The following is a 56,587-nucleotide window of genomic DNA, read 5'->3' on the forward strand; positions in this document are numbered from 1 at the left end:
GGATCGGTCGGTTTCCACAAATTCTTTAATTCCGGATGGTAGGTATTCCAAAGGCGGCGGGCAATGCGGTTGGATTTGGATAGGCGAGGGCCTCTCATTTTAGCCAAAATTCCCTTTAATACCGTGGTTGTGGTGGGCAGTGCCCACCCTATATTGCTATTTTATAAGGCAAGAAAGTTTTACCTGAAATACCTAGAATATAAAGTTTTCTAAAATCTAAAGGTAAATTAATTACATTAGATTCTATAAATTTATTTAACACCTCAAGATCTCTTTGGTTACCATATCTTGGAGCAAGGTTATCATCTATTACAATAACCAAGATATGATTTTTCCCATAATTCTTTGGTTTGCACTTTTGGCCAGCACACTGCTTAATTAGAGCAAAATTCTTTTGTAATAATTCAAAATGATTGGCTACTTCATTTCCAACAAAAATCTTATGCCCCGTTTTCTCGTTTCCCCTGGATTTAAGAGGTCCAGTTAAGCAAACGTGACCATGCTCGACAAGGTATTTAGTCCTTAAATGGTCATCCTTGCCATCAATTGCCAACGTAAATTCTATTTTTTGCTCAATAGGTGGTGAGCAAGAATTATTACGAATAATCGCGTCAAAATTATCATTTCCTAGATTTGGGATGCAGATGATATCGCATCGGTCTGCATATAGGATATTGGCTAATAGGCTCAAGGGCAATATTTCTTCAAGGAATTTCTTAGTAAGCTCTTTTTTTAGCAGTACATAGTGGTGGCCTTCTTTAGAATTGGCAAATTCTCGATTCTTTTTCTCCCACCAAAGAGAAAGTTCACCCGGTGTTCGTTCTTTCTCCATATCCTCTTTGGTGAGAATTGCTGAAGGGTCAATTACCATGTCAGATTTGTCAGCCGCAAGGTGCGCAGTGCGCACCCTACCTTTTACTTAAGGGATTGGGGGACGGGGGTAAGGGCTCTCGCCCTTAGCCCCTTACCCCACAATCAATCATTTTCTATCCCTTCGCCTTTTGGGCGATGACTTCGTAGACTTGTTCCAGGGCGGCGGGGAGTTTGTCTTTGTCGGGGCCGCCGGCTTGGGCCATGTCGGGGCGGCCGCCGCCGCTGCCGCCGACTACCGGGGCGATGGCTTTGATGATCTCACCGGCGGGGAAGCGTTTGGTGAGGTCTTTGGTCACCAGGGCGATGAGCATGACTTTTTCGGTGGCGTCGCTGCCCAGGACCACGATGCCGCTTTTGAGCTTATCCTGGAACTTTACCGCAAAGTCCCTCAGGGTCTTGGGATCGGCGGCGTCGACCTTCAGGGCCAGGACCGAGACGCCGTCCACCTGGCGCACCTGGTCCATGAGGTCTTTGGCCTGGGTCGAGGCCAGGCGGCCTTTGAGGGCCTCCAGTTCCTTTTCCAGTTTTTTCGAGCGCTCCAACGTCTTTTCCAGGCGGGTCACCAGATCGGCCCGGCTGCCCTTGAGGAGGCTGGCGGCCTGATCCAATTCCCGGGCCTGCTCCTGGGTGAGTTTTACGGCCTCCACGCCGCAGACCGCCTCGATACGGCGGATGCCCGCGGCGATGGAGGTTTCGGTGGTGATTTTGCACAGGCCCAAGTCACCGGTGCGCTCGACGTGGGTGCCACCGCAGAGTTCCTGGCTGACCTCCGGGATGGCCACTACCCGGACATTGTCGCCGTATTTTTCTTCGAACAGGGCCGTGGCCCCCAGGTCCATGGCTTCGGTCATGGTCATCTGATCGGTGTGCACCGGCAGGTTGGCCGTCACGGCCTGGTTCAGGTCCAGCTCGATGGCCTCCAGTTCCTCGGGGGTGATGCCCTTGAAGTGGGTAAAGTCGAAACGCAAACGGTCCGGGTCCACCAGGGAGCCGGACTGTTTGACGTGATCGCCCAGATGGCGCCGCAAGGCTGCCTGGAGGAGATGGGTGGCGGTGTGGTGGGCCATGATGCGACGGCGCCGCTTGGCGTCTACTTCCAAATGGGCCGGGTCATTGACATGGACCACACCTTTCTCCACCTTACCCTGGTGCACGATGAGGTCGTTGGGCAGCTTCTGGGTGGCGGTCACCCGGACGAGCCAGCCGTCGCCGGAGATGCTGCCCGTGTCCCCCACCTGGCCGCCGGATTCGCCGTAAAAGGGGCTCGCCCCGGTGATGACCTCCACTTCCTGCCCGGCCTCGGCCTGGGCGTTGTGGCCGGACTCCACGATGAGGGCCAGGATGGTGCTGTCGCCTTGCAGGGCGTCATAGCCCAGAAATTGGGTGGGGGGCCATTCCGCCAGTTCCTGGTAGACCATGGGGAGTTCCTCCCCGGGGCCGCCTTTCCAGGACTGCCGGGAGGCTTCCCTTTGGGCCTGCATGTTGGCTTCGAAGCCTTCCAGGTCCAGCACCAGGCCCTCTTCCCGCAGGGTGTCCTGGACCAGGTCCAGGGGGAAGCCGTAGGTGTCGTAGAGCTTGAAGGCCACCTCCCCTGGCAGAATTTTCTGGCTGTGGTGCTTGAGATAGTCCAACTCCTCGCCCAAGAGCTTGAGGCCGTGGTCCAGGGTGTCGGCGAAACGCTCTTCCTCGCCCGTGACCACCTGGGTCATGATATGGTGCATCTGGCGGAGTTCGGGATAGACTTCACCCATGAGTTCGACCACCCGGTCGCAGACTTGGGTGAGGAACGGCGTCTTGAGGTTGAGGAGGCGGCCGAAGCGGATGGCCCGGCGCATGATGCGGCGCAGCACGTAGCCCCGGCCTTCGTTGGAGGGCAGCACGCCGTCGGCGATGAGGAAGGCGGTGGCCCGGCTGTGGTCGGCGATGACCCGGAAGGGCACGTTCTGGGCTTCGCTCGCGCCGTAAGACTGCCCGGCCAGGGCCTCGATGCCGGCAATCACCGGCCGCAGCAGGTCGCAGTCGAAGTTGCTCTTAACACCCTGGATGACGGCGCAGAGGCGCTCGAGCCCCATGCCGGTGTCGATACTGGGTTTGGGCAGAGGATGGAGCACGCCGTCCGGAGTGCGGTTGTACTGCATGAAGACCAGGTTCCAGATCTCAAGATACCGGTCGCACTCGCACTTGCCGATGCCGCACTCGGGGCCGCAGGACATGGCTTCGCCCTGGTCGATGAGGATTTCGGAGCACGGCCCGCAGGGCCCCGTATCGCCCATGGCCCAAAAATTGTCCTTTTCGCCCATACCGATTATGCGAGACGGCGGCAACCCGCTGATTTTCTCCCAGAGGCGGGCCGCTTCTTCGTCTTCGTGGAACACGGTGGCCCAGAGCTTATCCGCGGGGAGTTTAAAGTGCTGGGTCAAAAGCTCCCAGGCCATCTCGATGGCTCCTTCCTTGAAATAATCGCCGAAGGAAAAGTTTCCCAGCATTTCAAAGAAGGTGTGGTGCCGGGCGGTGAAGCCCACGTTTTCCAGGTCGTTGTGTTTGCCGCCGGCCCGGACGCACTTCTGAGAACTGGCGGCCCGGGTGTAGGGCCGGGGGTCTTCTCCCGTGAACACCTTTTTAAACTGCACCATGCCTGCATTGGTAAACAAAAGCGTTGGGTCGCCTGCGGGCACCAGGGAGGAACTGGGCACCCGGGTATGGCCCTTGGAGGCGAAGAAGCGTAAGAAGGTCTCCCGGATCTCGCGGCTGGTCATATCCTACTCCTGTGTCTGGGCTGGGGCCTCTTCGGGCAACAAGCCGTGGAAAGCCCGGATTTGTTTCTCCAGGTCCCCGGCCAGCTCGGGGTGCTCTTTCAGGTAAGTCTTGGCGTTCTCCCGACCCTGGCCGATGCGGTCGGAGCCGTGGCTGAACCAGGCGCCACTTTTGGCGATGAGGCCCTGGGCCGTGGCCAGATCCAGGAGGTCGCCTTCCCGGGAGATGCCCTGGCCGTAGATAATGTCGAACTCGGCCTCTCTGAAGGGAGGGGCCAGCTTATTTTTGACCACCTTGACCCGGGCGTGCACCCCGATGGCTTCGTCGCCCTGCTTGATGGCGCCGATCTTGCGGATGTCCAGGCGCATGGAGGCATAGAACTTCAGGGCGTTGCCGCCGGTGGTGGTCTCGGGGTTGCCGAACATCACCCCGATCTTGTGGCGGATCTGGTTGATGAAGATCACCGAGGTCATGGACTTGCTAATGGCTGAGGTGAGTTTGCGCAGAGCCTGGGACATGAGGCGGGCTTGGGAGCCCATCTGGGCATCCCCCATGTCGCCTTCGATCTCGGAGCGGGGCACCAGGGCGGCCACTGAATCCACCACCGCTACGTCGATGGCGTTACTGCGCACCAGGATCTCGGTGATTTCCATGGCCTGTTCGCCGGAATCGGGCTGGGAAATGAGCAGGTCCTCGGTCTTGACCCCCAGCTTGCGGGCATAGACCACGTCCAGGGCGTGTTCGGCATCGATAAAAGCCGCCACCCCGCCCCGGCGCTGGGCCTCGGCGATGACGTGCAAGGCCAGGGTGGTTTTCCCGGAGGATTCCGGGCCGTAGATTTCGATGACGCGGCCCCGGGGTACGCCGCCAATCCCCAAGGCCAGGTCCAGGGACAGACAGCCGGTGGGGATCACCGCCACATCCATTTTTTCATCGGCTCCTAAGCGCATGATGGCGCCCTTGCCGTAATTCTTTTCAATCTGTCCCAGGGCCTGATCCAGGGCCTTGGTGCGGTCTGCGGAGGGTTGGTCACTCATATGTTGTTCCTTATAGTTTTATTTTTCCTGTATAGGGCGTGCCGCGCACGCCGCTTTTGTTCGGCGGCCATGGGCCGCCCTATGATTCTATTTCCCCAGCGGAATCACCTTCAGCCGCGTATACTTCGACCCCTGGGGGGACAGGACGCTTTGAAAGAGGATCAACTCTTTAACCGGAAACGGCGGCCAGTCCACCGGCGGCAGCTTTTCCAGCATTTTTGCCAGCTTCTCCCGGTTGGCCGGGGACTTCACCCGGCCCAGGGTGAGATGGGGGTTAAAGGCCCGGCCTTCGGGGAGGTAACCCAGGGTGGCGAAGGCCTTCTCCAGGTGGTGATAAAGGCGCGTCAGAGGCACCATGTCTCCGCCCAGCCCCAGCCAGACCACTCGGGGGGCCTTGGTGGATGGAAAGGCGCCGGCCATGGTCGCCTTAAGCTGAAACGGATCCTCGGTTTGCACCACCTCCCGGGCCGCCAGGGCCAGAGTATCAATCTCATCATCGGGTACGTTACCGAAAAATTTTAAGGTGAGGTGGATGTTGCCCACCGCCACCCAGCGCACGTCGGCGTGGCTGCGCTTCAGCTCCCCCTGGAGCAGGGCCAGGTTAGCCCGGAGTGCTTCGGGCATCTCAATGGCCAGGAAAGCACGGATCATGGCGTCTTACTCGAATGCATAAATATTGTTGTTTCTAACCACACCCCCCTCACCCCAACCCTCTCCCCCCGCCGGGGGGAGAGGGAGTGATGAAGGTCCGTAATTATCGGCTCGTTCCAAAGTGCAACTTGGGAACGAGTGGAAATGTGCGGGTCATGTTAGTCTTCAGTCTTTAGTGGGGAGTGTCCCCCCCCACCGCTTTGTTCGCACAGGCGAGACGCCTGTGCCACCAATTAAACCTTTTTTAGGAAAATGGTGGGCAGTGCCCTACCTACATTTTTTTCAACGTCCTTCGCAGCCGGTCCAGGGCGGTTTCGGCGGTCAGGGTTTTGATCTGGGTCCGGTTGCCGTGAAACTGATAGTGCCAGACGTCTTCGCCAAAGGGGGTGCTCAGGCCGATATACACGGTGCCCACAGGTTTAGCGATGCTCCCGCCGCTGGGGCCGGCAATGCCCGTCACTGAGAGGCCCACGGCGGCGCGGAAGGTTTCCCGCACGCCTCGCGCCATGTCCCGAGCGGTTTCCGGACTGACTGCCCCTTTTTGGGCCAATTCTTCCGCCGGTACCCGCAGCAAATCATGTTTGGCCTCGTTGCTATAGCTCACCACGCCGCCCAGAAAGTAGTCCGAGGAGCCGGCAACATTGGTAATGCGATGCCCGATAAGCCCGCCCGTACAAGATTCCGCCACCGCCAGGGTGAGGCCGCGTTCCTTGAGCAGGCGGCCTACCAGTTCCTCCAGGGTTACTGCATTGGAACCTATGAGCGCTTCTCCCACCTCTTGGGCCAGCGTATAAGTGAGGCGATCCAGGGAGGCGTTGAGTTCGGCGCGGTCAATGCCCCGCACCGTCAGACTCAGATGGGTTTCGGGAAAATTGGGATAATATCCCACCGTCACGCCCTGTTGAAAATCCGGTAAGCGGCAGATAACCCCCTGCAACTGGGCTTCGGCAATCCCGAACAGGCGCAGGGTGCGCCGGACCCAAAATTCTTCCGGGTTGGCCCAATCTAACAGACTGGGGAGCACGATGTTGTTAAACAGACTGCGCATCTCCTGGGGCACCCCGGGCAGGAAAAACAGGCGCACTTCCTGGTGCTGCACGGCAAAGCCGCAGGTCATGCAGCCGGGGTCCAAAAGCTGCGCTCCTTCCGGGATCAGGGCCAGGCCGGCATAGCGCTCCTCCCAGGGGATTTGCCGCTCGCCCAGGCAGCGCTTAATGCGGTCTAACAGGCCTTCATGGACCACCAGCCGCCGATTTAAGGCCAGGGCTGCAGCGGGGAGGGTGACGTCGTCTTCGGTGGGCCCCAGGCCCCCGGTGACAATGATAAATTGGGAGCGGGCCAAGGCCCGGTCCAGGACTTCGCGGATCAGGGGGGTCTGGTCCCCTACCGTGGTGATGCGCGCCACCGTCAACCCGGCCTCGAACAGCCGCCGGGCGGCATAATGGGCATTGCAGTCAACCACCAGGCCGGTAATCAACTCCGTGCCGGTGGCAATGATTTCGCCGTGCATCATAAGCAGTTGCCAGTGGTCAGTGGTCAGTGGTCAGTAAAAGTCAGTTGTTTTTCTGACAACTGATAACTAACCCCTGACAACTATTCCGTCTCTAGCCCCCTCCCCAAAGTATCATAACAATTTCCACGATCATCCGCCCGATTACCCCCGCGGCCACGTCGTCGGCCATGATTTCCAGGCCGCCGTGGCCTTCGCCGAACCAGCGGATGGGGCCGGGTTTGAAGATGTCCAGGGTTCTAAAGACAATAAACCCCAGGACTGCGGCCGGCCAACTTGGGGTGACCCCGGCCAGGGTGATGAGCAGCCCCACCACTTCGTCCACCACGATGGCCGGGTGGTCGGTGCGTCCCAAATAGGCCTGGGCGGGGCCTGCGGCAATCAAGCCCAGGATCATCAGGGCCGCCACCCCCAAGGCATACCCCCAGGGACCGATTTGTGCGAGCAGGTACCAGAGCGGCAGGGCCGCCAGAGTGCCCCAGGTGCCGGGCATAAAAGGCAGGTAGCCGACTCCGCCCCAGGTGGCCAGGGCCAGGATCATACGGGACACCCGGGTTTTCGGCCTCACCGTTTTACACCTCTAACATTTTAAGAAATATATGGATTTAAAGCGCTTGTCAATAATTCCCCGGCCGGGCGGTTTTTTCCCGGGCGAATCCTGTCTTGACAGGTATTTCATAATTATAAGGAATAAGGGGTTAAAAAATGTTATGATTTTCTTTATAATCCTGTTATGCCGTCCGAATTTCCAGAACCTGCTCAAACCGCTCCCCACATCATTCCCCGGCCCGAACACACCGTTTCCCGCCGCGACATCGACGTGGAAGCCCTGAAAGTCCTCTACCGCCTGCATCATGCCGGATATACCGCCTACCTGGTGGGCGGCGGCGTCCGGGATTTGCTGCTGGGCAAGAGGCCCAAAGACTTCGACGTGGTCACCGACGCCCGGCCCGGCGAGCTCCGGAAACTCTTCCGCAACAGCCGGATTATCGGCCGGCGCTTTCGGTTAGTCCAGGTCTTCTTCAAGGGGGCGCACATTGTGGAGGTCTCCACCTTCCGGTGCCGCTCCGAATTCGACGAATTGCCGGAAAATAACAACATCCCCGCCAAGGACACCACCTATGGCACCCCGGCGGAGGACGCCCAACGCCGGGACCTGACCATCAACGGCCTGTTTTATAACATCGCCGATTTTTCCCTGGTGGATTACGTAGGCGGCATGGAAGATTTGGAGGCCAAACGCATCCGGGTGATCGGCGAGCCCTCAGTGCGCTTCGTGCGGGACCCGGTGCGCATGCTGCGGGTGCTGCGCCACGCCGCCCGCATCGGCTTTACCATCGACGAGGCGGCTTGGGATGAGATTCTGGTCAAAGGTCACCTGATCCGTACCTGCCCGCCGGCCCGGGTCAGGGACGAACTCCTCAAAGATTTCCACAGCGGCGCGGCACACCCGTTTTTTGCGCTGATGCTGGACTCCGGGTTGTTCTATCAGATCTTTCCAGCCTGGGCCGGGCATTTGGGAGCGTCGGGTGAGGGTCGCTTGCTCGAACTGATCGGCAGGCTGGACCAATTGGCGGAGGGTGGCGTAGCGGTGCCTGACAGTTTGCTCTGGGCGGTGTTTTTAGCCGCTTTCCTGGAGCCGGAAACCCATCCCCAGGACTTCAAAGAACTGCGGGAATTCATCCAGGAGAAGATCAAGGAGGCTCTGGGCGGCATCGAGTTCCCACGGCAGCGGCAGGATGAGGTCTCCCAGATGCTGGCCCTGGAACAGCGGGTGGCGCCATTTACGGCCAAGGGCCAACCCATCCCGGCCCGGCTGACCCGGCTGTCGTTATATCCCCTGACCTGGATGCTCCATCAGATCAAAACGGCCCCCGAGGCCGAGTTGCTGGAGCGCTGCCAGCCAGAGGCCATGCCGGTTCCCGCGCCGGCGCCCAAACGCCGGCACTCCCGGCGCCGCCGCCCACGGGGGCGGAGGCGGGGAAAAGAAGCTGGGGGAGGGGCTAAAGGCGTTGGGGGAGAGGGCTAAGGTTTTTCATGGGGGGCCTTATAATTAAAAAAGACTCTCCCCGATCCATCTCCCAATCCCGTAAGAAAGCTGGGCGCACCTGCGTGTGCTCCCGCTAAAAAGGGCGGACACCTAGTCCGCCCCTACAAAAACCTCGGTGGCACGGGCGTCTCGCCTGGGCTTCAGCTCGCCAGGGTCACCCGCTTAAACCGCCGTTTTCCTACTTTAAGAAGATACGTTTTCCCGGCCGCCAATTCCAGCTTGGCGTCCGTGACCTTCTCGCCCTCCACCTGCACTCCGCCCTGGGTGATGAGGCGCCGGGCCTCGGTGGTGCCTGCCGCCAGCCCTGCGTCTACTAAAAGCCGCGGCAGCCACAGGGTGGGCTCGGCGATTGTCAGGGTCACTGCTTCGATCTCCTCGGGTAACTCCCGCTCACGCAGGACGCGGATAAACTCCGCGGCTTCATGTTCTGCTGCGGCCTGGCTGTGGTAGCGGGCCACGATTTCTTTGGCCAAGTCTTCTTTCACCTGTCGGGGATGTTTGGCCCCCGAGGCTAAGTCATTTTTTAGTTTAGCCACCGCATCGGGGGTAATGTCGGTTAAGAGCTCATAATAACGAATCATTAAGTCGTCAGAAATGGACATGAGCTTGCCGAACATCTCTTTGGCGGGCTCATCGATCCCCACGTAATTGCCCAGGGATTTGCTCATCTTGTTCACGCCGTCCAGGCCTTCCAACAGGGGCAGGGTGATAACGATTTGGGGCGCCTGGCCGTATTCGCGCTGCAAATCGCGCCCTACCAGGAGGTTGAAGGTCTGGTCGGTGCCGCCCAACTCCACGTCAGCTTGAAGCGCCACTGAATCATAGCCCTGGATCAGGGGGTAGAGGAATTCATGGATGCTGATGGGGGTCTGGGAGGTGTAGCGTTTATGAAAATCCTCCCGCTCCAGCATCCTTGCCACGGTATGCCGGGCCGCCAGGCGGATGAGGTCCTGGGCCTGCATGGGCTTCATCCAGCGGCTATTGAAGTCGACGATGGTCTTTTCCGGGTCCAGTACCTTGAAGATCTGGCGCTCATAGGTGGCGGCGTTGGCCTTGATCTGTTCTTCAGTTAAGGGCGGCCGGGTCTCGCTCTTGCCGGTGGGGTCGCCGATGAGGCCAGTGAAGTCGCCGATGAGAAAGATAACCTGGTGCCCCAGGTCCTGGAAATTCTTGAGCTTTTGAATGAGCACGGTATGGCCCAGGTGCAAATCCGGGGCGGTGGGGTCGAACCCGGCCTTGACCCGCAGGGGTGTGCCGGTAGCCCGGGCCTTTTCCAGGCGGGCGGCCAGGTCTTCTTCCCGAATGATGTCATGGCAGCCTTGTTTGATAATGGCCATCTGTTCCGATACTGGTTTCACTAAGTTGACTCTCCAAGAATTTTTTTATTAGAAGATGCGCAGGGACGCCCTATGTGCTGAAAGATAGGTTTCAGGTTCCAAGTGTCAGGTTTTAGAAAGAATTTCCTGTTCCCTGACACCTGACAACTGGAACCTGGAACCTGCTCCTAAAACCCCAGCCAGCGGACTTCCCGGTCCTTCCGGGGCGGCACCGGCGGTTCCTTGGCGGAGTAGCCGATGGGCGAGATGGCCAGGAGTTGCTGGTCCTCTTTGCCCAGGAATTTCAAGATCTCTTTTTCCAGGGAGTGGGCCCCGGTCATCCAGCAAGTCCCCAGGCCTTCGGCGTGGGCCGCCAGGAGCAGGTTCTGCATCAGGGCTGCGCCGCTCTGGATGTTGGCCAGATTGGTGGGATCATCCGGGCGCTTGCCGATGGTCACTGCGATGACCACCGGGGCGCCTCCCAGGTTTTTAAAAAACTTCATCACCAGTTCCTGACTTTTTTCCGGGACCTGGTTCTTCTTCATGATGGGAACGAGATTCTTAATGGCGCCACTGACCAGGTCCACAAAGTCATCCCGGACTTTCCCGGCCATGACGGCGATCTCCCAGGCCTGGAGGTTGGTCCCCGATGGGGCCCAAAGCGCGGCGGCGATTATCTTTTCCAGGACCTCCCGAGGCGGCGCCTCGGGTTTGTACAGCCGGTGGCTGCGGCGGTTATGAATAGCTTCGTAGATGTCCATGGTTTCCTCTTTTGCGGTGTCTCGATTATCCTTTAAGCCGACGTGCAGCTAAATGATATTTTTCCGGATAAGCCCTAGGGGCACCATAAGGGAAAACTTACCAGAAATTCAGTAAAATTCAAGTCTTGGACATCCATTTGGGAAATATGCGGATGAATTTAAGGATATTGAAGTGCCTGCCGATATTCCTCTAAGGAGACGAGATAATGAGGATTTGAGGCAGTCGGCCGCAGTCGCGGCCCGGGAATACCGCGCCAAGATGGCAACCTTGCGGAGCAGGTGGACCGGGAACAGGCGGATTATCTGGCAGGGTGCGCATTGGGCACCGTTGCCCCTCAGGCGCGATTGGTTTGAATAGTTCCTCGGTATTGGGGTTCCCACCTGCGGATATCCAAGCAAAGGCTGGAAAACCTATGCTACCAAACCTTTTCAGGATTTACGGCTGGACCAAAGGCCCTGCATGACTTCTCCGAATAATAATTGGCCTGGGAGACTCGTTCTGTGGTAAATTAACTATTTTAAGAAACCTGAGACCTCTGCGAAAGTCTCAATACCTGCCGTTTTTAATCAAATTTAGCCGGCGCCCTCGCTTGCGGCTCAATGAAGGCTGGACGCCGAGGGCGGCTATCCTACACGAGACTTTCGCAGAGTCCTCAATTTGGAATCAGGAGTATTGCATGGCCCCTCGTTATGAACCCCGTCCCCTGGAAGCCAAATGGCAGGGCATCTGGGAGGAGCGGCGGCTGTTTAATGCCAAAGAAGACCCGTCTCGCCCGAAATATTACGTCCTGGAGATGTTCCCGTACCCTTCCGGGCGCATCCACATGGGCCACGTGCGCAACTATACCATCGGGGATGTGGTGGCCCGGTACAAGCGGATGCGGGGTTTCAATGTGCTCCATCCCATGGGCTGGGACGCGTTTGGCCTGCCCGCGGAAAATGCCGCCATGGCCCGGGGGCTCCATCCGGCCGCCTGGACCTATGACAATATTTTGTACATGCGCAACCAGCTCAAAGAATTGGGCTACAGCTACGACTGGCGCCGGGAGTTGGCCACCTGCGATCCGGATTACTACCGCTGGGAGCAGTTGGTCTTCACCGAGATGTTCAGCAAGGGCTTGGCGTACAAGAAAGAAGCGCCGGTCAATTGGTGCCCGAAGTGCCAAACCGTGCTGGCCAACGAGCAGGTGGAAGACGGCCTCTGTTGGCGCTGCGATTCGCCGGTGCATTTGAAGGAACTCAACCAGTGGTTCTTCAAGATCACCGCCTATGCCGAGGAACTCTTGGCCGATCTGGACCAGCTCAGCCACTGGCCGGAGCGGGTCCTCACCATGCAGCGCCACTGGATCGGCAAGTCCCCGGGGGCCGAGATCTATTTTCCCCTGGCCCAAGGGGGCGAGCCCATCACCGTGTTCACCACCCGGGCCGACACCCTGTTCGGCGCCACCTTTATGAGCCTGGCCCCGGAGCACCCCCTGGCCCTGACCCTGGCCGCCGGCACTAGCCAGGAAGCGGCGGTGGAGGCCTTTGTCGAGTACTGGCGGGCCCAGAACCGCAGCCGAGGCGTGTTGGAAGAGGTCTCCAAGGAGGGGGTCTTTACCGGGAGCTACTGCGTCAACCCCGTCACCGGCTGGCAGATGCCCATCTATGTGGCCAATTTTGTGCTCATGGAGTACGGCACCGGCGCGGTGATGGCGGTCCCGGCTCACGACCAGCGTGATTTTGAGTTTGCTCAGAAGTATGGTTTGCCCATCAAGCTGGTGATCGAACCGCAGGGCGAAAAGCTTAAGGCCGCGGACCTCACCGCCGCCTACGAAGACGAAGGGGTTTTGGTGGACTCGGGCCAGTTCACCGGGATGCCCAGCGCGAGAGCCAAGGAGGCCATCGCCGTCTACCTGGAAGAGAAAGGCCAGGGCAAGCAGACGGTTAATTTCCGCCTCCGGGATTGGCTTATCTCCCGACAGCGTTATTGGGGAGCCCCCATTCCCATCATCTATTGCGACCGCTGCGGCTTAGTGCCAGTGCCGGCCCAGGACCTGCCGGTAGTCCTGCCGCTGGAGGTTGCGATCACTGGCGAAGGCGGCTCTCCCCTGGCCCAGTTGCCATCGTTTTATCAGGTTACGTGCCCTACCTGCGGTGGCCCGGCCCGGCGGGAAGTGGACACCATGGACACCTTTGTGGAGTCCTCCTGGTATTTCCTGCGCTACGCCTGCGCCGATTATAAAGACGGCGTCCTGGACCCGCCCCGGGTGAATTATTGGGCCCCGGTGGACCAGTACATCGGCGGCATCGAACACGCGGTGCTGCACCTGTTGTATGCCCGCTTTTTCACCAAAGTTCTGCGGGATCTGGGGATGGTTAAGGTCGGCGAGCCTTTTCAGCGGCTTTTGACCCAGGGGATGGTCCTCAAAGACGGAGCCAAGATGGCCAAATCCAAGGGCAACGTGGTTGACCCGGAGTACATGATCGCCGAATACGGCACCGACACCACCCGCCTGTTCCTGCTGTTTGCGGCGCCGCCTGAGAAAGACCTGGAGTGGAGCGACCAGGGGGTGGCGGGCTCGGCCCGCTTTCTGCATCGCCTTTGGAACCTGGTACAGGACTTGCTGCCGGAACTTCAAGGGCTTAAGCCTTATCAAGGCCCGGGGACGGAATTACCCGAAGGACTCGCCGAATTCCGCCACAAGGTGCACGCCGCCATCAAGAAGGTGACTGAAGACATCGAAGATTCCTTCCACTTCAACACCGCCATCGCCGCGGTGATGGAACTGGTAAATGCCTTCTACCTGGCGGTGGAGAGTCTGCCCAAAGACGAAGCCACCTTGCGGGTTTTCCGGGAAGCGGTGGAGGCCATCCTGCTCCTGGTCAGCCCCATGGTACCTCACATCGCCGAGGAATTGTGGCAGGCCCTGGGACATACGACTCTACTCCTGGAGGTTCCCTGGCCCCAGGCCCAGTCCGAGGCCCTGACGGTCTCTACCCTGACGGTGGTGGTCCAGGTCAACGGCAAGGTGAGAAGCCGGCTTCAGGTCCCGGCTTCGGCCGCGGATGAGGACATCAAAAACCTGGCCCTGGCCGATCCTGCCATCGCAAAATGGCTGCAGGGTCAACCGCCCAAGAAAGTGATTCTGGCCCGGCGCAAGCTGGTCAGTATCGTGGTGTAAAGGAGTAGAAATGGCTCTTGGTCGCCTCGGGGTCCTCTGGCTTCTGATAATCAGCCTGTGGGGCTGCGGTTATCGGCCCATGGGGGCGGAGCCCCTCAATTCCCAGGTCCGGCCTACCCTGGCGATCCCGTTGTTCGGGAATCGCTCCACCGAAGTGGGCCTGGAGGCCGTCTTTGCCAATGAACTGATCAACGCCTTTGCCCAAACCAGGGCGGTGCAGGTGGTCCCAGGGGACCGGGACGCACAATACGTGCTGGAAGGCAAGGTGCGGTCGCTGGATAACTCGTCGGTGGCCTACAACTCGGTCACCCAGTCCACGGTGCGCCGGGTGACCCTGAGGGTCGAATTGACCCTGCGGCAGAAAAAGGGGGACAAAGTCCTCTGGAAGGAAAACCAGGTCCTGTCGGAAGATTATGTGGTTGACCCCAACTACCACGCGGGTGAGGCCACCCGGTCCGAAGGTATTCGCCGTGCTGCGGTCACCCTGGCCCGGAAGGTGCTGGATAAGGTGCTGCTGGTGATCTAGCTTTCAGCAAATGTAAAAGACAAAAGATTTTGATGGATAGCGCCCTTTGTCCGGCTCCTGAGCGTGCACGCCGGCTTAATTGCGGCCACGGGCCGCCCTATTATTACTGGTTATATAATTGATTATTTTATAATTCTTTGCTAACGTTTTTCCAATAAACCTTACTTCAGCAGGGGGCAAGGGGGTTGGAAAAATGAACGGACGTTATAGCTGGCCTACGGTGGGAGCCTTTGTTCTTCTGGTGGTTGCTTATGTCCTCATGGTCTATATACTTTTGGTCCTCAATAGAAACGGAGTGATCGGCCTTGAAACCGAGGTCAACGGGGATGTGCTGAAACTCATTGCCAGTCTACCGCTGGTGGCCTTCTACCTGGTGGTGTTTTTAGCTGCCACCGCGGGTTTCGCCCGCGCGGCCATAGTAATGAAAACCATGCCCCTGACCCAGGTCTTGAGCAAGGAATTAAAGAAAAAGACCATGGAAAGCGCCACCATCCAAACCAAGATTCGGAGCGGCGGCCAGGTATGCAAAGATACATCTTTTTTACGAGCTCTCAATAACGTCACCTCATCCCGTCTCCCTATTCTGGCCGTGGTGGAAATGGACCCGCAAACCAAGAAGGAACGGGTGACCGGGGTGGTCACAGCCGACGATTTTCTGAGAAAGATAGAGGCAGAAGCGGATAAACGCCCCGGGCCGAACGATCCTGCCTTGCCGCCGCTTGCTGAAAGGCTAGAGAAATTCACGGTCGATGATCTGAAACCCCGAAGGCCCACGGTAGTAACGGCCGACCAAAATCTTCAGTCTATCATTGACACTATGCTCAATGAACAATTCACCAAACTCATCGTGGTGGAAGATAAGCAGTCGATGAAATTCAAGGGCACCCTGGATGTGCTGGATATGATGGGAGAGATTTTCGTAGGAGACTCTGAAGCCTAAGAAGTTAGTGTAGCGGGCACTGCCCGCCATGGTAATTAACTTTGATCGGTGGTGGGCAGTGCCCACCCTGTATATTTTTACTCAGGTATTGAGGATCGCCCACCAATTTGAGGCCTTAGTTGACCGCTCCCATATGTCCCATCCCATCTTAGAACGCCACTTGGAACGCCAGGCCCTGAAGCCCGTTTACCTCTTTTATGGGGACGAGGAGTTTTTGATGCAGCGGGCGCTGGTGCGCCTGGAGACGGGGCTGACGGAAGGTTCAGGGGAGCCGCCGAGCCGGGTGCTCCGTGAGGCCCAGGAGATGGGGCTCGCAGAGTTTTTGGCCGAGTCCCGGGAGGCCACTCTCTGGGGACCGGGACAGTTGCTCATCCTGCGCCAGGTGAATATCTACCCCGCGGCCCAACTCAAGGACCTCACGGCGTACCTGGATCACCCGGCGCCCAGGGCCTGGGTGGTGCTTCTGGCCGAAGGCTTGAAGGCCCGGGACGTAGAAAAACACGCGGTGTGGGGCAGGCTGGCCCGGGAGGAGGCGGCCTTGGGGTTTTTCCGCCTGCGGGAAGGCGAGCTGTACCAGTGGCTGACCCGGGAAGCCCGGCATCTGGGCAAGAACCTGACCTTGCCCGCAGCCCAGCGTTTGGTGGAGATGGTGGGGGACAATCTGGCGGAATTGAGCCAGGAGTTGGAAAAACTGGCCCTTTATGCCGGTACGGAAAACACCCTGACCCCGGGGCTGGTGACGCAATTAGCCAGCCACAGCCGGACTTACAATATCTTTGCTTTGGTGGATGCTTTAGGGGGGGCCGGATTTCACCAGCGCCTGGCGTCTCTGGGGCACTTACTGGATCTGGGGGAGCACCCGGCCAAGATCTTGGGGATGCTGGCCCGGCAGGTGCGGATGCTCATCCGGGTGAAGGAAGCCGCGGGCGGCAATCCGGCGGAACTGGCCCGGGGACTCAATCTGCCCCCGTGGAAGTTAAAAGGCCTGACCCAACAGGCGGCCCGCTTCAGCGCGGCGGCCCTCAAGGCGCACCTGGCGCTTCTGCACCAGGTGGACTATCATCTCAAGACCAGCACGGGCAATCCCCGGCTCTGGCTGGAGTGGGCGTTATTGAAGATGGGCCCGGGGTGAGCCGAAATACGGGGAGCCGGAACGCGCCGCGGCGCAAGGGTGCCGTCTGGATGAAGGCATAATGAAGAAAATGATCTACAGGCATTCGGCATTAAATTTGTCGGCTATATTAACCCTGATATTTTGCTTGACTCTTATTGCTTGTGCCGACGATGCAGACCTTGCCAAGCTATTTCAAGAGCGCGGCGTCGAGGGGACCATTATTATTTCTTCTCTGGACGGTAAATTCAGCTATATCCATAATGCTGAACGTTCCCAACGGAGATTCGTACCGGCTTCGACCTTCAAAATTCTGAATACCCTTATCGCACTGCAGGAAGGAGCTGTCAAAAGTGAAAAGGAAGTAATCAAGTGGGATAAAGAAGATAAGGGATTTGAGGCATGGAACCAAGACCAGACCCTGGAGACAGCTTTCACCTTGTCATGTATCTGGTATTATCAGGAACTGGCCAGGCGCATCGGCAATGAAAAATATTTGCTTCACCTGAAGCACGTTGGGTATGGAAACGGGAAGACCGGCCCTGATATAACCACCTTCTGGTTAGAAGGGAATTTAATGATATCCCCCCAGGAGCAAATCAATTTTCTCGAGAAGCTCTACAGCGAGGAACTTCCCTACGAAAAGCCCCATATGCAATTGGTGAAGCGGCTTATGATTGTTGAGGACCAGCCCCGATATATCATCAGAGCCAAGACCGGTTGGGCAAGGGGTATTAACCCTCAGCAGGGGTGGTATGTGGGCTATGCTGAGACTAATGGACAGGTCTGGTTCTTTGCCACTAACCTTGAGATCAGGAAGAAAGGAGATGAAGCCTTCAGGAAAGAGATAACCATGGGGGCTTTAAAGGCCAAAGGCATCATATGATCCTCTGGACGCGACTCGACCTCCTGGTCGCGAGGCGGCGCAGAGCATTACCAATAATGGGGGGGACACCAGGGTCCGAATGCGGACCACTTAAGATTGACAAAAGAGGAGCGGCATAACCGCCCCTTTCTGTCTTAATCCCGGTTCAACTCAGGCAGGGGTTGAGAGGGCGTTGACCTGCCGGGTGAGGCGGGAAATCTTGCGAGCCGCGGTCCGCCAGTGCAGGGTGCCCTTGCTGGCTACCCGAGCGAGCACCGGGATGGCGGCCGTCAAGGCCGTCTGGGCCTCTGCCGCATTCTTTTGGGCCACTGCCTGGCGCACCTGGCGCACCACGTTTTTGACCCGGGTTTTGCGGCTCTGGTTTTGCAGCCGCCGCTTTTCGTTCTGTCGTGCCCGCTTCATGGCGGATATATGTCTAGCCAATGTCATCCTCCGAATTTAGTGCCTTATAAATGTCACCCAAGAACGCCTTTTTGTCAAGGGCGTCAGCTTTCCTGGTACTCCCGGAAAAATCCCCAAAAATAACTCAGCCCTGAAGCCAGGGTGGCAATGAGGGCCAGCCATAATAAGGCCATGCCCAACTCGTGGAAATCCACTCCGACGTACGGATAATGCAAAATCAAGGCCGTCAGCGCCGCCATTTGCAGCAAGGTTTTGGCCTTGCCCCAGCGGTCCGGGGACAGGAAAATGCCCTCTGTGGCTGCCAAGCCCCTCAGGCCGGTGACCGCCAGTTCCCGCCCGATAATCAAAAAAGCCATCCAGGCCGGCACCCGTTCCAGAGGGATCAACATGATCAGGGCCACCGAAACCAGGAGCTTGTCGGCCAAGGGGTCCATAAACTTGCCCAAGCGGCTTACCAAGCGGTGGCGCCGGGCCAAAAAGCCGTCCAGAAAATCCGTGGCTCCTGCCAGCATAAAACAGAAGGCCCCCAAAAAACTGGCCCAGGGGCCGTCAAAGCACAGAAGCAGCATCACCACGGGCACAGCCGCGATGCGGGCTCCGGTGAGCATATTGGGGGTGGCCCAGTTATTGAAGTCTACCTGGCTCATTTCAGGACTTGCGGGCGCGCTCCCAATCTGCCAAGAATTTTTGTAAGCCGATGTCCGTCAACGGATGTTTCATGAGCTGCATGAGCACCCCGTAGGGCACCGTGGCGATATCAGCCCCGGCCAGGGCGCCGTCCAGGACATGCAAGGGATGGCGCACCGAAGCCACGATGATTTCAGTATCAAAACCGTAATTTTCAAAAATGGTGATGATCTGCTCGACAATCTCCATGCCCCGGTGACTGATATCATCCAGGCGGCCGATAAAGGGGCTGACGTAAGCCGCGCCCGCCTTGGCGGCCAGCAGGGCCTGGAGCGGCTGAAAAATCAAGGTGACATTGACATTGATGTCTTCTGCCGCCAATATCCGGGTGGCCTTGAGGCCGTCTTCGGTCATGGGGACTTTGACCGCCACCCACTCATGGATCTTAGCCAGTTCACGGGCTTCCGCCACCATGGCGCCGGCCTCGGTGGCCACAACTTCGGCGCTCACCGGACCCTGCACCAACTCGCAGATGGTGCGGATATGCTCTTTAAACTGCTCTTTGGTGCCAATGCCGATTTTGGCGCAGAGGCTGGGATTGGTGGTAACGCCATCCACCAGGCCCAGGCTATGGGCTGCGCGAATCTCGTCCAGATTGGCGGTATCAATAAAGAATTTCATAAAAGACCTCTTACTATATCATAATGTCAACTTTTGCCACCACTCACGAAGCGTTTTAAACAGCCTTCGGAACAGAAAAAATACGTTTTGCCGTCCTTTTGGGTCTTGAGGGCTTCCCGCCTGGGGATGAAGGTCTTGCAGACCGGGTCCTGGACCAGGACATCCGGCTCCCTTTCTCTTTCCAGAGGCTTAGGCGCCTGGGGCCAAAGGCCCAGGGAGCCGGCCACCTTTTTAATGGCCCAATAACCCAGATATCCCAGGCCCAAACCCAAAAGTAGACGGAACATCAGTCGGGTCCTTAATCGTGCGCGATAGGTTGCAGTTTCGTTAAGTCCGCGGCATCGAGTTTGGCCAGAAGGTCCCCGGCACTCTTGCCCAACACCGGATGCCAGGCCCGGGGGGCAATCTCCGCCAGGGGGGCCAGCACGAACACCCGGCGATGCATCTCCGGATGAGGCACCACCAGCTTAGGGGTAAAGATCACTTCCCCATTATATAACAGCAGGTCCAGGTCGATGACCCGGGGGCCCCAGCGTTCGCCCCGCACGCGCCCCATGTCTACCTCAATCTGCTGCAACAACCGCAGCAGTTCTTCCGGCCCCAAGCGGGTGCGCACCCGGGCCACGGCATTAATATACCAGGGCTGATTTTCCGGCCCCAGCGGCGGGTTCCGGTAGAAGGTGGAAACCCGGGTCACTTCCACTTCGTAAGCCAGGTTCAGGCGCTCCAGGGCCTCATGTAACTGCTCCTCAGGGTCGCCCAGGTTAGCACCCAGCCCCAAGTAAGCGATAACCGGAGTCCGTTCGGTGATGGCGGCAATTCCCAAAGGCATACGTATATACTATCCTATTTCTCTTGAATGGCTAAAGGGTTTTTGACCGGAGGCGTGATTACGGGGATTAACTGGGCCGCAATTTGAGCGGCCACTAACCGGGAGCCTTGATCATTGTAATGGGCCACGTCACAGATATTTTCTTTAACCGGGGCAATCACTCGGGCCAGGTCGATGACCACCACCCCGTTTTTAGCCCCCACCTCCCGGATGGATTGATTGAGCCGTTCAAAGGCGCTCTTAAAGTCCGCATAGGTAATCCCCTGGCTGTCCTCCAGGTTGTGCATCATCTTTTTGATCAGGGGATCGGGGTTATCCGTCAAGCGGCTGGCCTGGGTCATGAGGACCGGCGTGATCCCCCGGGCCCGGCAAATATTGATGAAGGTTTGCAGGTTTAGCGTAAATTCCCTGACGAGCAGGTCCTGGTCGATGGTGATTTTCTGGCCCCGGACGTTTAAGAATTCATCGCCTTTGCCCTTCCGGTCGGAATGGAAGATGCCCTTGGTGGCCCGGGCGAGGTTGGGAAAGGTCAGGTCCCGCACCGTATAGAATATCTGCCGCAGGTCCTGGCCCACGGTTTTAAAATTCGGCAGTTTTTCCTGAATGGGCGACCGGGAGGGATTGGTGTTCCAATAGGTTTTTTCGTACATCAGGATGGCCAGGTCGTTGATGTTCTCCATCAGCACGACGATGTCGGGCCTGAGGTTAACCACTTTGTTCAGCAAAATATTGAGGCAGTGCAAGGTATTATTGCCGCTGCGCCCGGCATTGTATGCGTTGACCTTGAGATGCGTCTGTTCTTCGATGAGCCGCCCCGCCAGATACGGGAACCGCAAATTTTCGTCGACGTAGACACATTCGGTGGTGGAACCGCCCAAAAAGGCGATGGTCAGGTCGGGGTGGTCGTGAATTTTGGCGGGCATGATGAAGCCCTGGCGATCCACCCGCAGTATATAGGGTTTTTGCGTCAGGCCATCGGACATCCGCATGGCGCTGGCGTCAGGTATCAGGATGTTCCGGTATAACGGATTGAACTCTCTGAGTTTAATAGACCGCTTGATGCCGGCGAGATTGATCTCGTCATGGGTGCGGCTGGCCAGGATCTTTTCGGCCACCACGGCCAGACCAGAGATGGCCACCAGTATAATGAGAACAATGACCTTCTTGGGGTTTCTTTCCAGCCAGTTTTTGCGGTTTGAGGCGTTATCCATAATTTATGGGAAACAGGTTGTACTCCTGCTTTATTTAAGGTTGTGCTCCACCCGCTCTTTATCTTTAAGGAGATAGGCCAACAATTCCCGGGCAAAGGGCGAGGCCAGATGGAGAAAGGTGAGTTCGGTTCGAAAAGCAGGAGGCATCTAATACCTTAATGGCCTAACTTTAGACAACAGGGTCGGAGACAAGAGTTTGGGGGAAGAAGGGTATTGTTATGAGGGGACGGACTCGTTGGGAAAAAGCCCGTTTCCCCCGTGCCAGCCTCATTATGCTCCTATCCCAGCTTCGCCAGGCGGGCCAGGGCCTCTTTCAGGCGCTCTTTGGGGACCGTCAGGGCCAGTCGCACGTAACCTTCACCCGGCGTCCCCAGGCCGTTGCCGGGAATGGTAACGATCCCGGCCTTCTCCAGCAGATGGGTGGTGAACGCCATGGAGGTGAAGCCCGGTGGGACCGTCAGCCATACGTAAAACGTGGCTTTAGGGGGCTCCACGTCATAGCCCAATTTTTTCAAGCCGCCCACCAGGATATCCCGGCGTTCCTGGAGAATGGCGCAATTTTCCCGGACGCAGCTCTGGTCCGAATCCAGGGCGGCAATCCCGGCAAACTGGATGGCATCGAAGGCCCCTGAATCGATATTGCTCTTGATCTTGCCCAGGGCTGCCAGCACTGCCGCGTTGCCCACCGCCATTCCCAAGCGCCAGCCGGTCATGTTGTAAGTCTTGGAGAGAGAGTGGAATTCGATGCCGATCTCTTTGGCGCCGGGCACTTCCAGGAAACTGGGGGGCTTATACCCGTCGTAGGCCAGTTCAGTGTAAGCCGCGTCGTGGACCGCGATGATCTTATATTCGTTGCAAAAATCCACGACCTTGGCGAAAAACGCACTGTCTGCCACCGCTGCGGTGGGGTTGTTGGGATAGTTGAAGAACAGGGCCTTGGCATCCCGGGCAATCAGCGGTGGTATGTGGTCCAAATCCGGCAGGAAATTGGTTTCTCGGGTCAAGGGCAGGAAGTGGCAATAGCCACCGGCGAACAGGGTGCCCATCTGATAGACCGGGTAGCCCGGCGAGGTCATGAGATTGATGTCCTCGGGGTTGTTAATCCCTAAAGGCAGGTGGGCAATGCCTTCTTTGGAGCCAATGAGGGTGAGGACTTCGCTGGCGGGGTCCAGGTCCACCGCGAAACGCCCCTGATACCAGCGGGCCACGGCCTCCCGGAAATCGTTCATCCCGGAGTAGGCCGGGTAGTGGTGGGTTTTGGGGTCCTGCACCATCTCGATCATCTTATCGACGATGAACCGGGGTGTGGGCAGGTCCGGGTCGCCTACGCCCAGGTCAATGATATCCACTCCCCGAGCCTTGACTTCGGCCTTCTTGTCGTCGATGGCTTTAAAGAGATAGGGCGGAATCAGGCCCAGGCGCGCCGCGGGTTCAATAAAATCCGTCATTTAGGGTGCCCTTTCTGCAACAATACGATTTTTCAGGGTGCCGATACCTTCCACCCGAATTTCGACCACGTCGCCAGGCTGCATGGGGCCGATCCCCGACGGCGTGCCGGTGGCGATGACGTCGCCGGGCAAAAGGGTCATGATGCGTGAAATGAACGATACTTGAGCGGCCACCCCGAAGATCATGTTTTTGGTGCTAGAATGCTGGCGGCGTTCCCCATTCAGGTAAGCCTCCACCGTGAGGTTGTCCGGGTCGGGAATCGTTGTTTCGATCCAGGGGCCTAGGGGCGCGAAGGTATCAAAACTCTTGGACCGGGTGAACTGCCCGTCTTTTTTCTGCAAGTCCCGGGCGGTGACGTCGTTGATGCAGGTAAACCCCAGGATGTAGTCCCAAGCTTCTTCTTCCCGCACGTGACGGCAGGTGCGCCCGATGACCACGGCCAGTTCCGCCTCATAATCCATCCGCCGGGACATGGCCGGAAAGACGATGTCATCGTCGGGCCCAATTACCGCGCTGGCAGGTTTCAGGAAGATCAAGGGCTCATCCGGGATGGGGTGGCCGAACTCTAAGGCGTGGTCGCGATAATTTAGCCCCAAGGCCACGATTTTGCTGGGTTCGCAGGGCGCCAGCAGCTTGACCGCCGGCAGGGACATAATTTCCCCGACCGTATTGTTCAGCCCGCCATCATAAGGAGTGCTCCATAAGACGTCGATTTTCTCCCCCTCCAAGATGCCGTGACCGGTGCGGCCCGTCAGTTCAAAACGTACAATGCGCATCTATTTTGATACCTTTGCAATAAAATTAATTCCCGACCTTCTTTTGGCTGATGAATCCAGTCGTTTGTCCGGCAGGAGTGAATATTTTTATTTGCATGTTCATTTTGTCCATATTATGTCTATCAATCATGTTAGCTCCCGAGTCATATTGATACGCCTTAAAATTCATAAAAGAAGGTTTTGATTGCAATAAATGATAATTATCATTTGGATTAAATATATAGTGTTTAGTTAATTCATTAACAATATATATAGTACCACCAAAGTTACTGCCAACCTCTATGATATTATAATAAGAATTGATCGGCTTTCCATGAATATCAGTACATATTAATTCAGATCCTTTTGGCATTACAGGCCAACTATCATCAAACTCAAGAACATTTCCCACTCCATTTAATTTATTCTCTTTGATTAATTGCCATAAAATATCCCTGGGATACGAATACGAATTATAATTTATGAAGCTAAACCAAAAGTTCCCGATAAAAATAATTGAAATTAAACATAATATCAATTGACTTTTTCTTGTTACCTTAGTTAATGTTTCATTTATTGAATATATGGATAGAATACAAATAAATGGGACGTACTGATGTAATAACCTACCATAGAAAACCATTTTGTGGAAAAAATATCCCGTACTTGCGTAGACTAAATACATTCCTATAAGCCCAATACCCAATAAACTTATAAGCGAATATTGTTTGAAGGTTTTATTTTTGAATCGATAAAGCGTTATGCTAATAAAAACCAACAAGCCTATTAATAATATTATCCCGGTTAATCCCTCAACTTCAATAAAATATTTAAATAAGTAAGCAAATGATTCTTCAAATGAACCTTGCGTTATTGTCTTAGATAAACCTATTGCATCCAATATATATGACTTCCCTACAAGTCTAGCAATCTTTTCACATAAAATTAAACACAGAATGCTTCCTAAAATATAATAACCTGCATAATAAATCTTCTTAAAAATATTTTCTTTGGAAATTTTATTAAATAATAATATAAATAACCCAACAATTAATAAGGGAAAATACCCAGGATAGACTAATAATCCAAACAAAGAACACATCCCAATAATTAATGATTTTGTGTACGATAAGTTATCTTCTTCAGTATATAAAGCAATTTTATAAATCACTATATATAAAATTAAAAGGCCCATATCATATGGTAATGCATGCCTAAGATATAGGTAAGAGTTTGTCAATGTACTAAACAACAACACACTAACCAAAGCCAAAAAACTGTCTTTTAATAATAAATTAGATAATTTATAATGGACTATAAGTATAAGACAATAAATTAAAAAATTAAAAATGAACAGTGGATAAGAGTTTTTTCTTTCATAGTAGTTTATTTTAAATATACGAGCAGTAACATACTGTATCGCATTTGGAATAATTTTTATTATCGCATCTGCCGGTCTTCCCTGTGTAGAAAAGATTTCCTTCATTGCAGCATCTATCTTTAATTCTGATAGGTGTTGCACAACTCTTCCTGATTGACAATAGCGAATTTCATCAGGGAAAGCTAAGAATCCAGTCCCAATTAAATTTAATTTACTTAGTGTAATCAAGACTATACTAGTGATCAGTAAATATTTTAGCGCCTGTTGGCCATAGTCACGCGCCAAAACGAGGAGTGTAGATTCATTTTTGTTAAATGATAAATTATTAGCCACGTATTTCATTGTCTATGCCTATTTCAACCCCAAAACGTCCTGCATGTCATAAAGGCCCGGCGGTTGCGTCACTATCCACTGCGCGGCCCGCACCGCGCCCCGGGCGAAATTGTCCCGGCTGTGGGCCCGGTGAATGATCTCCAGGCGCTCGCCCATGCCGCCGAAGAGCACCGTGTGCTCCCCGACGATGTCCCCGGCCCTTACCGTCTGGATGCCAATCTCTTTGTCGGTGCGCTGGCCGATGATGCCATGTCGGGAATAAACCCCCACCTTGTCCAACTCCCGGTCCAGGGCGTGGGCGATGACCTGCCCCAACTTGATGGCCGTGCCGCTGGGCGCGTCTTTTTTCAGGCGATGGTGGGCTTCGACGATCTCCACGTCGTAGCTCTCGCCTAACACCCGGGCAATGTCCGCCACCACCTTGAACATGAGATTGACCCCGACGCTCATGTTGGGTGCGAACACCAGGTGGGCCCGGGAGGCCAGGGCCTGAATCTCGGCGATCTGGGGCGGAGCAAACCCGGTGGTCCCTAACACCATGGCCTTACCCGCATCGGCCACGGCGCGCAGATTGGCCAGCGACGGCTCCGGGTGGGTGAATTCAATGACCACCTCACCTTTGGGCAGCACCTGGGCCAAAGAGTCGACCACCGTGACCCCTTTATGAGGCAGCCCCACGACTTCACCCACATCTTTGCCTACCGCGGCATGCCCCGGTGACTCCACAGCCCCTACCAACTGGACACCGTCAGCCGCTTCCATCATATGTACGATGCGGCCGCCCATCCGGCCTGCCACTCCGGTTACGATCGCTTTGACCATGGAGTATCTCCTTCCGTACCAGTTCAAAGATCAAGGTTCAAAGTTCAAAGTTTTTTAACCTTGAACTTTGAACCTCGAACCTTGAACTACTAAATCAATCCATATTTCTGCATTACCAGGCGCAGTTTGTTCTCGTTGGCCTCGGACATGGCCCACAGGGGTTGACGGATTTCGCCGGTGATTTTGCCCATCAGTTTCAAGGCGGTTTTGGCCGGGGCGGGGTTGGTCTCGAAGAACATGGCCTCCGTCAGGGGCCACATCTTATAGTGGAGTTCCCGGGCCCGGGTCAGGTCGCCCTTAAAGAAGGCGTTGCACATATCCGCCATGTCTTTGGGGGCCACGTTGGAGATCACCGAAATCACCCCCATGCCGCCCACGCACAACAGGGGAAAAGTGGTGAAATCATCGCCGGAGAGCACGGTGATCTTATCGCCACACAGCTGCAAGGTCTTGGCGCCCTGTTTCAGGTCCCCGGTGGCGTCCTTGAGGCCCACGACATTGGGTATATCCGCCAGCCGCGCCATGGTTTCCGGCAGCAGGTTGACGCTGGTGCGGCCCGGCACGTTATAGACCACGATGGGAATCTTGGTCTTGGCAGCCACGGTCTTATAGTGCTGAAAGAGACCTTCCTGGGTCGGTTTATTGTAGTAAGGAGTGATCAGCAGGGCCGCATCCGCGCCGGCAGCCTGGGCATGTTGGGTCAGTTCCAGGGATTCGGCGGTGCTGTTGGAGCCGCTCCCGGCGATCACCACAACCCGTTTTTTCACCTGGTCGATGCAGGTCTCCACCACCCGTTTGTGCTCGGCGTGAGATAGAGTGGGGGATTCGCCGGTGGTGCCGCAGGGTACGATGCCATGGACGCCTCCGGCGATTTGGAACTCGATGAGTTCCCGGTAGGCCGCTTCGTCGAATTGGCCGTTTTTGAAGGGAGTAACAATGGCAGTGATGGCTCCCTTGAACATGAGACTACCTCCTTACTTGAGTTCGTCGGCCCACAGTTCGCCCTGGTAGGCCACCAGGGCATTACCTTCCAGGTAGACCTCGCTGAAGGTCTCGCCCTGGAGGGTAAAATAGATGATCAGGGCTTCGCCGCCCCGGGTGTGAACGGTCACCGGGGAGTTAACCTGCCCCAGCCGGGCGCTCAAAAGGGCCGAGGCCACCGAGCCGGTGCCGCAGGCCAGGGTCTCATCCTCCACCCCGCGTTCATAGGTGCGAATGCTTAAGTCCTGGGGCCCCTCTACCCGGATAAAGTTGACATTGGTGCCCGCGGGGGCAAACAACGGATGGAAGCGGACCGCCCGGCCCCACTGGGTAATCGGAGCTTGTTCCAGATCGTCGACGGGCACCACGACATGGGGCACACCGACCTTCATGAAATGGCCCACGAGGGTTTCCCCGTCCAGGGGGATGGCTTGATCCATACGCACATCACCAACCCCGGTCATGAGCAGTTTGACCCGGCGACCCCGGACTTCGGCCTTGATGGTCCCCGCCAAGGTTTCAAACGACAGATCGGCCGGGGCGATATTGTTCAGGACCGCGAATCTGGCGGCGCAGCGCCCACCGTTGCCGCACATCTCGGGCTCGGAGCCGTCGGCGTTATAAAACCGCCAACGGAAATCCGCGCTGGGGGTAGACTCGATGAGGATGAGCCCGTCGGCCCCGGCGCCCAGTTGGCGATGGCAGACCCGGCGGGCGAACTGGGGCTGCTCGGCCTCGGGGATAAAGCGCTCCCGGTGGTCGATGAGCACAAAATCGTTGCCCCCACCGTGCATTTTGAAAAAAAGGATGCGGCGTCTGGTATCCGTTGTCATAATGCCAAGACCAATCCCCCCTGACCCCCCTTTGGCAAAGGGGGGAAAGTGGAAAGTCCCCCTGTAATGAAGGGGGATTTAGGGGGATTTCAAAGTATTCAGATTTTGGGCAAATCTTATATTACTTCAAAAACTCCGGGATGGACTCCCCCCAGGTAAGCTGGCGGTATGTCTCCCTTTTTCTGATAACATAAAAATCCCGATCCTGCACCAAGATTTCGGGCACGCGGGGCCGGGCGTTGTAGTTGGAACTCATGGAAAAACCATAGGCCCCGGCGCTCAAGACCGCCAGCATCTCCCCCGGGGCAAAGGCCGGCATGAGGCGATCCCTGGCCAGGAAATCCCCGGATTCACAGATAGGCCCAACGATGGAGGCCTTCACCTGGGGACGGTCCGCTTCCATCACCGGCCACAGGCCGTGATAGGAGCCATAGAGGCTGGGGCGGGCCAGGTCGTTCATCCCCGCGTCCACGATAATGAAATGCTTGGCGTCGGTAACCTTGGTATAGAGCACCTTGGTTACTAAGATGCCGGCGTTGCCCACCAGCACCCGTCCAGGCTCCAGGATGAGGGTGCATTCAAGGCCCTTGAGGTGTTCCAACAGTTTCTGGCCATACTCCTGCGGGAGCGGCGGCTCCTCGTCGTGGTATTGAATCCCCAGGCCGCCGCCCAGGTCAAGGTAACGGATCTGGATGCCCAGGGCCCTTAAGCGCTCGATCAACTCTTTCAGCCGCTCCAACGCGTCCACAAAGGGCGTAACCTGGGTGATCTGGGAGCCGATGTGGCAGGCCACCCCCACCACTTCGAGGTGCGGCAGTTCCTGGGCCCGGCGATAATCCTCCACCGCCCGGTCGATGTCGATGCCGAACTTGTTCTTTTTAAGCCCCGTGGAGATGTAGGGATGGGTCTTCGCATCGATGTTCGGATTGATTCTTAAGGCTACCCTGGCCTTGAGCTTCAGGCGGCCGGCGATGCGGTTGATCTCCTCCAACTCCTGGGAGGACTCCAGGTTGAACAAAAGGATGCCGGCCTTAAGGGCCGCTTTAATCTCCTCCGGCTTTTTCCCAACTCCGGAGTAGACGATCTTGCCGGGGTCCATGCCGGCCTGGCTGGCCCGATAGAGTTCACCGCCTGAGACGATATCCGCCCCGGCTCCCAACCGGGCAAAGAGCCTCAAGACGGCCAGGTTGGCATTGGCCTTCACGGCAAAGCAGATTATATGCGGAAACGCCGCAAACGCAGTGTTAAAAACCTGAAAGTGTTGGGTCAGGGTGGCGGCGCTGTATACGTAAAACGGTGTGCCCACCGCCTCGGCAATTTGGCGCACCGGTACGTTTTCGCAGAAGAGTTCACCGGATTGGTAATTGAAGTGATGCATTGAGTAGTTCCTGTCCCTCCGCGACAATTTACCAAGGGATTTGGTAGTCGCAGGCTTTAGCCTGCGTTCTCCAGATCACCGAGAGGTAAACGCAGGCTAAAGCCTGCGACTACCAAGAGACTCAAAAAGTGATCGCAGCCACCTCGGAAGGCAAGCTCTCGTTGGCCCGGGGGGAGTCGTCCACCGCGGTCACGTAGTAATGGTACGTCTGGCCCCGGTTTACCTGGGAGTCCACGAAATAAGGCTTCTTGACCAACTCCTGAGTGAGTCGGGTATATTTTTCCTCCCCGGTGAGGCGCCGGTAGACCCGGTAGCCCGCCACGTCCGGGACCGGGCTTTCCTCCCACCGAAGTTCTACCCCCTGGGAGGTGGGCACCGCCAGAAAATTCAACACCGGCGGCGGCGGCGTGCGCTTCTCCGGCATGGCCTTTTGGGTGGCCGAATCCTGGCTGGCCAGCAGATCGTCACCCACCCGGCGCACCGCCACAACCTTATAAGTATATTCCACATCGTTCAGCACTGCCACGTCCTGGAATTGATTCTCGAGCACGGGCTTCGGTGTCACGCGAATCCAGGGACCCTGGCCCGAGAGGCGATAGATAAGATAACCCGCCAGGGCCTTAACCGGCGAGCCGTCCTCTAACTTGGTCACCGGGCTCCAGGTGAGGGAGACGATTTTATCGCCGGGCACGGCCTTGAAGTCCCCGGGGACTCGGGGCAGCCAGCCCCAGGCATGGCTTAAGGTTCCAGACCAGCCGCCTTTGTAGCCATCCTGGTCATAGGCCGCCACCCGGTAGTAATAGCGATGGTCCGGCACCAACTCCCGGTCCCGGAAGAGCAGGGCTTCCCCTTGGACCTCCCCCCTCTGGGGGTAGGCCAGGTCGATATCGGCATAAAGGACGAAATCCGAGGACGCCAACGCCTCCGGGGACACCCCCTTCATTGCGGCCCGGTAAACCTGGCAGCCCTGGACCTGGGTCAAAGGCTGGCCCAGGAGATTCTCCCGGGGCAAGAGCCAGCTCACTACCAACGCATTGCCTTCCTGGGTCAACTTAAAGTTCCGCACCGGCGCCGGTAATACCCGGTCGGGGGCATACGGCGTCATCCGCTTGCCGCACGCGGCTGCCAGGAGCAAAAGGCAGAGAATGAAGAGAAACAAATATTTTGAGGGGCGGACCGGGGGAAGAGCATTCCCCCGCCCTCCCCTCAAACTCCCCTCCCCACCCCCTGTAAGGGTTCGGGGGAGGGGGCTTGGGAGAGGGAGTGTAAGTGGCTTGACGCCCCTGGCTTCCGCTCTCAAAGAACCGTTAAATCTTCTGCTCATGAAGGTTCAACCCTATTTCCGCTTCGGCCCGTTCCAGGGCCTCGCGCACCCGTTCCGGCGCGGTGCCTCCCGGAGATTTTCTCCGGGCCACGGAGTTTTCGATCTTGAGCCAATCAAACACGTCGGCCGCGGCCAGAGGAGCAAACTGCTGGATTTCAGTGAGGCTCAATTCCCACAGCTCTTTGCCGCTGGATTCAGCGTAGCGCACCGTATTGCCTACGTGCTCGTGGGCGGTGCGAAACGGCGCCCCTTTGGTCACCAGGTAATCGGCCATGTCGGTGGCGGTAAGAAAGCCGCCGTGCAGGGCAGCAGCCATCTTCTCCGGCCGCACCGTGAGATTCGCAAGCAGCCCGGCCATCAACTGGACCGAGGTGCGCACAGTGTCCACCGTATCGAACAGGGGCTCCTTATCCTCCTGGAGGTCCCGGTTATAGGCCAGGGGAAGCCCCTTCAGGGTCATGAGGATGCCCATGAGGTGGCCCGTAACCCGGCCGCTCTTGCCCCGAACGAGTTCCGGCACGTCGGGATTCTTCTTCTGGGGCATGATGGAAGACCCCGTGGCGTAGGCGTCGGGCAGCACCACGAACCCGAATTCTTGAGACGACCAGAGGATAAGCTCTTCCGACAGCCGGCTTAAGTGCACCATGATGATACTGGCATGGGCAAGAAATTCAATCACAAAATCCCGGTCGCTCACCGCGTCCAGGCTGTTGCGGAAGGTTTTTGGAAAACCTACCTGGGCAGCCACCAAATGTGGGTCGATGGGAAAGGTAGTGCCAGCCAAGGCCGCAGCCCCCAAGGGCGAGACTTCGATGCGGCTCAAGGATTCGTGCAACCGCTCCTGGTCCCTACGCCACATTTCGTCGTAGGCCAGGAGGTGGTGGGCCAAGAGTATCGGTTGGGCGCGCTGCATGTGGGTGTAGCCGGGCAGGATGGTGTCTTGATGCAGGTGCGCCAGGCGCACCCCAGCCAGGCGCAGATCGCGTAGGTCATTGATGAGCCCTTCAACTGCTTCGGCCAGGTAGAGCCTAACGTCCAGAGCCACCTGATCGTTCCGGCTCCTGGCGGTGTGGAGCTTCTTCCCCACTTCGCCGAGGCGGCTGGTCAGCCGCGCCTCGATGGCCATGTGGATGTCCTCTAAGGCCGGGTCGAACTCGAATTCCCCGGCCTCGATTTCAAGTAAAATCTCGGTGAGCCCCGCGACGATCTGCTCCCCTTCCGCCTGTGTGATAATGCCCTGCTTGGCCAACATGCGGGCGTGGGCGATGGACCCGGCGATATCCTGGCGATAAAGACGCCGGTCAAAGCTCAAGGAGGTGGTGAAATCCTCCACCGACTTTTCGGTGTCGCTTTCGAAACGTCCCCCCCAGGGTTTGTGCGCCATGTGATTTTCCTTAATTTTGTTCTGAGTGCAAGACCTACGGCCCAGCCCTTCAGGGTTTAAAGGATTGCAACTGATAGGTCCGATTATCAGAGACTATGTTCCCATCTTTGGATTTTTGTTTGATGGTGACCAGGCTCTTGACGATGCCCACCTTGGGGGCATACCATTCGTAGCCCATGACGGAGGCGCCGGCGTCATTGCCGCCCACCTGTTTAATCTTCAAGCAATCTTTGAAGGTACCGGCCGGAACCTTGACCTCCTCAGATACACTTTCCAGCGTCAGGGTGACATCCAACGTGCTGTTGCCTATCTTCGTGGCCATATTCCAACTGTTGCCCTCGGTGATGGGAAACCTTAGATGGCATTCTCTTGGGGTTACGAGGGTTGGGGCACCTTTTTCGCCTATTTGCTCCGCATAGCGGTAAATCCCGCTATCATCCTTTTCTATAAATTCAATGAAGATGTGTCCACCCAAATCCCATTTCCGGGGCGTTACTTTTTTCCCCTGCACTTCCTGAGGCGTCAGGTTGGTGATGATTAATTTTTTCGTATCGCTCGCATTCGATATGACGAGGTACTCCCACCTCATGTCTGCTTTGAGGGGGTAATAGGACTCGCTCAGTTCATCGCACCTGGCGCTGCCTGGCAATACCAGAGATAAAGCTAGGAGTAAAGCGGTGAAGATACCTGTCGTTCTCATGGCTCCCTCATTTAATTGAGTGTGGTTTATTCCTCGCCCATGGCGGCCAGGCCGCTTTAAGCCCTATTTTGGGGTCCGGCAGTTTGGCGCCGCAGGCCTCACAAGTGCCCTGGGGCAGGTCGGCGTGGTTGTTCAGCTTCTGAAAATGACCGCATAGGCGGCAACGCGCCACTGGGCGGTAATTAATCCAGCCGTGGCCCTTCCAGAAGCGCCAGGTGCCGTATTTCCAGCGGTACAGGATGACCGTGTAGAGGCAGCTCAGGCCCACCAGGTGCGCGGTGGAGATATAGAACGCCCGCCAGGAAATCAACACGGTGACGCCCATGACCATAAGCAGGCGGGACGCCAGGCGCCAGGATTTGTTCCAGATCCAGGGATCGGCCAGGGTCCAGGGCAGCCGCACCCCGAACCAGAGATTGGGTCCGGGCCGCCAGAAGACCATGAGCAAGCCCAGCCCCCAGCAGAGCCCCGAAACCAGATAGCGCAGTGAACCAGACCTCCGAACTGCTCCCGCCCCCAACCTGACGTTGGGGACGGGAACCCTGAGTTACCCTACCGCGGCGCCGGTTTAAACCGGCGCCCGCTCGCCTGCCAAGACCATGGGCGGCCGAGATGAGCCGCTTTAGCCGCTAATTTACTCTTTAATGGGCTGCGTCTTCTCTGATTGACCTGGCCCCCGCTTCATAATCTGCGGGGGCTCAAGCCACAAACCTCACAGATGGCACGTTCCAGATGTTGGTCATCCTCAAGCTTCTGGGTATGGCCGCAATGACTGCAGCGTACCACCGGGCGGTAATCGATCCAGCCGATATCCTTCCAGAATAACAGGGTGCCATATTTCCGCCGGTAAAGATAGATCGGCAGCAGCAAGCTGATGAGGATCAACAGTGCCACGGCGACAAAAAAAGCGAACGCTGTGACCAGCACGGCACCTGCCATCACAAGCAGGAGAACTCCACCCGCCATCCACGATATATCCCAGATTTCCCGGTCGGCGAAGGTCCAGGGGGTCCGCACCCCGATCCACGATTTGGGGCTGGGATGCCAAACCAGCAGCACCACACCCAAGAGTCCGCAAACCGCGGCCAGGAGAAAAGCTACAGATTGCGGCATCATATTTTCCTCTTAGAGATGAGGGTAGAATTCAGCCCGGCGGGGAGTCTGCCTCACCCCCTGGCCAAGCCTCCCCACGTCAGCCCGCCTGAACTACTTCCCTTCCAGCTTCGCCCTGATTTTCAGGCGCAGGGCGTTTAAGCGGATGAAACCGGTGGCATCTGATTGGCGGTAATCCCCTCCGGCCTCAAAGGTCACGAGCGACGGCTGGTACAGGGATTTTGGAGCTTTGCGACCTACCACGGTGACGTTGCCCTTATACAGTTTTAGGCGGGCAGTGCCGGTCACGGGTTGCTGCGCCTCGTCGATGAGCTTTTGCAGGGCATAACGCTCCGGGGCGTACCAGTAGCCGTAATAGACGAGTTCGGCGTACCGGGGCATGAGGGAATCCCTGAGGTGCATCACTTCCCGGTCCAGGGTGACGGACTCCACCGCCATGTGCGCCGCCCGCAGGATGGTGCCGCCCGGGGTTTCGTAGACCCCCCGGGATTTAAGGCCAACGTAGCGGTTCTCCACCAGGTCCACCCGGCCGATGCCGTGCTCGCCGCCGATCAAGTTGAGCCGGGCCAGGAGCGCCGCGGGGCTCAAAGCCTCGCCGTCCACGACCATCGGGTCGCCATGCTCAAAGTCAATTTCGATATAACGCGGTTTGTCGGGCGCGGCTTCCGGCGACTTGGTAAGCGTGAACATATCCGCAGGCGGCTCGGCCCAAGGGTCTTCCAGGATGCCACCTTCGAAGCTGATGTGCAGGAGGTTGCGGTCGCTAGAATAGGGCTTTTCCTGGGTTACCGGCACGGGGATGCCGTGCTTTTCGGCATAAGCCACGCAGTCCGCCCGGCCCGCCAGGTCCCACTCCCGCCAGGGCACGATGATTTTGAGATCGGGCTTCAAGGCCATGTAGGTAAGCTCGAAGCGCACCTGGTCGTTGCCCTTGCCGGTGGCGCCGTGGCTCACCGCGTCGGCGCCGGTCTTAATGGCTACCTCCACCTGGGCCTTGGCGATGAGGGGCCGGGCGATGGAGGTGCCCAACAGATACGAGCCCTCATAGAGGGCGTTGGCCCGGAACATGGGCCAGACGAAATCCCGGACGAACTCTTCCTTCAGGTCTTCGACGTAGACTTCATCCGCGCCGGTGGCCTTGGCCTTGGCCGCCACCTCCGCCAGTTCCTCTCCCTGGCCCAGGTCCGCGGCAAAGGCCACCACGGGGCATTGGTAAGTTTCCTTAAGCCACTTGAGAATTACCGAGGTATCGAGGCCGCCGGAGTAGGCTAGAACAATTTTGTTTATATTTGCCATGCTCGTTTCCTATGAGAATTTATGGCGGGCAGTGCCCGCCCTACATTTTGCACAGGCTGGAAAGCCTGTGCCACCGGGTTTTTCTGACCCCCGGCCCTAACCCCTATCCCCTATCCTAAAAGCCATTCTAGGAGCGCCTTTTGGAAGTGCATCCGGTTTTCCGCCTGGTCCCAGGCCGCGGACTGAGGGCCGTCCAGGACCTCGGCGGTGATCTCCTCGCCCCGGTGGGCCGGGAGGCAATGGAGCACGATGGCTTCGGGCGCGGCCAGCTTGAGTAAATTGGCATTTACCTGGTAGGGCTCAAAAAATTTCTGGCGTTCCGCGGCCTCGTCTTCCTGGCCCATGGAGGCCCAGACGTCGGTGTTGATCACCAGGGCTCCGGCCACGGCCTCTTTGGGGTCCTGACCCAGGTAGACCCTGGCCCCTTCTTTCTTGGCCTGGGCGAGCAGGGCGGCGTCGGGCGCGTAGCCGGCGGGACAGGCCAGGTACAGGGGAAAATCCAGGTGCATGGCCGCGGTGATCCAGGAGTTGGCCATGTTGTTGCCGTCCCCCACCCAGGCCACCTTCAAGCCAGTAAGATCGCCGAAGCGCTCCTGCATGGTCATGAGGTCGCTGAGCACCTGGCAGGGGTGGTGGGTGTCCGTCAGGCCGTTGACCACGGGGATGGTGGCATGACGGGCCAGTTCCTCCACGGTCTCCTGGGCAAAGGTCCGCACTACCACGCCGTCAACGTACCGGGACAACACACGGGCGGTGTCGGCCTCCGGCTCGTTCCGGGACATCTGCGTCTGGCCCGGGGCCAGATAGATGCTGGAGCCCCCGAGTTGCGCAATCCCCGCCTCAAAGGAGACCCGGGTGCGGGTGGAGGGCTTGTCGAAAATCATAGCTACGGTTTTGCCCTTGAGGGACGCCGGGTCCCGCTGCTCTTTATGCAGAGCCTTGAGTTCCCTAGCCCGGGCCAGGAGGGTAACGATCTCTTCCCGGCTCAAATCCAGAATAGTCAACAGGTGCCGGGTCATGGAAATACCGCCTGTAGAGATACTCCCAGGATAGCCAGGCCTTTGTCTAGTTCCTGGGGGCTCACCACCAAGGGCGGGAGCAGCCGGATGACATTGCCCTGGGTGCAGTTGATGAGCAGACCCCGCTCCCGGCAGGCAGTGATCACGTCCGCACCTTGCTGGGTCAGCTCTAGGCCCCACATAAGGCCCAAGCCCCGGACTTCCTTAACAATAGGGAACTGGGCCTGAAAATCTGCGAGCTTCGCCCGGAGAAATTCACCTTTCTCCCGCACCGAGGCCAGAAACTCCGGCTGGCTCAGAAGGCCTACTGCGGTCTTAGCCGCCGCGGCCACCACCGGCCCCGCCCCGAAGGTGCTGGCGTGGGTGCCGGGGACAAAGGCCGAGGCTACCTCTTCGGTGGCCAAAAGCGCCCCCATGGGCAGGCCGTTGGCCAAGCCTTTGGCCAGAGTCATGACGTCAGGCGTGATGCCAAAATTTTCATAGGCAAAGAGCTTGCCGGTGCGGCCCAGGCCGGCCTGAATTTCATCCAGGATCAGCAACAGACCCCTATCATCGCACAATTGCCGCAAGCCTTTGAGATAATCGGGCGAGGGCAGATTGACGCCGCCTTCACCCTGGACGGGCTCCAGCATGACGGCGCACACGGTTTCATCCACGGCCTTGGCCACCGCGTCCAGGTCGTTAAAGGGCACAAAGCTGAAACCCGGTAGCAAGGGGTCGAACCCCTGCCAGAACTTGGGCTGGCCCGTGGCGGAAAGCGCGCCCAGAGTGCGGCCGTGGAAGGAGTTTTCCATGCTGATGATCCGGTGCCGCCCTTCCCCGAACCGCTCACGGGAATAGCGCCGCACCAGCTTGATGGCTCCTTCGTTAACTTCCGCCCCGGAATTGGCAAAAAAGACCCGGTCCGCAAAGGACAGGTGCACCAGCGCTTCGGCCAGCTCCACCATGGGGGTGGTGTAGTAGATGTTGGAGACGTGGACCAACTGGGTCAGTTGGCTTGCTGCGGCCTTGGCGATTTCCGGATGGGCATGCCCCAGATTGCACACTGCCAACCCCGCCAAAAAGTCCAGATATTCCCGGCCGGCATCGTCCCAGACCCGGCAGCCCTCGCCTTTCACCAGCACCAGCGGCTGCCGGCCGTAGGTGTTCATTACTACTTTGTTTGAACGATTAATCCAATTGTTGTTCATGATTCCACTCTCAGGTTATTAGCTATCAGCTTTCAGCCATCAGCAGTCAGCAAAAGAAAAACAGACTGTAGGCTACGTTTTGCGCATTGTCTGGTGCGTAAGACGCACCCTACGTTACTATTTCCGTGCCGATACCGGTATCGGTAAAGATCTCCAGGAGGACCGCGTGCAGGGCGCGGCCGTCCAGGATATGGGCCTTGCCCACGCCATTCGCCACCGCATCCAGGCAGCAGTTGACCTTGGGGATCATGCCGCCTTTGATGGCGCCCGTGTCCATCATGGCCAGGGCCACGTCCCGGTTCAGGGACGAGACCAGATGGCCGTCAACGTCCAAGACCCCGGCCACATCGGTGAGCAAAATGAGCTTAACCGCACCCATGGCCTTAGCCACTGCGCCTGCCACCAGGTCGGCGTTGATGTTATAGGTTTCCCCGGCTTCCCCCACCCCCACCGGCGCCACCACCGGGATGAAATGGTGATCCTGGAGGGTGCGGAGCAGGGCGCTGTTGACCCCTACTACCTCACCCACCAGCCCGATGTCGATGATCTCCGGGGGCTCGTCCTCACGGGGGCGGTAGTAATGGAGTTTTTTGGCCATGAGCAACCTGCCGTCCTTGCCGCTTAAGCCCACGGCGTTGCCACCGGCGGCGTTGATCAGATTGACGATCTCTTTATTGACCTTACCCGCCAGGACCATCTCCACCACATCCATGGTGCTCTCGTCGGTGACCCGGAGGCCGTCCACAAACCGGGTGGGGATGTTCATCTTGGCCAAGACCTGGCCGATCTGGGGACCACCGCCGTGCACCACCACCGGGTGGATGCCCAGGTATTGCAGGAGCGTCATATCCCGGGCGAACGCGGCTTTAAGTTCCGGTTCGGTCATGGCCGCGCCGCCGTACTTGATGACCAGGGTCTGCCCCTGGAAGCGGCGCATATAGGGCAAGGCCTCAAGTAATACTTCCGCTTTTTTTACCCATTCATTCGTCATGGATTTTGGTGATCTCCCTAATGAAGAATGGCCTTGGGCGAAAAAGGGAAAAGGGCAAAAGGCGAAAAGGAAAAAAGCTCGTTAAATTGTGCTCTTCCTTTTCCCCTCTTCGCCTTTTCGCCTTTTCCCCCTTTTTACAAAATGTACCGGCTCAAATCTTCGTCTTCGATGAGCGCGGCCAGGCGCTCCCGGACGTAGGCGTCGGTGATGGTGATTTCCTGGGCCGCCAGGTCCGGGGCCGTAAAGGAAATCTCCTCCAGCAGTTTCTCCATCACCGTATGGAGACGCCGGGCTCCGATATTTTCGGTCCGGTCGTTCACCTGGGTCGCCAGGGCGGCGAGTTCCTTGATGGCCTTGAGCGTGAATGTGAGCCGGATGCCTTCCGTGTTCATCAGGGCCTGATACTGCTTGATCAGGGCGTTTTCCGGCTCGGTTAAGATACGTTCAAAATCCTCGGCCCCCAGGGATTGGAGTTCCACCCGGATGGGGAAGCGGCCCTGCATCTCCGGGATCAAATCCGACGGCTTGGACAGGTGAAACGCCCCGGACGCGATGAACAGGATGTGATCGGTGTGCAACATGCCGTATTTGCTGTTGACCGTGGTGCCTTCCACGATGGGCAATAGGTCACGCTGCACCCCTTCCCGGGAGACGTCGGGTCCCCGGGTCTGGTCCCGGCCTACGATCTTGTCTATCTCATCCAAAAAGATAATGCCGTTTTGCTCCACCTTGCGCCGGGCCTCTTCCACCACCCGGTCCATGTCGATGAGGCGGCTAGCTTCCTCCTGGAGCAGGTATTCCCGGGCCTCCGAGACCTTGACTTTGCGCTGCTTGGTTTTGCCGGGAAAGAGGTTGCCCAGCATATCTTTGAAGTTAAAGTCCATTTCTTCTATGCCCGCGGCAGAGAAGATTTCCACCACCGGGGTGGTACGCTGGCTGACTTCCAGTTCCACGAAGCGGTCCTCCAGGCGTCCGGCCCGGAGCATGGACTTGAGCTTTTCCCGGGTTTTGTCACTTTCACCTTCGCCCTCGCCTTCCCCTTCCCCTGGCTGGTTTGGGGTCGAGCCGGGGAGCAGCATATCCAGCAGGCGTTCTTCCACCGCCTCCACGGCCTTGGCCTGGACCTTGTCCCGCTCTTCGGTCTTGACCATGGTGACGGCCAGTTCCATCAGGTCACGGACCATGGATTCCACGTCCCGGCCCACGTAGCCGACCTCGGTGAACTTGGAGGCCTCGATCTTGAGGAAGGGGGACGCGGTCAGTTTGGCCAATCTACGGGCGATCTCGGTCTTGCCCACGCCAGTGGGGCCGATCATGATGATGTTTTTGGGCGCGATTTCGTCCCGCAGGGCCTCGGGGACTTGTTGACGCCGCCAGCGGTTGCGCAGCGCGATAGCCACGGCGCGCTTGGCGTCCTTCTGGCCCACGATATATTTGTCCAACTCCGCCACGGTCTCCTTAGGAGTCAGGTGATCCCCGGAGACGGGGAGAAATTTCAGCAATTCCATGTTTGCAAGTCCCTTAAGCTATCTGCGTTCATCGGCGGTTATCGGCGGTTTAAAAATTAACCGCCGATGCACACCGGTAGACGCGGATTATAATTCCTCAATCACGATCTCACTATTGGTATAGACACACAATGACGCGGCGATGGACATGGCCTCCTGGCAAATCTCCACAGGACCCAGAGTGGTGTGGGTCATGAGGGCCCGGGCCGCGGCCAGGGCGAAGGAGCCGCCGGAGCCGATGGCCATGACGTCTTCGTCGGGCTCGATGACGTCGCCAGTCCCGGAGACCAGAAAGGCCGCGGTGCCGTCTACAGTCAGGAGCAAGGCCTCCAGGCGCCGCAGAATCTTGTCGGTGCGCCAGTCCTTGGCCAGCTCCACCACGGAGCGGGTGAGGTTGCCCTGGTGTTTCTCCAGCTTGGCTTCCAGGCGCTCGAATAGGGTGAGGGCGTCGGCCGTGGACCCCGCGAAGCCCACCAGGATCTTGCCGTGATAGAGCCTCCGGACCTTCTTGGCATGGTGTTTCATCACCATGTCGCCCATGGTCACCTGGCCATCGCCGGCCAGGGCAACTTTATCGCCCCGGCGGACCATTAAGATGGTGGTGCCGCGGAACTTTGTATCGCTATGGTTCATGCTATCCTTGTCTCGTTATTCTCGTTCCCAAGTTGCACTTGGGAACGGATTGAGGAGCCAAGCTTAGCTTGGCCCTCGAAGCAGAGCTTCGAGGAAATTTGGTTCCCAAGCTCAGCTTGGGAACCAGGTGAAGGTGCGCAGTGCGCACCCTACACGGCGGGCACGAAGGCCCGCTCCACCGATCCTCTTCGCCTTTTAACCTTTTCCCCGTTTCGCCCTTATTTACTCCGGGGATGGGCCTTGTCGTATTCTTCCATCAAATAATCCAGGTTCAAATGAGTATATCGCCCGGTTGTGGAGATCGAGGCATGGCCCAGCAACTCCTGGACGGCCCGCAGATCGGCCTGGCCCTCTAAAAGATGGGTGGCGAAGCTGTGGCGCAGGCCGTGGGGCGTCAACCCTTGGGAAAGCCCTGATTTGCCCACCCACTTGGCCACGAGCCGGGCAACGCCCCGGGTGGAGAGGCGACCCCCCCGGGAATTGACAAACAGGGCGGTTTCGTCCCCGGTGCCCTGCTGCGTAAGAAACCGCTGCCGCAGGGGCAGATAGGCCGACAGCGCCGCTTTGGCCGGCTCGCCCAGGAAGGCCAGGCGTTCCTTGCTACCTTTGCCCCAGACCCGGAGGATGCCCGGCTTCAGGTCGACGTCTTCCAGGCTGAGGCCGGCGAGTTCCGAGAGGCGGAGCCCTCCGCTGTAAAATACCTCAAGGACGGCTTTATCCCGGCAGGCCCCGAAGTCATCGCCCTTGGGTTCGCTCAACAGATGAAAGGTCTCGTCCACGCTCAGATAGTGGGGCAGAGGCTTTTCCAGCTTGGGGCTGGGGGCCAGTTTGGCCGGGTTCTGGGTCAAGACGCCGAGGCGTTGCAGGTATTTGAAAAAGGTGCGCAGCGCCGAGAGCTTGCGGGCTACCGTGGTCTTGCGGTTGATCTTGAGGGCCGTGGCCAGAAAGGCCCGTAAGTCCCGATAAGTCACTTGCTTAAGTTCGGCGTCTTGCCGCTCCCGGGCGTAAAACTCTAGAAATTGGGTGAGGTCGAGGCGGTAGTTTCTTAAGGTATGGGGCGACATCTGCCGCTCCACCTTGAGGTACCGCAAAAAGTCTTCCAGATGACTAAAGCCGTCCACCGCCATGGAATCCTTGGGAAAACCTGCCCCATTCTCCCTTTAACCCATTTAAAAGATAGATATTATCATGAAGTGTCCGCAATGCCAAAGATTATCAAGGATAGAATGAGACCGGAGGACTGCAATGAGATTGAATGGGGCTGTAGGCTGAGGTCGCATTTATCACTGGAGCCAGAAAAATAACTCTACTCACCCCCACCCCAGCCCTCCCCCATCACGGGGGAGGGAGGAAAGGGACAATGCATTTCGTGCTCCGATCAATAGAAAAAGCGTCTCGGCTGTAAAGCGCAGGTTTTTGTAAGAGACTGCGGCTACCCAAATTGACCAGTAGTCCAGGGAAAAGTCTTTAATTGACTTATGTGCAATAATTGGAGCTTGCGCAGAAGAATACTAAAGTTATACACTTATAAAAGTATCAGGGAGATTCATAAATCCCCTCTGCCGATTTTCTTTGATTACCTTTACGAGGAGTTTTGGATATGGAAAAATGTTCCCACGGAGCCGATCCCAAGTCCTGCGGCGAAGACCCCAAGTCTTGCCAGGGCTGCGATCCGGCTCATCATGAGCCCGACAAAGACCAGGAAGAACGGGAACTGGCCCGCACCCTAAAGCAGATTCGCCACAAACTGGTGGTGATGAGCGGCAAGGGCGGCGTGGGCAAAAGCAGTGTGGCCGTCAGCCTGGCCCTGGCCCTGGCCCGCCGGGGCAAAAAGGTGGGGTTGATGGATGTGGACCTCCACGGCCCCAACGTTTTAAGGATGCTGGGCCTGAAGCAGCCTATGGATTTAACCCATGCCCAGTTTGATCTGCCCCCGGACCTCTTTGACACCCTCCGGGTCATCTCCATCGAAGTTTTGATGCGCGACCGGGACATGGCGGTGATCTGGCGGGGTCCCTTAAAACACCAGCTCATCCGCCAGTTCCTCAGCGAAGTGCAGTGGGGAAATCTGGATTACCTGGTGGTGGATTCGCCCCCGGGGACCGGGGATGAGCCCATGAGCGTGGCCCAGACTATCCCCGACGCCGTAGCCATCGTCGTCACCACCCCCCAGGAAATTTCCCTGGCGGATGTGCGGAAGTCACTGAATTTCTGCGAAAAGATCAACATGAAGGTAGTGGGCATCGTAGAGAACATGAGCGGCTACGCCTGTCCCCATTGCGGCAAGGACCTGCCCCTGTTCAAGAGCGGCGGCGGCTTAAAGACCGCCCAAGCCGCCAAGGTTCCCTTCCTGGGAGCCCTGCCGTTCGACCCCGCGGTGGTGGAGGCCTCGGATCAGGGAAAACTTATGCAGGTGAAGGAGGCCGACAGCCCCTTCTTCCAGGCCCTGAAACCCATCGTGGAATACATCCTGGAGACCCTGCCCGCGACGCCGGCGGTTACTCGGGAGCCTGGGGTTATGAAGTTCGCCCTGCCGGTGGAAGACGGCAAACTGACGGACAAGTTCGGCCATGCCTCCCACTTTGCCATCTTTAAGGTCAAAGACGGCGCCATCGGGCCTAAGGAACTCATCCCCAGCCCGCCCCACGAACCCGGGGGCATCCCCGAATGGCTGGATGACCTGGGAGTAACCCACATCATCGCCGGCACTCTGGGAGAAAAAGCCCAAGGGCTGCTGACCAAGAAAGGCATCGAAGTGGTGGCCGGCGCTCCCCTGGAGGCCCCGGAAGTATTGGTGGAGAAATACCTCAAGAAGACCCTCGCCACCAGCCCCCGGGAGCACCCGGCAAGTTGCGGCTGCGGGCAGGGGTAATACGACGTAAAAAGCTCCAGGCAGCCGCAGGCTTTGCTGTGAAAGTCCTGTAGGGGCGGGTTTAAAACCCTCCCCTACAAGCGGTGTCCAAGCGGAGCTTGGGCGGAAAGTAGCGTTCCCAAGTGCAAACTTGGGAACGAGGGCGCAAAAATTATGGAGCCGAGGCGAGGCCCTCGGCTCCACATTCTCCTTACTCCCTGACTGGAGCTTGTAGGGGAGCGGGCAGGCTCAGGTTAGAGAAATGACTTTGTCCGCCAGTTGCATGGAGGTCACGATATCCACCATGCTGGTGAGTTCACCTACCTGTTTCTTTTCCAGGAGATTGAAGGTCTTCAAGCAGGGGCCACAGACCAGGATGCCGAGCCCTTCATCGGCCAGGGCTTGAAGCTGGGGCAAAGCTTCCGACCCCTCTACGGCCAGTTTGACTCCCGAATTTAAGAGAACCAGGCGCCACAGGTCGCTCCCCATTTCCTTCATGGTCCTGATAAAATTGACCACGATTTTGCGTCCGAGTTCATCATCGCCCTTACCCAGACTGTCTGCGGCCAGTAGCACCAGGATCTTCTTAACGTCCTGCACGTCCTGAGCCGGGGCTTTGTGAACCGGGATTTCCCCGGTACAACAAGCCTGGCCCGCCAGTTCGCTTCGCATCGTCTCAGCCACGGTCGTTCTCCTTTTCCTCTCGCTTTTTACTCTTAAGACGATGGCGATCGGAAAAAGGATACAGTTAAGGGTTGGGCGGTTTCAGGAAAAGCTTGTAGCCACTAGGGGTTTCAGGCTGGCAGGTTAAGACATTCCTCTCATCCACTTCGAAGACACAGTGTTCCTCCAGCAGGGCCTTCAGTTTTTTCCGGGCCCGATGGAGCCTGATCTTGACGTTTTCCACGGTAATCTCCAGGATCTCGGCGATTTCCCGCTGGCTGAACTCGCTGATATCCGAGAGAATGATGACACTGCGGAGCGACTCGGGCAGATGGTTGACCAGGCCAAAGACACATTTGCGCATCTGGCCTTGTTCCAGTTCTTTCTGAGCCGTGGTGGCCATTGTTGGCTTTCCGGAGATTTCTTCCAGGCCCAGGTTGGCGGCTTTTCCTTGCTGGCGGAAATAATCCTGGCAGATATTGTAGGCAATCCTAAATATCCAGGCTTTCAGCTTGGTGGCATCCCTGACGTTTTCCAGGTTATTGTTGATTCTGATAAAGGTCTCCTGCACTAAGTCATCCGCCACCCACTCGTTTCTCACCGTATGCAGAATGAATTTTCTGACTCCCTGGTAATATTGATCGTAAATCTCCGTGAGGTGCATCTCTAAATCCCTGTCAACTCAGGAACCGCATTTCGGACTGCATTTATCGCTTGGCAAGGGGCAAGCATCCCCCTCCTGACCCGTTAAGCTTCTGACGCTATTCTTCATCAGCATGTTGATATTATTTTTAATTTTGTAGGCACATTCCACCGCCGCTTGAATATCCTCCGGGGCCAGGCCGCAGGCCTGGGCCTTCTGATAATAGTAGTCAAAGCAGGGAATACAGTTGGCCGCGACTGCCGCTCCCAGACAAACCAACAGCTGGGTTTTTTCTTCCATGGATCTTCCCCCTCCTGATTCTGCCGGATTATTACTGAGACGTTACAGCTCGACAAAAGGTTACTCGGGTACCTGTCACTTTCCCATCATCTGTTCCCTTTTTATCCCCACTCCAAGGTCAAGAGCAAGGCGTCTTCCTGGGTATCGTCGTAGTAGCGGGGACGGCGGCCCACTTCTTTAAATCCAAAAGATTCATACAGGGCGCGGGCCGCGAGGTTGGACGGCCGCACCTCCAGCCAGGCGATCTCGGCTCCCTGGGTCCGGGCCTGGGCCAGGCCTTCGGACAGCAAGCGCCGGGCGATGCCTTTACGACGATGGGCGGGGTGAACAGCCAGATTGAGAATGTGCATCTCGTCGAGCACGACCCAGAAAATGAGGTAGGCCCAGGTCTGCCAGGGTTGAGGAGAGGGAGGGCCGGCAACCAGCATAGAGCTGTTCCGGTGGGCCAATTCCGAAAGGAAGGACCACCGGGACCACGGGGTGGAAAAAGAGTGCGATTCGATGGCCCAGATGGCCGAGACATCCGCCAGGCCGGCCCGGCGGATGAGAAGCCCTGGGATCATTTTTTATGGAGAACCTCGCTGGCAACGGTGATCCCTTTCTGACCGGATTGCTTCAGGGCCAGGGCTACCTCTCGCAGGTCATTCTTATCCCGGAGTTGCGCCAGTTTCATGAGCATGGGCAGATTGACGCCGGTGATGACTTCCACCTTGCCCTCTTGCAGGAAAGACAGAGTGAGGTTAGAGGGGGTGCCCCCCAGCATGTCGGTGAGGATGACCACGCCGCTGCCGTTATTCACCTGGGACAGGCCGCGCTGGATCTGCTGGCGGGAGACCTCGGGGGCCGCGTTGGGGTCCAGGGACACGGCCACGATTTTCTCCTGCCGCCCCAGGATCAGGTCCCAGACGCTGGTAAGCGCCTCGGCCAGTTCCTTATGAGTGACGATTAAGATTCCAATCATAACTAATCTCCTGAGGACCGCGGCATATCGCGATGGGTAAGGGTGAACGGATAATTGTCCCGATTCAGATGTTGCCCCAGGGCACTGGCGATGACCACTGAGCGGTGCTGCCCTCCGGTACAGCCGATGGCAAAAGTGAGGTGGGTCTTGCCTTCTTCCTGGAAGCGGGGCAGTAAAAAATCCACAAAGGTGAACAGGTGCTCGAGAAAAGCCTGCGTTTCAGGCTTTTCCAGGACATACTCCCGGACCCCGGGATTTTCGCCGGTTAACGGCTGCAACTCGTCGACAAAATAGGGGTTGGGTAGGAACCGCACATCCAACACCATGTCAGCTTCCGGAGGAATGCCCTTCTTGTAAGCAAATGAAATGAGATGGAGCCGCATTCTCTGGCGAGGCAAGAGCTCGGAGTACTCATCCTTGATCAACTCCCGCAGTTGATGGGGGTTATAGTGGGAGCTGTCGATGATACGGTGGGCCAGTTGGCGCAAGCCTGCCAGGGAATTACGTTCCTGATTCAGAGCCTGGATGATGGTGTCATGGTCCGCCAGGGGGTGCTGACGCCGGGTTTGAGAAAACCGCCGGATCAACGTGCCTTCTTCCGCCTCCAGAAAGATAATGTGGAGATGGTAGCCCTGGTCCTCCAGCCCTTTAAAGACCTGGGCGTAATTCTGGATGAAGCCTTCGGTACGAACATCCATGACCAGGGCGATCTTGCGTCCATTCTGAATAGCCGGCGACTGCATCTGAAGGAAAGGGGGAAGCAGGCTCAGGGGTAAGTTGTCGACGCAAAAATAGCCGATATCTTCCAGGGCGCGCAGTACCGTGCTCTTCCCCGAACCGGAAAGCCCGGTAAGGATCAAAACGGCAAAAGGGGACAGGTGTTGTGAGCTCGATTCCTGGTGCGGACCGGATGCCTGGGTCATGTTTGCCGGATCTATTCTTTTAGATGACCTGCATGATTCTTATCGGCAGTTAGAAAAGATAGCGTGAGACCTGAGATTAAAATTCCGCATCGCGCTCGGCGATCAAGCGGTAAATTTCGTCGGCCCCCTCGGCCTTCATCAGGTTGTCCCTAAACGGCTGGCTCATAAGCATCCGGGAGATCTTGGCCAATGCCTTAAGATGGATACCGGCAGAATTAGCCGGAGCCAGAAGCATGAAAAAAATTTGGGAAGGCTTGCCGTCCATGGAGTCGAAGTCAACTCCTTTGAGGCTGCGGCCGAAGCATAACAAGAGCTTGGAGAGTTGGGGGAGCTTGCCGTGGGGGATGGCGATGTTATCGCCGATGCCGGTACTCCCCAGGCGCTCCCGGTCCAGCAGCACATCCATCACAGTTTGGAGAGAAAGCCCATCGGACCCCGGCGCCAGAGCCTTGGCCAACTCCTCCAGTACGCCCTTTTTGTTGGTGGCCTGCAAATTGGGTAAGATGCAATTTGGGGCCAGGAGGTCAATAATTTTCATGCTGCTCCCCAATGCTCTATCCCAGGTCGGGTTCGACCAGGACAAAGGTGCCATCCTGGCGCCGATATAAGATATGCAAACTGCCGCTGGTCACATTGGTGAAGACCAACAGGTCATCTTTGCCGCTTTGCATGAGTTCCACCGCATCCGTCAGTTGGAGGGCCGGGACCTCAACGCGTTTACGCCGCAGGGCCGGTAAAGCCGGAGCTTCCTCGGTTTCGGCTTCGGCCGCGGCAGCGACAGTTGACCTGCTCCGGTCGCCCTTGGGGCCCTTCAGCTTATCCCGAACTTTTTTCAACTGCAAATCGATCTTGTCCATTACCAGATCGATTGCGGCGTACATGTCCGTGTTCTCTTCTTTGCCTTTGATGATCCGCCCATTATTGTCTATGGTAACATCCGCCAGGTGGCGAAATTTTTCCAGCCCCAGCACCACATGGGCCTCTACCGGTCCGTCCAGATAGCGGGTGAATTTATTCAACCGGTCCGTCACATAGTTTTTCAAGGCCTCAGAGGGTTCAATCTGTCTGAAAGTCACGGAAATCTGCATTATTGCCTCCCAAAGGGTTATGCCAAAGGCCCAACATTAAGGGGCGAGATTTTCTGGCTGGCTCTTCCGCCGGTACACGGGTTTCTTGCGTTTACTGGAAGATAACACCCCCAGCATGCCGCGATATTTGGCCACGGTGCGCCGGGCAATGATCACATCCTGACGGCGGAGCATATCGGCAATCTCCTGATCGCTCAAGGGGTTCTCAGGGTCCTCGGATTGCACCATTTGGCGTATCTTTTCCTTGACGGACTCCGAGGCTATCTGGTCACCCAAAGACATGTTGATGGCGCTGTTGAAGAAGAACTTAAGATCAAAGACGCCCTGGGGAGTGTATACATATTTGTTGGTGGTGACCCGGCTGATGGTAGATTCGTGCATCTGCACATCTTCCGCCACCTGGCGCAGGGTCAAAGGTTTCAGATGGGACAGGCCATGATCCAGAAACTCCCGCTGGAACCCCACGATGCTTTCCGTCACCCGGTACAAGGTCTTTTGGCGTTGGTGGATGCTGCGAATAAACCAAAGGGCGTTATCCAGGTGCTTTTGAATATAACTCTTGACCGAGTCCGGAAGTTTGTCGGGACCCCGCAGGGCCTCCAGATAATACGAGTTAACCCGCAACTTGGGCAGACCGTCGTCATTCAAACGGATGACGTATTCATTGCCCACTTTTTCCACGTGGACGTCGGGGTTGATGTAGTCTGCCTCTTCGGAGTCAAACCCCCGGCCGGGCTTGGGCTCCAGGTTGGCGATGAGATCACCGGCCTCAACCACCTGCTCCAGGGGCACCTTCAGGTCCCGGGCGATGGCATGGTAATTCTTATTGCCCAGGTTGTTCAGATGGCGGTCAACAATATCCAGTACCAGGGGATCGGCGACACCCAGCAACTTGAGCTGCAATTGCAAACATTCTTGCAGGGTCCGGGCTGCCACCCCCGGCGGGTCGAAGGTTTGGACGATCTCCAGGACCTGCTCTACCCTGGCCGGGTCGATCCCCCCCATCTCGGCAGCAATCTCCTCGGCCGTGACCCTAAGATAACCGTCTTTGTCTATGTTGCCGATGATCAACAGCCCGATGGTTTCGCCTTCCTCATCCAGATCCAGTTTGGCCATCTGGAGCTGCCAGATAAGGTGAGATCTCAGCGTGCTCTTTTCCGCATTGAGGGATTCAAACGGCAGGGCTTCCCGTTCTTCGTGCTCGCCTACGGGGGTGGGCATGAGGCGATCTTTCAGGAAGCTGTCCCAATCCCACTCTTCCGAGGCGGATTTGCTTTCTTCGGGTTTAATCTCCTCCGGGGTCGGTTCGCCATCGGCAAGATTCCCCAGCCCTAACTCATCCTCTCCTGCGACTTTTTCTTCTTCAAACTGATCATCTTCCAGGACCGGGTTGGTTTCCAGGGCCTGGGTGATTTCACCCACCAACTCCATGCGCGACAGTTGCAGCAGCTTAATGGCCTGCTGCAATTTCTGCGTCATGATGAGGGATTGGGTGAGCTTTAAACTCTGTCTAATTTCCAAGGCCATCTGGTCGCCTTATGGACATACCCTTCGTTTTGGGGACCCTAACTGCCGCGGCCACCGAAATCATTATAACTTAAAGGTCTCGCCCAAGTAAATTCTTTTGGCCAACTCACTTTGAACCAACTGCGAAGGCGACCCTTCTTCCAGGATCACGCCTTCATTGAGAATATAAGCCCGGTCGCACACCCCTAGAGCTTCCCGAACATTATGATCAGAAATCAGAACACCCAGGCCTCTATCCCTTAACTCCCTGATAATATTTTGTATATCGGTAACTGCCAGGGGGTCGATACCGGCAAAGGGTTCATCCAGGATGATAAAGTGGGGGGCGGTGACCAGGGCGCGGCTGATCTCCACCCGGCGCCGTTCGCCGCCGGACAAAGCTGAGGCTTTCTGATGAGCCAGATGGCTAATCCGCAGATCTGACAACAGCTTTTCCAGCCTTTCCTGACGAATATGCAAATCTGGTTCCAAAGTTTCCAGGATCGCCATGATATTTTCGGCCACCGTGAGCTTGCGAAACACGGAAGCCTCCTGGGGCAGGTATTGCAGCCCCATCCGGGCCCGACGATAAATGGGCAGGAGGGAAATGTCCTCGCCGTCCAGGTAAATCTTGCCGCCGTCCGGTTGCAACAGCCCCAATATCATGAAAAAGGTGCTGGTTTTTCCGGCTCCATTGGGACCCAGGAGTCCCACCACCTCGCCGCTCTTCACTTCCAGGGAGACGTGGTCCACTACCGTGTGGCCATCATAACTCTTGGCCAGCGATTCCAGAGTGAGGCGGTGCATATTCTAAGGTTGGCGTCCCTTCGTGGTCTTAGGGCTAAAAGGCAGGTTGGTTTTACCTTCGGGGCTCCCCTTGGAGTAGAGCAAGGCTTCCACACGGCGCTGGGGTGAACTTTCCACCAGCACCTTATTGGTCTTGAGGTTGAAAACGATCCGTTCCCCCTTCAGGGTATTTTCGGCCTGCCATAACTGGGGGTTGCCCCGGAGCACCACCTCATCTTTGTCCTTATAGTAAATGGCCTCGTCGCCGGTGGCCACCCGGTCCGCCTGTACGAAACGCACCTGGCCCTTGGCCACGATGCGGTCGATTTTGCCGGCTCCCAAATCCCCCAACGGCGACTGCTCCGCGGGTTCCTGAGGCGGCTTGGCCGCAGCTTTGGGCTTGGCCGGTTCCTTCTTCAAATAGACCAGCAATTTATCGGAGTATAAGGTGGATTCACCGTACAGGGATTTTACCTGGCCGCTGAAAATGATAACCCCTTCTTTCTGATCGGCCTCCAGGCGGGTGGCGGTGATGCGCAGCGGTATTTCTTTCTCCGTGGCCGGGGGTTTGGGCGGAGCGCCATAACCCAGGGACAAATCCATGAGGCACACCAGGAGGAATCCGGCGGATATCAAAAAACGGTGGGGCTTCACGGCTTGACCCTCCAATCCCGGACCTTTAATTCGGTGAGGCGGTGCTGAGCCATAATGAGCTTTTTTGCGGCCAGTTCCACCCGCAACTCCTTGCCTTCCACCCTTAGGCTCGGTTCCATGATCACCACATCCTGGGGCGCGAGCAGGACCCGCTCGTCGGGGAGATAGGTGGCTTCAATGGTCTCAATCGTCAGATCGCCGCGTCGCATCTCGACATGTCCCTTCAGGGTCAAGACCCGGGTTTTGGTATTGAACAGGCCATCATCGGCTTTGACCCGGATGTCTTCGCCGGGACCGAAGAATTCCACCCGCACGCCGCTGATGCTGACCGTAGCCAGGTCCGGATGAAAATCCGCCTTCTTGGCCTCCAGGACCCAGCGCTTGTCGCCTTCATGAATCTCGGTAAGGGAGAGGCCCTCCATCCGAGGAGTCTTAACCTGGGCGGGTTTGGGAGGCGGCGGCGGCGGTTTATTGCCGAAGAGTCCCCAGGCGCCCAGTCCTAATACTATTACGGTTCCCAGTACCCAGAGCCACCTTTTGCGGCTCCAGGTTGACGGTCCCCTGCCTACCATATTTTTCATGCCAAATTCAGCGCTTTTTCCTTGAATTATATTAGGGGTGAGGGAGCGTGTAAAGGTATATCTGGCCGCGCCAAGGGCCTGTTCGGGAACCAGCAGAAAAATGTGGGACAACTATCACGGGGTTTCCGGTGCTTACATTTTACGGCCCCAGCCACGGGCTCAGGAGTTCTGCCCACTTGCCCCGGGCCTTCAGGAGCAAATCGCAGACTTCGCGGACCGCGCCGGTGCCGCCCGGAAGTGAGGTGACCCAATGGGCCGCAGCCCTAACCTCCGGGACGGCATCGGCCACCGCCACTCCAAGCCCCACACGGTGGAACAGGGGCAGGTCCACCAGGTCGTCGCCCACTGCGGCCACCTCAGCCGGGGCCAGATTCAGGGCCGCCAGGAGTTCTTCCAAAATGGCGACTTTATCCCGGACGCCCTCATAGAAGCGGCTGATTCCCAGCTCCCGGGCCCGGTGAAACGCGGCGTCGGAGCGGCGGCCCGAGACCATCGCCACCTCGATGCCACCCCGCTGGGCCATCTTGATGCCGTGGCCGTCCCGGACGTGAAAGACCTTAAGAGTTTCGCCTTTGGCATCGAAATAGAGGCGCCCGTCAGTGAGAACCCCGTCGATGTCCAGGATCAGCAGGCGGATGGCTTGGGAGCGCTGCCATACTTCCGGGGGATAATCGTGAGAATTCATCTGATTCCTTTTCTGAACCTTTATATCCATTAAGCTGCAGGGCGGGTTTAAAACCCGTCCCTACATTGGTCGGAATAGCTGTAAATTGAGTTAACCCTGCTCTTGAATGGTACGATGTAGGGCCGCAAGTTTCCGCCACAAGGGTAGGACCTCGGACAATAGCAGGGAATTGGGACCGTCGCAGAGGGCCGCGTCGGGGTCGGGATGGACCTCCATGAATAGGGCATCCACCCCCGCGGCCACCCCGGCTCGGGCGAGCAGGGGGATATACTCCCGTTGGCCGCCGGAGCAGGTGCCCTGGCCGCCGGGCAACTGGACGCTGTGGGTTACGTCCAGGACCACGGGGCAGCCCAGGCCCCGCATAATGGGGAGGCTGCGAAAATCCACCACCAGGTTGTTATAGCCGAACGTGGCGCCCCGCTCGGTCAGGAGCACCCGCCGATTGCCGGCGGCAAAAACCTTGTCCACCGCCTGGCCCATGTCCCAGGGAGCCATAAACTGGCCTTTTTTGATATTTACCACCTTGCCGGTTTGCGCTGCGGCCACCAGCAGATCGGTCTGGCGGCAGAGAAAGGCCGGAATCTGGAGGACATCCAAGACTTCAGCCGCGGGCGCGACGTCCGCCACCTGATGCACGTCGGAGATCACCGGCAGACCCACTTCGTCTTTCACCCGGGCCAGGATTTCCAGGCCTTGTTGCAGGCCCGGCCCCCGAAAGGAGGTGACCGAGGTGCGATTGGCCTTATCGTAGGAGGATTTGAAGATCAGCGGCAGGTTAAGCTCCTGCGCATAGTCCTTCAAAGTCCGGGCGATGTGCAGGGTGGCGTCTGCGGACTCGATGACGCAGGGCCCGGCGATCATGACTAAATCGCCGTTTCCAACCATGAAATCAGAAATGAGAACTTTGCCGCTCATGGAATTTTAGAGGTCAGGGGTTTGGGGTCAGGAAAATCTTTCTCAAGGGGGTTCATTTCTTAAAATCATCAAAGAATTTTTCGTCTACGTCAAATGTGGTTCTTGGAATAAGACCGAGTTGCAGCTGCTCAAACATTTGTACCAGTACGTCTCCGTCCACTAATTCTATCGGTGGCGCTCCATCTCTCCGAGCCTCTTTCTTGGCTTCAAGAGTGAATGTTCCAGTGGTAATGATGATGCCTTTGTCGGCTCTCCCCATCATTGCTCCTCGGAAATCTCTTACCTGCGATGGGGTTACTGCCCCCTGATAGCGTTTACATTGGAACAGAACATTAAAACTCACAAAGGCATTCACCTGCAGAATACCTACGCCATCTATTCCTCCGTCACCTGTTTTTCCCGTAACAGCTACCTTCTGAAAACCGGATTCTCTCAATAATCTTTGGCTGAGGCGTTCAAATCCGCTAGGTGGCAGTGATTTAATGAGGTTTAATAAATTGGTTCGATGATCCGGAGGTTCAACTTCCTCTTCTAATTCCCCAGCGGGAGGTTTGCTTAGGTCTTTGGGTTTCTTCCCCTTTGTAAAACTCTTATGGACTGCTTTAAATATCCCAAAGGAATCAAAGGCCATGGCATCAGTGGATAGCCCTTTTTCAGTGAGGCTCCAGACGCCGCGTTTTGAAGAATCTATATAACCCGCGCTTGCTAAATAAAATCGAGCCCATTGAATTTGATTACGAACGCGTGATTGCCCACCTTTAAGTGTCACCTCTTGTTCTGATTCCGGTATGCCCATTTTTTCGATAACATGATCAATGACTTCAGCAGCTGTTCCTGATCCCCCTGTCTCTTGGAGGACTTCAATGATGGGCTTAAAGAAACGAACAAACTGAGACCCCTTATGATTGCTCATGTTGACACGTCCGCAATATCTATCTCCCTCATATCTCCCCGCCGGGGTGAGGCAGGCTGCGTTTGTATTCCAGGCAGGCCTTGATGTAGTCCCGGAACAGAGGGTGGGGGGCCAGGGGCCGGGACTTGAATTCCGGGTGGAACTGGCACCCCAGGAACCAGGGGTGGTCCCGCAATTCGATGATCTCCACTAACTCGCCGTTGGGGGAAGTGCCGCTGATGACCAGGCCGGCCTCCTTGAGCTGGTCCCGGTACTGGTTGTTAAACTCGTAACGGTGGCGATGCCGTTCCATGATCTTGGTTTCCGTATAGGCCGTCCCGGCCAGGGAGCCTTCCGTGAGGACGCAGGGGTAGCTTCCCAGACGCATGGTGCCGCCTTTGTCCGCGGCCTGGTCCCGGCGGATGATGGCGTCCTTGCGGTAATCATACCACTCCCGCATCAGGTAGATCACCGGGTGCTCGGCCTCGGGGAGGAACTCTTCGCTGGTAGCGCCGCTAATATTGGCCAAATGCCGGGCAAACTCCACCACCGCCAATTGCATGCCGAAGCAGATGCCGAAATAGGGGATTTTCTGTTCCCGGGCGTAGCGGATAGCCAGGATCTTGCCCTCCACCCCCCGAACCCCGAAGCCTCCGGGCACCAGGATCCCGTGGAGGTGGCCCAGGAGACCTTCGGCGCCTTCCCGCTCCACCCTTTCTGAGTCGATATAGGTCAACGCCACCTGGACTTCATTGGCCAGGCCGCCATGCACCAGGGCCTCGTGGAGGCTCTTGTAGGATTCCCGCAGGTCCACGTACTTGCCTACGATCCCGATTTCCACCCGGTCCTTGGGGTTTTTGATGCGGTCCACCAGTTTTTGCCAGACTTCCAGTCGGGGAGCCCGGGTCCAGATATTGAGGCTCTCAATGAGGCGCTCGTCCAGACCCTCCTGGTGAAACAATAAGGGAATTTCGTAAATGTTAGCCACATCCTGGGCGGTGATCACCGCACCCGGCTCGACATTACAGAAGAGGGCGATCTTGGCCTTGATGTCCTTACTGAGGATCTTTTCGGTACGGCACAGGAGGATATCGGGCTGGATACCGATGGAGCGCAATTCCTTGACGCTGTGTTGGGTCGGTTTGGTCTTGACCTCGCCTGCGGTTTTGATAAACGGCACCAGGGTCAGGTGAATGTAGCAGACGTTTTCTTTGCCCAGGTCGCCCTTGAGTTGGCGAATGGCCTCCAGGAAGGGCAGGCTCTCGATATCGCCCACGGTGCCGCCGATCTCGATGATGGCCACATCCGCCGTGGGCGCGATCTTCATGATGGATTGCTTGATTTCGTCGGTGATATGGGGGATGACCTGGACGGTGCCGCCGAGGTAGTCCCCGCGCCGCTCCTTGGTAATGACGTTATAGTAGATGCGGCCCGAAGTGAAGTTGTGCTCCTGGCCCAGGGTGACCCCGGTGTAACGCTCGTAATGCCCCAAATCCAGGTCGGTTTCCGCGCCGTCTTCGGTGACGTAAACCTCGCCGTGCTGGAAGGGGTTCATGGTGCCGGGGTCCACGTTGATATAGGGGTCCAGTTTTTGGAAAGTGACCCTCAGCCCCCGGGCTTCCAATAAGGCGCCAATAGCCGCCGCCGCCACCCCCTTGCCCAACGAGGACAGCACCCCACCCGTGATGAAAATGATTTTAGTTTTCACAAGTCCCTACATATACCTCCGTAACCTGGATGTCAAGATGGACCTGCCGCCCCTGAGAAAGTTTAAAGCGGAGCGGGAATTGCCGCCCGCGGCGAGTTGCGGAAGTGACCGGGAGGCCTGGCCAAAACGACCCCGCTTACTCATAGGAAAAGGGGGCGGTGGCGGCAAATTTGAGCAAAGAAGCGGCGATGATGATCCCGGCCGCAAGCAACAGCGCCACTATCAGAGGATAAGCGATGATCCGATACCGGGGATATTGCGCCAATTTCAACCGGAGCCAGGTAAAAGCCCGGGCAAACTCCTCGGAGAACAGGGCGATGAACACCAGAACGCCGGCATAGAAAAGGATTGTTCCGATCATGTCATCCCAGGATCACCCGGTGGGCGAAACCGGGCCTAATTCTTAGAACCCTGTTTTGGCAGTTTCAAATCCGGACAAATGATCCTGTGGTTTTAGTTATGCTATCATATTTTTGCTATAATTACTCTATGGATACCTGCCGATTTCACCCGGAGCGCGAGGCTAGCGTGCAGTGCCAGAAACATGAATTGGGGTACTGCCAGGAATGCCTGGACGCTTGCCGCGCCTGCACCGACCCCTGCTTGTACTGCAAGTTTCGCCCGGGCTGCGTCATCTGGGAACTCTGCCGCAAGGAAGCTAAAAAGCGCTGCAAGGAAGAGGTTGCCTTAAGCTAATCCTCTCCTTTGGTCTTCCCGCCGGAATATTGATTCCGTTTTTCTCTCCCCCAAAATAAACAGCAAAAATAGAAAGGGCTCATCCACCTTTTTGTACTTCTTGCATTTTTTGTAAGAGTCGGGAGACGTGCGGCAGGGCTTCAGCAGCTCTTTAAAGCTTTTTCAAGCGTTTTTGGAGTTGGCGTTGGAGTTTGGATAAGCGCCGGGCCGGCCCCTTTTTGTGGGTGCCTCGGGTGGCGGATGGGTCGGCCTCGCCCTCGTGGTCACGGGCGGCGGTTGGGTGAAGATAAGACAACTCAAATTGTCCGGCATG

59 protein-coding genes (1 of these 59 cut by a window edge) are annotated in these 56,587 nt (G+C 57.1%); 8 read left to right on the forward strand and 51 right to left on the reverse strand.

What is annotated here, in order from left to right; translation table 11 throughout:
- Window positions 1-148: 148 nt before the first annotated feature.
- From WC600_09450 to WC600_09475, 6 genes are all read right to left on the reverse strand, one after another.
- The gene (locus tag WC600_09450) at window positions 149-832 is read right to left on the reverse strand and encodes a hypothetical protein (GenBank protein ID MFA4902959.1); all 684 of its coding nucleotides are present in this window, start codon (window positions 830-832) and stop codon (window positions 149-151) included.
- 154 nt (window positions 833-986) lie between these two features.
- A complete protein-coding gene (gene alaS, locus WC600_09455) occupies window positions 987-3,629 on the reverse strand; it encodes an alanine--tRNA ligase (protein ID MFA4902960.1) in 2,643 nt (880 codons plus the stop codon).
- A 3-nt stretch (window positions 3,630-3,632) separates the two neighbouring features.
- Window positions 3,633-4,664 (reverse strand): recombinase RecA, encoded by a 1,032-nt coding sequence (recA, locus tag WC600_09460; GenBank protein ID MFA4902961.1) that lies wholly within the window; start codon window positions 4,662-4,664, stop codon window positions 3,633-3,635.
- 87 nt (window positions 4,665-4,751) lie between these two features.
- Window positions 4,752-5,315, reverse strand: coding sequence for an RNA 2',3'-cyclic phosphodiesterase (gene thpR / locus WC600_09465; GenBank protein ID MFA4902962.1), 564 nt, complete (start codon window positions 5,313-5,315; stop codon window positions 4,752-4,754).
- Between the two features lie 271 nt (window positions 5,316-5,586).
- The gene (locus WC600_09470; protein MFA4902963.1) at window positions 5,587-6,828 is read right to left on the reverse strand and encodes a competence/damage-inducible protein A; all 1,242 of its coding nucleotides are present in this window, start codon (window positions 6,826-6,828) and stop codon (window positions 5,587-5,589) included.
- A 91-nt stretch (window positions 6,829-6,919) separates the two neighbouring features.
- The gene (locus WC600_09475) at window positions 6,920-7,393 is read right to left on the reverse strand and encodes a phosphatidylglycerophosphatase A (protein ID MFA4902964.1); all 474 of its coding nucleotides are present in this window, start codon (window positions 7,391-7,393) and stop codon (window positions 6,920-6,922) included.
- A gap of 165 nt (window positions 7,394-7,558) precedes the next feature.
- On the opposite strand from WC600_09475, the gene WC600_09480 reads away from it, so the two are divergent.
- Window positions 7,559-8,854 (forward strand): polynucleotide adenylyltransferase PcnB, encoded by a 1,296-nt coding sequence (locus WC600_09480; protein ID MFA4902965.1) that lies wholly within the window; start codon window positions 7,559-7,561, stop codon window positions 8,852-8,854.
- Between the two features lie 161 nt (window positions 8,855-9,015).
- On the opposite strand, the gene tyrS is transcribed toward WC600_09480, so the two are convergent.
- Both tyrS and WC600_09490 read right to left on the reverse strand, forming a co-directional pair.
- A complete protein-coding gene (tyrS, locus tag WC600_09485; GenBank protein MFA4902966.1) occupies window positions 9,016-10,233 on the reverse strand; it encodes a tyrosine--tRNA ligase in 1,218 nt (405 codons plus the stop codon).
- A gap of 146 nt (window positions 10,234-10,379) precedes the next feature.
- Window positions 10,380-10,952: a nitroreductase family protein gene (locus WC600_09490; protein MFA4902967.1), complete on the reverse strand. Its 573-nt coding sequence runs from the start codon at window positions 10,950-10,952 to the stop codon at window positions 10,380-10,382.
- A 677-nt stretch (window positions 10,953-11,629) separates the two neighbouring features.
- On the opposite strand from WC600_09490, the gene leuS reads away from it, so the two are divergent.
- From leuS to blaOXA, 5 genes are all read left to right on the forward strand, one after another.
- Window positions 11,630-14,116 (forward strand): leucine--tRNA ligase, encoded by a 2,487-nt coding sequence (gene leuS / locus WC600_09495; protein ID MFA4902968.1) that lies wholly within the window; start codon window positions 11,630-11,632, stop codon window positions 14,114-14,116.
- 10 nt (window positions 14,117-14,126) lie between these two features.
- The gene (locus WC600_09500) at window positions 14,127-14,642 is read left to right on the forward strand and encodes an LptE family protein (GenBank protein MFA4902969.1); all 516 of its coding nucleotides are present in this window, start codon (window positions 14,127-14,129) and stop codon (window positions 14,640-14,642) included.
- 193 nt (window positions 14,643-14,835) lie between these two features.
- A complete protein-coding gene (locus WC600_09505; GenBank protein ID MFA4902970.1) occupies window positions 14,836-15,582 on the forward strand; it encodes a hypothetical protein in 747 nt (248 codons plus the stop codon).
- A 58-nt stretch (window positions 15,583-15,640) separates the two neighbouring features.
- The gene (holA, locus tag WC600_09510; protein ID MFA4902971.1) at window positions 15,641-16,714 is read left to right on the forward strand and encodes a DNA polymerase III subunit delta; all 1,074 of its coding nucleotides are present in this window, start codon (window positions 15,641-15,643) and stop codon (window positions 16,712-16,714) included.
- 61 nt (window positions 16,715-16,775) lie between these two features.
- Window positions 16,776-17,579, forward strand: coding sequence for a class D beta-lactamase (gene blaOXA / locus WC600_09515; GenBank protein ID MFA4902972.1), 804 nt, complete (start codon window positions 16,776-16,778; stop codon window positions 17,577-17,579).
- Between the two features lie 150 nt (window positions 17,580-17,729).
- On the opposite strand, the gene rpsT is transcribed toward blaOXA, so the two are convergent.
- The 25 genes from rpsT to xerC all read right to left on the reverse strand — a co-directional run bounded on the left by rpsT (window position 17,730) and on the right by xerC (window position 41,549).
- A complete protein-coding gene (gene rpsT, locus WC600_09520) occupies window positions 17,730-18,002 on the reverse strand; it encodes a 30S ribosomal protein S20 (GenBank protein ID MFA4902973.1) in 273 nt (90 codons plus the stop codon).
- Window positions 18,003-18,064: 62 nt separating this feature from the next.
- Window positions 18,065-18,628 carry a CDP-diacylglycerol--glycerol-3-phosphate 3-phosphatidyltransferase gene (gene pgsA / locus WC600_09525; GenBank protein ID MFA4902974.1) on the reverse strand — a complete coding sequence of 188 codons (564 nt, stop codon included), beginning with the start codon at window positions 18,626-18,628 and terminating at the stop codon, window positions 18,065-18,067.
- Window position 18,629: 1 nt separating this feature from the next.
- Entirely contained in the window at window positions 18,630-19,289 is a 660-nt protein-coding gene (fsa, locus tag WC600_09530) for a fructose-6-phosphate aldolase (GenBank protein MFA4902975.1), read from the reverse strand.
- Window positions 19,290-19,315: 26 nt separating this feature from the next.
- Complete coding sequence (locus WC600_09535; GenBank protein MFA4902976.1) at window positions 19,316-19,576, reverse strand: YHS domain-containing protein; 261 nt, start codon at window positions 19,574-19,576, stop codon at window positions 19,316-19,318.
- 11 nt (window positions 19,577-19,587) lie between these two features.
- Complete coding sequence (gene folK / locus WC600_09540; protein MFA4902977.1) at window positions 19,588-20,121, reverse strand: 2-amino-4-hydroxy-6-hydroxymethyldihydropteridine diphosphokinase; 534 nt, start codon at window positions 20,119-20,121, stop codon at window positions 19,588-19,590.
- A 14-nt stretch (window positions 20,122-20,135) separates the two neighbouring features.
- A complete protein-coding gene (locus WC600_09545) occupies window positions 20,136-21,332 on the reverse strand; it encodes an SGNH/GDSL hydrolase family protein (GenBank protein ID MFA4902978.1) in 1,197 nt (398 codons plus the stop codon).
- A gap of 278 nt (window positions 21,333-21,610) precedes the next feature.
- On the reverse strand, window positions 21,611-22,780 hold the full coding sequence (locus tag WC600_09550; GenBank protein ID MFA4902979.1) for an LL-diaminopimelate aminotransferase: 1,170 nt from the start codon (window positions 22,778-22,780) through the stop codon (window positions 21,611-21,613).
- Window positions 22,781-23,557 carry a fumarylacetoacetate hydrolase family protein gene (locus tag WC600_09555; protein ID MFA4902980.1) on the reverse strand — a complete coding sequence of 259 codons (777 nt, stop codon included), beginning with the start codon at window positions 23,555-23,557 and terminating at the stop codon, window positions 22,781-22,783.
- 25 nt (window positions 23,558-23,582) lie between these two features.
- Complete coding sequence (locus WC600_09560) at window positions 23,583-25,259, reverse strand: hypothetical protein (GenBank protein MFA4902981.1); 1,677 nt, start codon at window positions 25,257-25,259, stop codon at window positions 23,583-23,585.
- Between the two features lie 9 nt (window positions 25,260-25,268).
- The gene (dapB, locus tag WC600_09565) at window positions 25,269-26,072 is read right to left on the reverse strand and encodes a 4-hydroxy-tetrahydrodipicolinate reductase (GenBank protein ID MFA4902982.1); all 804 of its coding nucleotides are present in this window, start codon (window positions 26,070-26,072) and stop codon (window positions 25,269-25,271) included.
- An 89-nt stretch (window positions 26,073-26,161) separates the two neighbouring features.
- Window positions 26,162-27,034, reverse strand: coding sequence for a 4-hydroxy-tetrahydrodipicolinate synthase (gene dapA / locus WC600_09570; GenBank protein MFA4902983.1), 873 nt, complete (start codon window positions 27,032-27,034; stop codon window positions 26,162-26,164).
- 12 nt (window positions 27,035-27,046) lie between these two features.
- Window positions 27,047-27,886, reverse strand: coding sequence for a diaminopimelate epimerase (gene dapF / locus WC600_09575; GenBank protein ID MFA4902984.1), 840 nt, complete (start codon window positions 27,884-27,886; stop codon window positions 27,047-27,049).
- Between the two features lie 121 nt (window positions 27,887-28,007).
- Window positions 28,008-29,264 (reverse strand): diaminopimelate decarboxylase, encoded by a 1,257-nt coding sequence (gene lysA / locus WC600_09580; GenBank protein MFA4902985.1) that lies wholly within the window; start codon window positions 29,262-29,264, stop codon window positions 28,008-28,010.
- A gap of 121 nt (window positions 29,265-29,385) precedes the next feature.
- Entirely contained in the window at window positions 29,386-30,369 is a 984-nt protein-coding gene (locus WC600_09585) for a hypothetical protein (GenBank protein MFA4902986.1), read from the reverse strand.
- A 202-nt stretch (window positions 30,370-30,571) separates the two neighbouring features.
- On the reverse strand, window positions 30,572-31,972 hold the full coding sequence (argH, locus tag WC600_09590; GenBank protein MFA4902987.1) for an argininosuccinate lyase: 1,401 nt from the start codon (window positions 31,970-31,972) through the stop codon (window positions 30,572-30,574).
- A gap of 49 nt (window positions 31,973-32,021) precedes the next feature.
- Entirely contained in the window at window positions 32,022-32,672 is a 651-nt protein-coding gene (locus WC600_09595; GenBank protein ID MFA4902988.1) for a hypothetical protein, read from the reverse strand.
- A 7-nt stretch (window positions 32,673-32,679) separates the two neighbouring features.
- Entirely contained in the window at window positions 32,680-33,114 is a 435-nt protein-coding gene (locus WC600_09600; GenBank protein MFA4902989.1) for an SdpI family protein, read from the reverse strand.
- A gap of 239 nt (window positions 33,115-33,353) precedes the next feature.
- Complete coding sequence (locus WC600_09605; protein MFA4902990.1) at window positions 33,354-33,788, reverse strand: hypothetical protein; 435 nt, start codon at window positions 33,786-33,788, stop codon at window positions 33,354-33,356.
- 90 nt (window positions 33,789-33,878) lie between these two features.
- Complete coding sequence (locus WC600_09610; protein MFA4902991.1) at window positions 33,879-35,081, reverse strand: argininosuccinate synthase; 1,203 nt, start codon at window positions 35,079-35,081, stop codon at window positions 33,879-33,881.
- 110 nt (window positions 35,082-35,191) lie between these two features.
- Window positions 35,192-36,100: an ornithine carbamoyltransferase gene (gene argF, locus WC600_09615; GenBank protein MFA4902992.1), complete on the reverse strand. Its 909-nt coding sequence runs from the start codon at window positions 36,098-36,100 to the stop codon at window positions 35,192-35,194.
- Window positions 36,097-37,290, reverse strand: coding sequence for an acetylornithine transaminase (locus tag WC600_09620; GenBank protein MFA4902993.1), 1,194 nt, complete (start codon window positions 37,288-37,290; stop codon window positions 36,097-36,099). The genes argF and WC600_09620 overlap by 4 nt, the downstream gene beginning before the upstream one ends.
- Before the next feature lie 109 nt (window positions 37,291-37,399).
- Window positions 37,400-38,281: an acetylglutamate kinase gene (argB, locus tag WC600_09625; protein ID MFA4902994.1), complete on the reverse strand. Its 882-nt coding sequence runs from the start codon at window positions 38,279-38,281 to the stop codon at window positions 37,400-37,402.
- A gap of 134 nt (window positions 38,282-38,415) precedes the next feature.
- Window positions 38,416-39,789 carry an ATP-dependent protease ATPase subunit HslU gene (gene hslU, locus WC600_09630; protein MFA4902995.1) on the reverse strand — a complete coding sequence of 458 codons (1,374 nt, stop codon included), beginning with the start codon at window positions 39,787-39,789 and terminating at the stop codon, window positions 38,416-38,418.
- Between the two features lie 87 nt (window positions 39,790-39,876).
- Entirely contained in the window at window positions 39,877-40,422 is a 546-nt protein-coding gene (gene hslV / locus WC600_09635; GenBank protein MFA4902996.1) for an ATP-dependent protease subunit HslV, read from the reverse strand.
- A 218-nt stretch (window positions 40,423-40,640) separates the two neighbouring features.
- On the reverse strand, window positions 40,641-41,549 hold the full coding sequence (gene xerC / locus WC600_09640; protein ID MFA4902997.1) for a tyrosine recombinase XerC: 909 nt from the start codon (window positions 41,547-41,549) through the stop codon (window positions 40,641-40,643).
- 473 nt (window positions 41,550-42,022) lie between these two features.
- Here xerC and WC600_09645 point away from each other — a divergent pair, with 473 nt between their 5' ends.
- Window positions 42,023-43,294, forward strand: a complete 1,272-nt coding sequence (locus WC600_09645) for an iron-sulfur cluster carrier protein MrpORP (GenBank protein MFA4902998.1) — start codon at window positions 42,023-42,025, stop codon at window positions 43,292-43,294.
- 228 nt (window positions 43,295-43,522) lie between these two features.
- On the opposite strand, the gene yedF is transcribed toward WC600_09645, so the two are convergent.
- From yedF to WC600_09730, 17 genes are all read right to left on the reverse strand, one after another.
- Window positions 43,523-43,957 (reverse strand): sulfurtransferase-like selenium metabolism protein YedF, encoded by a 435-nt coding sequence (gene yedF / locus WC600_09650; GenBank protein MFA4902999.1) that lies wholly within the window; start codon window positions 43,955-43,957, stop codon window positions 43,523-43,525.
- A 64-nt stretch (window positions 43,958-44,021) separates the two neighbouring features.
- Window positions 44,022-44,600, reverse strand: coding sequence for a sigma-70 family RNA polymerase sigma factor (locus tag WC600_09655; GenBank protein MFA4903000.1), 579 nt, complete (start codon window positions 44,598-44,600; stop codon window positions 44,022-44,024).
- A gap of 18 nt (window positions 44,601-44,618) precedes the next feature.
- Window positions 44,619-44,879 carry a hypothetical protein gene (locus WC600_09660; protein ID MFA4903001.1) on the reverse strand — a complete coding sequence of 87 codons (261 nt, stop codon included), beginning with the start codon at window positions 44,877-44,879 and terminating at the stop codon, window positions 44,619-44,621.
- A 101-nt stretch (window positions 44,880-44,980) separates the two neighbouring features.
- A complete protein-coding gene (rimI, locus tag WC600_09665) occupies window positions 44,981-45,442 on the reverse strand; it encodes a ribosomal protein S18-alanine N-acetyltransferase (GenBank protein MFA4903002.1) in 462 nt (153 codons plus the stop codon).
- Window positions 45,439-45,840, reverse strand: coding sequence for a PTS fructose transporter subunit IIA (locus WC600_09670; protein ID MFA4903003.1), 402 nt, complete (start codon window positions 45,838-45,840; stop codon window positions 45,439-45,441). Before WC600_09670 ends, rimI begins: the two co-directional genes overlap by 4 nt.
- 2 nt (window positions 45,841-45,842) lie before the next feature.
- Window positions 45,843-46,763: an RNase adapter RapZ gene (gene rapZ / locus WC600_09675; protein MFA4903004.1), complete on the reverse strand. Its 921-nt coding sequence runs from the start codon at window positions 46,761-46,763 to the stop codon at window positions 45,843-45,845.
- A 76-nt stretch (window positions 46,764-46,839) separates the two neighbouring features.
- Window positions 46,840-47,301: a PTS sugar transporter subunit IIA gene (locus WC600_09680; GenBank protein MFA4903005.1), complete on the reverse strand. Its 462-nt coding sequence runs from the start codon at window positions 47,299-47,301 to the stop codon at window positions 46,840-46,842.
- A gap of 16 nt (window positions 47,302-47,317) precedes the next feature.
- Entirely contained in the window at window positions 47,318-47,851 is a 534-nt protein-coding gene (gene raiA, locus WC600_09685) for a ribosome-associated translation inhibitor RaiA (GenBank protein MFA4903006.1), read from the reverse strand.
- Between the two features lie 36 nt (window positions 47,852-47,887).
- A complete protein-coding gene (rpoN, locus tag WC600_09690) occupies window positions 47,888-49,378 on the reverse strand; it encodes an RNA polymerase factor sigma-54 (GenBank protein ID MFA4903007.1) in 1,491 nt (496 codons plus the stop codon).
- Between the two features lie 63 nt (window positions 49,379-49,441).
- Entirely contained in the window at window positions 49,442-50,164 is a 723-nt protein-coding gene (lptB, locus tag WC600_09695) for an LPS export ABC transporter ATP-binding protein (GenBank protein MFA4903008.1), read from the reverse strand.
- A 3-nt stretch (window positions 50,165-50,167) separates the two neighbouring features.
- Window positions 50,168-50,797 carry an LptA/OstA family protein gene (locus WC600_09700; protein ID MFA4903009.1) on the reverse strand — a complete coding sequence of 210 codons (630 nt, stop codon included), beginning with the start codon at window positions 50,795-50,797 and terminating at the stop codon, window positions 50,168-50,170.
- Complete coding sequence (gene lptC, locus WC600_09705; protein MFA4903010.1) at window positions 50,794-51,378, reverse strand: LPS export ABC transporter periplasmic protein LptC; 585 nt, start codon at window positions 51,376-51,378, stop codon at window positions 50,794-50,796. The genes WC600_09700 and lptC overlap by 4 nt, the downstream gene beginning before the upstream one ends.
- Window positions 51,379-51,517: 139 nt before the next feature.
- The gene (locus WC600_09710; GenBank protein MFA4903011.1) at window positions 51,518-52,063 is read right to left on the reverse strand and encodes an HAD hydrolase family protein; all 546 of its coding nucleotides are present in this window, start codon (window positions 52,061-52,063) and stop codon (window positions 51,518-51,520) included.
- A 90-nt stretch (window positions 52,064-52,153) separates the two neighbouring features.
- Entirely contained in the window at window positions 52,154-52,978 is an 825-nt protein-coding gene (kdsA, locus tag WC600_09715; protein ID MFA4903012.1) for a 3-deoxy-8-phosphooctulonate synthase, read from the reverse strand.
- 52 nt (window positions 52,979-53,030) lie between these two features.
- Complete coding sequence (locus tag WC600_09720) at window positions 53,031-53,891, reverse strand: restriction endonuclease (GenBank protein MFA4903013.1); 861 nt, start codon at window positions 53,889-53,891, stop codon at window positions 53,031-53,033.
- A 28-nt stretch (window positions 53,892-53,919) separates the two neighbouring features.
- The gene (locus WC600_09725) at window positions 53,920-55,578 is read right to left on the reverse strand and encodes a CTP synthase (protein MFA4903014.1); all 1,659 of its coding nucleotides are present in this window, start codon (window positions 55,576-55,578) and stop codon (window positions 53,920-53,922) included.
- Window positions 55,579-55,714: 136 nt separating this feature from the next.
- Complete coding sequence (locus WC600_09730) at window positions 55,715-55,939, reverse strand: hypothetical protein (protein ID MFA4903015.1); 225 nt, start codon at window positions 55,937-55,939, stop codon at window positions 55,715-55,717.
- A 128-nt stretch (window positions 55,940-56,067) separates the two neighbouring features.
- Here WC600_09730 and WC600_09735 point away from each other — a divergent pair, with 128 nt between their 5' ends.
- Window positions 56,068-56,274, forward strand: a complete 207-nt coding sequence (locus WC600_09735) for a hypothetical protein (GenBank protein MFA4903016.1) — start codon at window positions 56,068-56,070, stop codon at window positions 56,272-56,274.
- A gap of 151 nt (window positions 56,275-56,425) precedes the next feature.
- Here the strand turns inward: WC600_09735 and WC600_09740 are convergent, their stop codons facing one another.
- Window positions 56,426-56,587, reverse strand: the final stretch of a protein-coding gene (locus WC600_09740) for an NYN domain-containing protein (protein ID MFA4903017.1). Its footprint extends 348 nt past the window's final position; 162 of the gene's 510 nt are visible here — the last part of the coding sequence; its start codon lies off the right edge, out of view — the gene reads right to left on this strand; the stop codon is at window positions 56,426-56,428.

This window comes from Desulfobaccales bacterium (assembly GCA_041648175.1).
Taxonomy (GTDB): domain Bacteria; phylum Desulfobacterota; class Desulfobaccia; order Desulfobaccales; family 0-14-0-80-60-11; genus 0-14-0-80-60-11.

Excerpts from the sequence above, each read along its gene's own strand:
- WC600_09450 (MFA4902959.1), bottom strand. The coding sequence starts at position 832 with ATGGAGAAAGAACGAACACCGGGTGAACTTTCTCTTTGGTGGGAGAAA.
- alaS (MFA4902960.1), bottom strand. The coding sequence starts at position 3,629 with ATGACCAGCCGCGAGATCCGGGAGACCTTCTTACGCTTCTTCGCCTCC.
- recA (MFA4902961.1), bottom strand. The coding sequence starts at position 4,664 with ATGAGTGACCAACCCTCCGCAGACCGCACCAAGGCCCTGGATCAGGCC.
- thpR (MFA4902962.1), bottom strand. The coding sequence starts at position 5,315 with ATGATCCGTGCTTTCCTGGCCATTGAGATGCCCGAAGCACTCCGGGCT.
- WC600_09470 (MFA4902963.1), bottom strand. The coding sequence starts at position 6,828 with ATGATGCACGGCGAAATCATTGCCACCGGCACGGAGTTGATTACCGGC.
- WC600_09480 (MFA4902965.1), top strand. The coding sequence starts at position 7,559 with ATGCCGTCCGAATTTCCAGAACCTGCTCAAACCGCTCCCCACATCATT.
- WC600_09490 (MFA4902967.1), bottom strand. The coding sequence starts at position 10,952 with ATGGACATCTACGAAGCTATTCATAACCGCCGCAGCCACCGGCTGTAC.
- leuS (MFA4902968.1), top strand. The coding sequence starts at position 11,630 with ATGGCCCCTCGTTATGAACCCCGTCCCCTGGAAGCCAAATGGCAGGGC.
- WC600_09500 (MFA4902969.1), top strand. The coding sequence starts at position 14,127 with ATGGCTCTTGGTCGCCTCGGGGTCCTCTGGCTTCTGATAATCAGCCTG.
- WC600_09505 (MFA4902970.1), top strand. The coding sequence starts at position 14,836 with ATGAACGGACGTTATAGCTGGCCTACGGTGGGAGCCTTTGTTCTTCTG.
- blaOXA (MFA4902972.1), top strand. The coding sequence starts at position 16,776 with ATGAAGAAAATGATCTACAGGCATTCGGCATTAAATTTGTCGGCTATA.
- pgsA (MFA4902974.1), bottom strand. The coding sequence starts at position 18,628 with ATGAGCCAGGTAGACTTCAATAACTGGGCCACCCCCAATATGCTCACC.
- fsa (MFA4902975.1), bottom strand. The coding sequence starts at position 19,289 with ATGAAATTCTTTATTGATACCGCCAATCTGGACGAGATTCGCGCAGCC.
- WC600_09535 (MFA4902976.1), bottom strand. The coding sequence starts at position 19,576 with ATGTTCCGTCTACTTTTGGGTTTGGGCCTGGGATATCTGGGTTATTGG.
- folK (MFA4902977.1), bottom strand. The coding sequence starts at position 20,121 with ATGCCTTTGGGAATTGCCGCCATCACCGAACGGACTCCGGTTATCGCT.
- WC600_09545 (MFA4902978.1), bottom strand. The coding sequence starts at position 21,332 with ATGGATAACGCCTCAAACCGCAAAAACTGGCTGGAAAGAAACCCCAAG.
- WC600_09550 (MFA4902979.1), bottom strand. The coding sequence starts at position 22,780 with ATGACGGATTTTATTGAACCCGCGGCGCGCCTGGGCCTGATTCCGCCC.
- WC600_09555 (MFA4902980.1), bottom strand. The coding sequence starts at position 23,557 with ATGCGCATTGTACGTTTTGAACTGACGGGCCGCACCGGTCACGGCATC.
- WC600_09560 (MFA4902981.1), bottom strand. The coding sequence starts at position 25,259 with ATGAAATACGTGGCTAATAATTTATCATTTAACAAAAATGAATCTACA.
- dapB (MFA4902982.1), bottom strand. The coding sequence starts at position 26,072 with ATGGTCAAAGCGATCGTAACCGGAGTGGCAGGCCGGATGGGCGGCCGC.
- dapA (MFA4902983.1), bottom strand. The coding sequence starts at position 27,034 with ATGTTCAAGGGAGCCATCACTGCCATTGTTACTCCCTTCAAAAACGGC.
- dapF (MFA4902984.1), bottom strand. The coding sequence starts at position 27,886 with ATGACAACGGATACCAGACGCCGCATCCTTTTTTTCAAAATGCACGGT.
- lysA (MFA4902985.1), bottom strand. The coding sequence starts at position 29,264 with ATGCATCACTTCAATTACCAATCCGGTGAACTCTTCTGCGAAAACGTA.
- WC600_09585 (MFA4902986.1), bottom strand. The coding sequence starts at position 30,369 with ATGACGCCGTATGCCCCCGACCGGGTATTACCGGCGCCGGTGCGGAAC.
- argH (MFA4902987.1), bottom strand. The coding sequence starts at position 31,972 with ATGGCGCACAAACCCTGGGGGGGACGTTTCGAAAGCGACACCGAAAAG.
- WC600_09595 (MFA4902988.1), bottom strand. The coding sequence starts at position 32,672 with ATGAGAACGACAGGTATCTTCACCGCTTTACTCCTAGCTTTATCTCTG.
- WC600_09600 (MFA4902989.1), bottom strand. The coding sequence starts at position 33,114 with ATGGTCTTCTGGCGGCCCGGACCCAATCTCTGGTTCGGGGTGCGGCTG.
- WC600_09605 (MFA4902990.1), bottom strand. The coding sequence starts at position 33,788 with ATGATGCCGCAATCTGTAGCTTTTCTCCTGGCCGCGGTTTGCGGACTC.
- WC600_09610 (MFA4902991.1), bottom strand. The coding sequence starts at position 35,081 with ATGGCAAATATAAACAAAATTGTTCTAGCCTACTCCGGCGGCCTCGAT.
- argF (MFA4902992.1), bottom strand. The coding sequence starts at position 36,100 with ATGACCCGGCACCTGTTGACTATTCTGGATTTGAGCCGGGAAGAGATC.
- WC600_09620 (MFA4902993.1), bottom strand. The coding sequence starts at position 37,290 with ATGAACAACAATTGGATTAATCGTTCAAACAAAGTAGTAATGAACACC.
- argB (MFA4902994.1), bottom strand. The coding sequence starts at position 38,281 with ATGACGAATGAATGGGTAAAAAAAGCGGAAGTATTACTTGAGGCCTTG.
- hslU (MFA4902995.1), bottom strand. The coding sequence starts at position 39,789 with ATGGAATTGCTGAAATTTCTCCCCGTCTCCGGGGATCACCTGACTCCT.
- hslV (MFA4902996.1), bottom strand. The coding sequence starts at position 40,422 with ATGAACCATAGCGATACAAAGTTCCGCGGCACCACCATCTTAATGGTC.
- xerC (MFA4902997.1), bottom strand. The coding sequence starts at position 41,549 with ATGGCGGTGGACGGCTTTAGTCATCTGGAAGACTTTTTGCGGTACCTC.
- WC600_09645 (MFA4902998.1), top strand. The coding sequence starts at position 42,023 with ATGGAAAAATGTTCCCACGGAGCCGATCCCAAGTCCTGCGGCGAAGAC.
- WC600_09655 (MFA4903000.1), bottom strand. The coding sequence starts at position 44,600 with ATGCACCTCACGGAGATTTACGATCAATATTACCAGGGAGTCAGAAAA.
- WC600_09660 (MFA4903001.1), bottom strand. The coding sequence starts at position 44,879 with ATGGAAGAAAAAACCCAGCTGTTGGTTTGTCTGGGAGCGGCAGTCGCG.
- rimI (MFA4903002.1), bottom strand. The coding sequence starts at position 45,442 with ATGATCCCAGGGCTTCTCATCCGCCGGGCCGGCCTGGCGGATGTCTCG.
- WC600_09670 (MFA4903003.1), bottom strand. The coding sequence starts at position 45,840 with ATGATTGGAATCTTAATCGTCACTCATAAGGAACTGGCCGAGGCGCTT.
- rapZ (MFA4903004.1), bottom strand. The coding sequence starts at position 46,763 with ATGACCCAGGCATCCGGTCCGCACCAGGAATCGAGCTCACAACACCTG.
- WC600_09680 (MFA4903005.1), bottom strand. The coding sequence starts at position 47,301 with ATGAAAATTATTGACCTCCTGGCCCCAAATTGCATCTTACCCAATTTG.
- raiA (MFA4903006.1), bottom strand. The coding sequence starts at position 47,851 with ATGCAGATTTCCGTGACTTTCAGACAGATTGAACCCTCTGAGGCCTTG.
- rpoN (MFA4903007.1), bottom strand. The coding sequence starts at position 49,378 with ATGGCCTTGGAAATTAGACAGAGTTTAAAGCTCACCCAATCCCTCATC.
- lptB (MFA4903008.1), bottom strand. The coding sequence starts at position 50,164 with ATGCACCGCCTCACTCTGGAATCGCTGGCCAAGAGTTATGATGGCCAC.
- lptC (MFA4903010.1), bottom strand. The coding sequence starts at position 51,378 with ATGAAAAATATGGTAGGCAGGGGACCGTCAACCTGGAGCCGCAAAAGG.
- WC600_09710 (MFA4903011.1), bottom strand. The coding sequence starts at position 52,063 with ATGAATTCTCACGATTATCCCCCGGAAGTATGGCAGCGCTCCCAAGCC.
- kdsA (MFA4903012.1), bottom strand. The coding sequence starts at position 52,978 with ATGAGCGGCAAAGTTCTCATTTCTGATTTCATGGTTGGAAACGGCGAT.
- WC600_09720 (MFA4903013.1), bottom strand. The coding sequence starts at position 53,891 with ATGAGCAATCATAAGGGGTCTCAGTTTGTTCGTTTCTTTAAGCCCATC.
- WC600_09730 (MFA4903015.1), bottom strand. The coding sequence starts at position 55,939 with ATGATCGGAACAATCCTTTTCTATGCCGGCGTTCTGGTGTTCATCGCC.
- WC600_09735 (MFA4903016.1), top strand. The coding sequence starts at position 56,068 with ATGGATACCTGCCGATTTCACCCGGAGCGCGAGGCTAGCGTGCAGTGC.